At 60.8% G+C, this 57,671-nt stretch carries 49 protein-coding genes and 1 tRNA gene (1 of these 50 running past the window's edge); 29 read left to right on the top strand and 21 right to left on the bottom strand.

Annotation, left to right across the window (positions count from 1 at the left end; genetic code table 11):
• From DWW73_RS04830 to DWW73_RS04820, 3 genes are all read right to left on the bottom strand, one after another.
• Positions 1-843, bottom strand: the 5' portion of a protein-coding gene (locus DWW73_RS04830; RefSeq protein WP_117778895.1) for an RNA helicase. Its footprint begins 1,839 nt before the window's first position; only the first 843 of its 2,682 coding nucleotides appear in the window; it begins with the start codon at positions 841-843; the stop codon falls past the left edge of the window.
• 309 nt (positions 844-1,152) lie between these two features.
• Complete coding sequence (locus DWW73_RS04825) at positions 1,153-1,992, bottom strand: tRNA (guanosine(46)-N(7))-methyltransferase TrmB (RefSeq protein WP_117778894.1); 840 nt, start codon at positions 1,990-1,992, stop codon at positions 1,153-1,155.
• A 118-nt stretch (positions 1,993-2,110) separates the two neighbouring features.
• On the bottom strand, positions 2,111-2,983 hold the full coding sequence (locus DWW73_RS04820) for a hypothetical protein (RefSeq protein WP_117778893.1): 873 nt from the start codon (positions 2,981-2,983) through the stop codon (positions 2,111-2,113).
• Positions 2,984-3,250: 267 nt separating this feature from the next.
• Between DWW73_RS04820 and DWW73_RS04815 the strand changes: the two genes are divergently transcribed.
• From DWW73_RS04815 to DWW73_RS04800, 4 genes are all read left to right on the top strand, one after another.
• Complete coding sequence (locus DWW73_RS04815) at positions 3,251-3,973, top strand: helix-turn-helix domain-containing protein (protein WP_117778892.1); 723 nt, start codon at positions 3,251-3,253, stop codon at positions 3,971-3,973.
• On the top strand, positions 3,973-4,869 hold the full coding sequence (locus tag DWW73_RS04810) for a DUF4097 family beta strand repeat-containing protein (RefSeq protein ID WP_158563784.1): 897 nt from the start codon (positions 3,973-3,975) through the stop codon (positions 4,867-4,869). Before DWW73_RS04815 ends, DWW73_RS04810 begins: the two co-directional genes overlap by 1 nt.
• A 102-nt stretch (positions 4,870-4,971) precedes the next feature.
• Positions 4,972-6,879 carry an elongator complex protein 3 gene (locus tag DWW73_RS04805; protein WP_117778890.1) on the top strand — a complete coding sequence of 636 codons (1,908 nt, stop codon included), beginning with the start codon at positions 4,972-4,974 and terminating at the stop codon, positions 6,877-6,879.
• Complete coding sequence (locus DWW73_RS04800) at positions 6,880-7,758, top strand: spermidine synthase (RefSeq protein ID WP_117778889.1); 879 nt, start codon at positions 6,880-6,882, stop codon at positions 7,756-7,758.
• A gap of 27 nt (positions 7,759-7,785) precedes the next feature.
• On the opposite strand, the gene DWW73_RS04795 is transcribed toward DWW73_RS04800, so the two are convergent.
• The 9 genes from DWW73_RS04795 to DWW73_RS04755 all read right to left on the bottom strand — a co-directional run bounded on the left by DWW73_RS04795 (position 7,786) and on the right by DWW73_RS04755 (position 17,530).
• A complete protein-coding gene (locus tag DWW73_RS04795; RefSeq protein ID WP_117778888.1) occupies positions 7,786-10,230 on the bottom strand; it encodes a DEAD/DEAH box helicase in 2,445 nt (814 codons plus the stop codon).
• A 116-nt stretch (positions 10,231-10,346) separates the two neighbouring features.
• The gene (locus tag DWW73_RS04790) at positions 10,347-11,651 is read right to left on the bottom strand and encodes an ATP-binding protein (protein WP_117778887.1); all 1,305 of its coding nucleotides are present in this window, start codon (positions 11,649-11,651) and stop codon (positions 10,347-10,349) included.
• Positions 11,644-13,404 (bottom strand): TerB N-terminal domain-containing protein, encoded by a 1,761-nt coding sequence (locus DWW73_RS04785; RefSeq protein WP_233509125.1) that lies wholly within the window; start codon positions 13,402-13,404, stop codon positions 11,644-11,646. Before DWW73_RS04785 ends, DWW73_RS04790 begins: the two co-directional genes overlap by 8 nt.
• 87 nt (positions 13,405-13,491) lie before the next feature.
• Positions 13,492-14,208 (bottom strand): DUF554 domain-containing protein, encoded by a 717-nt coding sequence (locus tag DWW73_RS04780; protein ID WP_199413468.1) that lies wholly within the window; start codon positions 14,206-14,208, stop codon positions 13,492-13,494.
• 118 nt (positions 14,209-14,326) lie between these two features.
• The gene (locus DWW73_RS04775) at positions 14,327-15,757 is read right to left on the bottom strand and encodes a hypothetical protein (RefSeq protein WP_117645731.1); all 1,431 of its coding nucleotides are present in this window, start codon (positions 15,755-15,757) and stop codon (positions 14,327-14,329) included.
• Positions 15,758-15,775: 18 nt separating this feature from the next.
• Entirely contained in the window at positions 15,776-15,991 is a 216-nt protein-coding gene (locus DWW73_RS04770) for a hypothetical protein (RefSeq protein WP_147325188.1), read from the bottom strand.
• Positions 15,992-16,037: 46 nt separating this feature from the next.
• Entirely contained in the window at positions 16,038-16,637 is a 600-nt protein-coding gene (locus tag DWW73_RS04765; protein WP_117778886.1) for a hypothetical protein, read from the bottom strand.
• Between the two features lie 90 nt (positions 16,638-16,727).
• A complete protein-coding gene (locus tag DWW73_RS04760) occupies positions 16,728-17,237 on the bottom strand; it encodes a hypothetical protein (RefSeq protein WP_117629648.1) in 510 nt (169 codons plus the stop codon).
• The gene (locus tag DWW73_RS04755) at positions 17,234-17,530 is read right to left on the bottom strand and encodes a hypothetical protein (RefSeq protein WP_117563502.1); all 297 of its coding nucleotides are present in this window, start codon (positions 17,528-17,530) and stop codon (positions 17,234-17,236) included. The genes DWW73_RS04760 and DWW73_RS04755 overlap by 4 nt, the downstream gene beginning before the upstream one ends.
• A gap of 346 nt (positions 17,531-17,876) precedes the next feature.
• Here DWW73_RS04755 and DWW73_RS04750 point away from each other — a divergent pair, with 346 nt between their 5' ends.
• From DWW73_RS04750 to DWW73_RS04740, 3 genes are read left to right on the top strand one after another with little or no spacing between them, the layout of a single operon-like run.
• On the top strand, positions 17,877-19,478 hold the full coding sequence (locus DWW73_RS04750; protein ID WP_117778885.1) for an FAD-binding oxidoreductase: 1,602 nt from the start codon (positions 17,877-17,879) through the stop codon (positions 19,476-19,478).
• A gap of 2 nt (positions 19,479-19,480) precedes the next feature.
• The gene (locus DWW73_RS04745; protein WP_089573320.1) at positions 19,481-20,296 is read left to right on the top strand and encodes an electron transfer flavoprotein subunit beta/FixA family protein; all 816 of its coding nucleotides are present in this window, start codon (positions 19,481-19,483) and stop codon (positions 20,294-20,296) included.
• Complete coding sequence (locus DWW73_RS04740; protein WP_117778884.1) at positions 20,297-21,502, top strand: electron transfer flavoprotein subunit alpha; 1,206 nt, start codon at positions 20,297-20,299, stop codon at positions 21,500-21,502.
• On the opposite strand, the gene DWW73_RS04735 is transcribed toward DWW73_RS04740, so the two are convergent.
• Positions 21,499-22,311: an HD domain-containing protein gene (locus DWW73_RS04735; RefSeq protein WP_117778883.1), complete on the bottom strand. Its 813-nt coding sequence runs from the start codon at positions 22,309-22,311 to the stop codon at positions 21,499-21,501. The genes DWW73_RS04740 and DWW73_RS04735 overlap by 4 nt on opposite strands.
• A gap of 126 nt (positions 22,312-22,437) precedes the next feature.
• Here DWW73_RS04735 and DWW73_RS04730 point away from each other — a divergent pair, with 126 nt between their 5' ends.
• The 4 genes from DWW73_RS04730 (at position 22,438) to DWW73_RS04715 (ending at position 25,940) form a co-directional block, all read left to right on the top strand.
• On the top strand, positions 22,438-23,130 hold the full coding sequence (locus DWW73_RS04730; protein ID WP_117645722.1) for an AzlC family ABC transporter permease: 693 nt from the start codon (positions 22,438-22,440) through the stop codon (positions 23,128-23,130).
• Positions 23,120-23,443 carry an AzlD domain-containing protein gene (locus DWW73_RS04725; RefSeq protein WP_117582902.1) on the top strand — a complete coding sequence of 108 codons (324 nt, stop codon included), beginning with the start codon at positions 23,120-23,122 and terminating at the stop codon, positions 23,441-23,443. Before DWW73_RS04730 ends, DWW73_RS04725 begins: the two co-directional genes overlap by 11 nt.
• 141 nt (positions 23,444-23,584) lie before the next feature.
• Positions 23,585-24,607, top strand: a complete 1,023-nt coding sequence (locus DWW73_RS04720; protein WP_117645720.1) for a 2-keto-3-deoxygluconate permease — start codon at positions 23,585-23,587, stop codon at positions 24,605-24,607.
• A 190-nt stretch (positions 24,608-24,797) separates the two neighbouring features.
• Positions 24,798-25,940 (top strand): diguanylate cyclase, encoded by a 1,143-nt coding sequence (locus DWW73_RS04715; RefSeq protein ID WP_158563783.1) that lies wholly within the window; start codon positions 24,798-24,800, stop codon positions 25,938-25,940.
• Between the two features lie 100 nt (positions 25,941-26,040).
• Here DWW73_RS04715 and DWW73_RS04710 read toward each other — a convergent pair whose 3' ends face one another.
• On the bottom strand, positions 26,041-26,976 hold the full coding sequence (locus DWW73_RS04710; RefSeq protein ID WP_117582905.1) for a DMT family transporter: 936 nt from the start codon (positions 26,974-26,976) through the stop codon (positions 26,041-26,043).
• A gap of 99 nt (positions 26,977-27,075) precedes the next feature.
• On the bottom strand, positions 27,076-30,822 hold the full coding sequence (locus DWW73_RS04705) for a phosphoribosylformylglycinamidine synthase (protein ID WP_117778881.1): 3,747 nt from the start codon (positions 30,820-30,822) through the stop codon (positions 27,076-27,078).
• A 184-nt stretch (positions 30,823-31,006) separates the two neighbouring features.
• Between DWW73_RS04705 and DWW73_RS04700 the strand changes: the two genes are divergently transcribed.
• A complete protein-coding gene (locus DWW73_RS04700) occupies positions 31,007-32,569 on the top strand; it encodes a cation:proton antiporter (protein ID WP_117778880.1) in 1,563 nt (520 codons plus the stop codon).
• A 283-nt stretch (positions 32,570-32,852) separates the two neighbouring features.
• Here the strand turns inward: DWW73_RS04700 and DWW73_RS04695 are convergent, their stop codons facing one another.
• Entirely contained in the window at positions 32,853-33,602 is a 750-nt protein-coding gene (locus DWW73_RS04695) for an SDR family NAD(P)-dependent oxidoreductase (protein ID WP_089573313.1), read from the bottom strand.
• Between the two features lie 214 nt (positions 33,603-33,816).
• The gene (locus DWW73_RS04690; RefSeq protein WP_089573312.1) at positions 33,817-35,160 is read right to left on the bottom strand and encodes a homoserine dehydrogenase; all 1,344 of its coding nucleotides are present in this window, start codon (positions 35,158-35,160) and stop codon (positions 33,817-33,819) included.
• A 251-nt stretch (positions 35,161-35,411) separates the two neighbouring features.
• Between DWW73_RS04690 and DWW73_RS04685 the strand changes: the two genes are divergently transcribed.
• The 6 genes from DWW73_RS04685 (at position 35,412) to DWW73_RS04660 (ending at position 41,711) form a co-directional block, all read left to right on the top strand.
• Entirely contained in the window at positions 35,412-36,578 is a 1,167-nt protein-coding gene (locus tag DWW73_RS04685) for an ABC transporter substrate-binding protein (protein WP_117778879.1), read from the top strand.
• A 271-nt stretch (positions 36,579-36,849) separates the two neighbouring features.
• Complete coding sequence (locus DWW73_RS04680; RefSeq protein ID WP_117778878.1) at positions 36,850-38,037, top strand: ABC transporter substrate-binding protein; 1,188 nt, start codon at positions 36,850-36,852, stop codon at positions 38,035-38,037.
• A 139-nt stretch (positions 38,038-38,176) separates the two neighbouring features.
• Positions 38,177-39,058 carry a branched-chain amino acid ABC transporter permease gene (locus DWW73_RS04675; protein ID WP_117582912.1) on the top strand — a complete coding sequence of 294 codons (882 nt, stop codon included), beginning with the start codon at positions 38,177-38,179 and terminating at the stop codon, positions 39,056-39,058.
• Between the two features lie 9 nt (positions 39,059-39,067).
• Entirely contained in the window at positions 39,068-40,147 is a 1,080-nt protein-coding gene (locus DWW73_RS04670) for a branched-chain amino acid ABC transporter permease (RefSeq protein WP_117655179.1), read from the top strand.
• Positions 40,137-40,997 (top strand): ABC transporter ATP-binding protein, encoded by an 861-nt coding sequence (locus tag DWW73_RS04665; protein WP_089573307.1) that lies wholly within the window; start codon positions 40,137-40,139, stop codon positions 40,995-40,997. Before DWW73_RS04670 ends, DWW73_RS04665 begins: the two co-directional genes overlap by 11 nt.
• Before the next feature lie 12 nt (positions 40,998-41,009).
• Complete coding sequence (locus DWW73_RS04660; RefSeq protein WP_035137222.1) at positions 41,010-41,711, top strand: ABC transporter ATP-binding protein; 702 nt, start codon at positions 41,010-41,012, stop codon at positions 41,709-41,711.
• A gap of 511 nt (positions 41,712-42,222) precedes the next feature.
• On the opposite strand, the gene DWW73_RS04650 is transcribed toward DWW73_RS04660, so the two are convergent.
• From DWW73_RS04650 to DWW73_RS04640, 3 genes are read right to left on the bottom strand one after another with little or no spacing between them, the layout of a single operon-like run.
• Positions 42,223-42,486 carry a hypothetical protein gene (locus tag DWW73_RS04650; RefSeq protein ID WP_089573305.1) on the bottom strand — a complete coding sequence of 88 codons (264 nt, stop codon included), beginning with the start codon at positions 42,484-42,486 and terminating at the stop codon, positions 42,223-42,225.
• Between the two features lie 14 nt (positions 42,487-42,500).
• A complete protein-coding gene (locus tag DWW73_RS04645; RefSeq protein ID WP_117655177.1) occupies positions 42,501-43,133 on the bottom strand; it encodes a DUF1700 domain-containing protein in 633 nt (210 codons plus the stop codon).
• Positions 43,120-43,440, bottom strand: coding sequence for a PadR family transcriptional regulator (locus DWW73_RS04640; protein ID WP_187362357.1), 321 nt, complete (start codon positions 43,438-43,440; stop codon positions 43,120-43,122). The genes DWW73_RS04645 and DWW73_RS04640 overlap by 14 nt, the downstream gene beginning before the upstream one ends.
• Positions 43,441-43,724: 284 nt before the next feature.
• Here DWW73_RS04640 and DWW73_RS04635 point away from each other — a divergent pair, with 284 nt between their 5' ends.
• Entirely contained in the window at positions 43,725-44,402 is a 678-nt protein-coding gene (locus DWW73_RS04635; protein ID WP_089573303.1) for a copper homeostasis protein CutC, read from the top strand.
• Positions 44,403-44,405: 3 nt separating this feature from the next.
• The gene (locus DWW73_RS04630) at positions 44,406-45,203 is read left to right on the top strand and encodes a DUF4931 domain-containing protein (protein ID WP_117757687.1); all 798 of its coding nucleotides are present in this window, start codon (positions 44,406-44,408) and stop codon (positions 45,201-45,203) included.
• A 30-nt stretch (positions 45,204-45,233) separates the two neighbouring features.
• Here DWW73_RS04630 and DWW73_RS04625 read toward each other — a convergent pair whose 3' ends face one another.
• Entirely contained in the window at positions 45,234-46,232 is a 999-nt protein-coding gene (locus DWW73_RS04625) for a bile acid:sodium symporter family protein (RefSeq protein WP_089573301.1), read from the bottom strand.
• 276 nt (positions 46,233-46,508) lie between these two features.
• Here DWW73_RS04625 and recJ point away from each other — a divergent pair, with 276 nt between their 5' ends.
• The 9 genes from recJ (at position 46,509) to rplT (ending at position 57,261) form a co-directional block, all read left to right on the top strand.
• Entirely contained in the window at positions 46,509-49,796 is a 3,288-nt protein-coding gene (gene recJ, locus DWW73_RS04620; protein WP_117778877.1) for a single-stranded-DNA-specific exonuclease RecJ, read from the top strand.
• A gap of 15 nt (positions 49,797-49,811) precedes the next feature.
• A complete protein-coding gene (locus DWW73_RS04615) occupies positions 49,812-52,172 on the top strand; it encodes a bifunctional (p)ppGpp synthetase/guanosine-3',5'-bis(diphosphate) 3'-pyrophosphohydrolase (protein ID WP_089573299.1) in 2,361 nt (786 codons plus the stop codon).
• A gap of 84 nt (positions 52,173-52,256) precedes the next feature.
• The gene (locus DWW73_RS04610; protein ID WP_117776097.1) at positions 52,257-52,940 is read left to right on the top strand and encodes an MBL fold metallo-hydrolase; all 684 of its coding nucleotides are present in this window, start codon (positions 52,257-52,259) and stop codon (positions 52,938-52,940) included.
• A gap of 194 nt (positions 52,941-53,134) precedes the next feature.
• On the top strand, positions 53,135-54,001 hold the full coding sequence (fba, locus tag DWW73_RS04605) for a class II fructose-1,6-bisphosphate aldolase (protein ID WP_035137086.1): 867 nt from the start codon (positions 53,135-53,137) through the stop codon (positions 53,999-54,001).
• A 251-nt stretch (positions 54,002-54,252) separates the two neighbouring features.
• Positions 54,253-55,686 (top strand): transglutaminase-like domain-containing protein, encoded by a 1,434-nt coding sequence (locus DWW73_RS04600; RefSeq protein WP_117778876.1) that lies wholly within the window; start codon positions 54,253-54,255, stop codon positions 55,684-55,686.
• A gap of 39 nt (positions 55,687-55,725) precedes the next feature.
• Positions 55,726-55,812: transfer RNA gene (locus DWW73_RS04595), tRNA-Leu, on the top strand.
• A gap of 249 nt (positions 55,813-56,061) precedes the next feature.
• Positions 56,062-56,631: a translation initiation factor IF-3 gene (gene infC, locus DWW73_RS04590; RefSeq protein WP_006234423.1), complete on the top strand. Its 570-nt coding sequence runs from the start codon at positions 56,062-56,064 to the stop codon at positions 56,629-56,631.
• Positions 56,632-56,663: 32 nt separating this feature from the next.
• On the top strand, positions 56,664-56,855 hold the full coding sequence (gene rpmI / locus DWW73_RS04585; RefSeq protein WP_006234422.1) for a 50S ribosomal protein L35: 192 nt from the start codon (positions 56,664-56,666) through the stop codon (positions 56,853-56,855).
• 46 nt (positions 56,856-56,901) lie between these two features.
• A complete protein-coding gene (gene rplT / locus DWW73_RS04580) occupies positions 56,902-57,261 on the top strand; it encodes a 50S ribosomal protein L20 (RefSeq protein ID WP_006234421.1) in 360 nt (119 codons plus the stop codon).
• Positions 57,262-57,671 lie beyond the last annotated feature (410 nt).

The raw sequence follows: 57,671 nt of genomic DNA, 5'->3' as shown, positions 1-57,671 counted from the left end.
GCTAAAGTGCACGATATAGAGCGGGGCCTCGCCGCGGCGCATCGCGAGCTCGACCGTGCCCTCGAGGGAGGTCGTCACATAGTCGTAGCTCAGCGGCACAGGGCGTGGGGCATCGACGACCAAGTCGCAGGTAGCGCCGGTGTGCTCCTCAAGCGAGGCAGCGATCGCGGTGACATCGCCGAGCGTGGCGCTCATGAGCATAAACTGCGTGTGAGGCAGGGTGAGCAGCGGCACCTGCCAGGCCCAACCGCGATCGGGGTCGGCAAAGTAGTGGAACTCGTCCATGGCGACGCAGCCAACATCGGCATCTTCGCCCTCGCGCAGTGCGTCGTTGGCAAGGATCTCTGCCGTGCAGCAGATGACGGGTGCCTTGGTGTTGATATGCGTGTCGCCGGTGATCATACCGACGTTATCGCGGCCGAGCACCTGTACCAGATCGAAGAACTTTTCGCTGACCAGGGCCTTGATGGGGGCCGTGTAGTAGCAGCGCTTGCCCTGCGCCATGCCCATAAAGAGCATGCCCAGCGCGACAAGCGACTTGCCCGATCCGGTTGGTGTTCCCAAAATGACATGGTCACCGGCGGCTAGATCCATGAGGGCTTCTTCTTGGTGATCCCACAGCTCAATGCCGCGATTGCTCGTCCATTCAAAGAAGCGTTCGAAGGCTTGATCGGGCGTGAGCCATGGTTCGGGCTCGCTGCCGTCCTCGGGCTCCCACCAAGTGGGAGAGAGCGCGCCGAGCGAACCGAACTCTGCCTCGGTTCCCGTGCCGCCCGAGAATGAGCTGGCGGCCCCGGCGCCGGAGACGGTGCTGGCGGCGGTATCTGTCGTGGTCTGTGCCATGTGGTTGCTTTCTCTCGCGATTGTCCGCCATCCATTATGGCGTAGCGGCGGCACGGGGTGCTAGCGCGCGAGAAAATGCAGGAAATGGGCGTTCTGCCCAGCCGTTTAGTGTAGTCGCTAGCCAAGTGAGTAGACTATTTGCGATATTGCGAGCACATGGCTTTTGCGCAATGGTTCTACCTGCGGTTTTAGTTTTCGTTATGCGGGTTGTGCTTGGCTATTGCCAAGAAGTCTACTCACTTAGGTTTGAGAATCGTTCGCCAGCGCCTATTTGCGCTTGGTAGCCGATGCCGCGACTGCCAAAAGCTCCTAGGACTCTTGTGGCAGGCGCTTCTTGCCCTTGCGGGCGCGGTTTCTGAAGTTCTCGACGGCCTCCTCCATGCCCAGAGGTACATAGGTGAGCTCATCGAGGTTTTCGGGCAGGTAGCAGGCAAGGCTTTGCTCCTGCGCGCGGCCCGCCGCGAGCTGTTCATCGCTGGGCTGCGCGCCGGGTGTGGCGCAAATGCCATAGACGGCTGCACCCATCTCGCGTGTGCGGCATTCATATTCGGTCTCGGGGTGCTCGGGATGGTCGCGGCGGACGTCGTCACTTACCCAAAGTGTGTCGTAGCCGGCCGCGGCAAACTGCCCCAGGGCGTAGTCGCGCAATGGCTTGCTGTCGGTGCGCAGCGTGACGGTAGCACCGGCTGCAAAGAGCGGGCGGTAGAGCATCAGATGGTCGACATGGACGAGTCTTTTTTTGGCGTACTTGGCCTTGGGCTGCGGCGTGGGAAAGTTGATGGTTATGGCGTCGAGCTCGCCTGCAGCAAACAGTTGCGGCAGCGATGCGGCGCCTCGGGGCAGGACAAGTGCGTTGGTCAGTTCCTGCTCGCATATTTTCTGCGCGGCATAGGCAATGCAGATGGGCTCCTGGTCCATGCCGATAAAGAGCGTGTTTGGCTCGTGGGCCGCGCGCTCTACAAGGTACGTTCCCTTGCCACAACCAAGATCCAGGTGAAGGTGTTCGAAAGGCTTGCTGCCTGCGGGCGCACAGGCCTTGCGCCAATCTCCGACATAGGCCTCGGGGTTCGTCTCAATCGCATCGGCGTAGCGCTCCAGGCGCTCCTCGAGTACAAAGTTCTTAGGCGTGCGAACGTGGACGGCTCCCATGAGGCTCCTTGGTCATAAATGCGAAACGCATGGCTGCGCGTTTCGGCGATGCGTTGGAAGAAGGTGGGCATAGTTTGCCCGAAAGATGCGGCGCGGCTCGGCGGCGCGTCGTCGGTGCCTACAGACGCTTGAGAATCACATAACGGTTGAGCTCGCCGCTACGGCCGTCGGCGTGGAAACGCTCGAGCTCGCGTACGGGAACCTCGCCGCTCTTGTAGAACGTACGAACGCCGCGCACCAGGTCGGTGATCTGTTGATCGTCAAAGTGGTGGCAGTAGCGGTAGGCATGGCGGTCGTTTTGCCAACCAATGAGGTGGTCGCCGGCTTCAAACTGCGCGGAATCGTAACCCTCAAACGGCGGGGTGAGTTCGGCGCGGGCTTCGGCGCGAACGGCCTTGCGCGCCATGCGCTCGTCGTTCATAAACTCCCAAAAGCTGATGGCGATGATGCCGCCCGGGCGTGTCTGGCGCACCAGGGTGTCGAGCACGCGTACGCGGTACTCGCACGACGGCACGTGGTGCATAAAGCCAAAGCAGACCGAGATATCGGCGAGCGGGGCGTCGAAAAGCACGTCGGGTGTCTCGGCGGGGTTGAGCTTCATAAGGGCGTCGAGCACGTCGAGTTCCTGGAAGTGCAGGTTGGGAATGCGCAGGGCGTGGCCATGTGCATCGATGGCCAGGTCTTGGCACGAGTCGACGCCATAGAACTCGAAGGGGCAGCTGGCATCTGCCGAGGGGTTTGCGCCGTCGACGCCCTTGGCGGCAAGTGCCCCGCCGGCGGCAAAGTTCTCGAATCGCATATTGCCGCAGGCAAGGTCGAAGACGCGGACGGGATGCTCGATCGTGGCCACATCGAGCTGCTCGAGCGCGATGTCCATGGTGCGCACCCAGCCGGGCCACGGGGCCTGGCGCGTATCGGAAAAGGAGGCGGAGTGCTCGCGATAGAACGTATTGTTGAGCTGGATGAGCGATGAGGCGAAATCGCGGTTCACGGCGCGGAACTCCCTCCGTTGGCGGTGCGGAATAAACAGTACGACCATACTACCGTTAACGCCGCAACGGGGACAACCGAGCCGTGGGTCATTGCTTTGTTTGGACACATTTCCGCAGCTCATATGCACCCGCAACCGCCGGTTGTCAAAAATCTCACTAGAATAGGTGGCATGATTTTGGCGGTGGCGGATAGATTTTTAACTGTGCAAGGCGCCTTAAGAACAAAAACGGTCCGGCGGCACGGCTGGCATCGCATAGGAGGAACCATGAATGTAGAAACTGCGCAGCGGCTCGCCGACCTTCGCCGCAGCAAGGGTTTTAGCCAAGAAGGGCTGGCGCGAAAGCTGGGACTGTCGCGCCAGGCGGTCAGTAAATGGGAGCGCGCGGAGAGCTCGCCCGATACCGAGAACCTGATCTCGCTCGCCAAGCTCTATGGTGTGAGTCTGGACGAGCTGCTCAATCCGAGCGACGAGATCGAGGACGATATCGAGTTTGAGAATGAGGACCGCGCCCGCCAGCGCGAGGCCGAGGCGGCGGAGCGAGCCCGTACCCACGAGGCGGCGGCACGCGCTACCGAGGCCGCAACGCAGGCGAGTGATGCCGCGGCTAAGGCGGCGCAGGCTGCAAGCTGGAGCGCGCAGGTGGCTAACGCCGCGACGGCGCAAGCGACGAACGCCGGTGCGGTCAATCCGACTCCGGTGAAAGGTCCGTTCCAGTCGTTTCCGTATTGGGCCGTGTGCTGGCTGCTGTTCTTTTTGCTGATGTTCCTGTTTGGTGCCGGCCCCTTTGCCGCACTGATCTTCTTTACGATTCCTATCTATCACTGGGTGGCGCGTGCGCTCGATGGTGATTGGGCACGCGGGGATATTCAGGTTGGTTCGGCGTCGGTGGCGGTCAAGGCCCAGGGGAAGGATACTTCTGCGGAACCTGATGCTGACGTGGCTACCGCGGTCACCGCTGAGCCATGTGCCAAAGAGGGTGACGAATGATGAAGCTTTCGCATGAATCCAAGCTGCGCCTGGGCGTCGGCATCGGAGCGTTTGTGCTCATCATCGGGCTTGTCTTCGGCATTTCGCGGACATTGATTCCCTTCGATGGACTGTGGGACCTCGACGATATTGCATCTGGCTTGTCTGGTATGGGCGATGTGGATGACGAGGATGATCTTTTGGATGGCGGTAACTATTCTGCTCGGCCTCAGCAGCTTTCGAGCGAAACCTTTGATGCCGACGCGTTCACATCGCTCGACTTGGACGTGACGTCGGGCACGGTCAAGGTCAAACTCGTCTCCGGCGGGCCAGCGCGCGTAATTGAAAGCGGTCGCGTGGCAACGGGGACTGTTGCCTTCGATGCGGCAACCCAGAACCTGGCCGAAATCAAGGGCTCTACGCTCAAGATTCGCCAGTTCGATTGCGATGACGAGCGCGCCATTGACCGAACGGTTACCGTCGAACTGCCGCGCGAAGTTGCCGATAACATGGTGGGCATTACAGCGAATGTAGGATCGGGTGATCTGACGGTCGCGGGCATTGCGTGTCATGACCTCAACCTGACTCTGGACTCGGGAGACGTTGAGTTTACGGGCACCGTGACCGATACCCTGAATGCCGAGGTCGGTTCGGGCGATGTGACGTTCGAGCTCTACCAGGCCCCCGCGAAGTCGATGGACGTAAGCGTGGACTCGGGCGATGTGGAGATAACGGTTCCGAACTCTACGGGCTTTAAGGCGAGCCTCACCGTGGGCAGCGGCGACTTCGAGAGCGATTTCCTTCCGCTTGGCTACGATGGCGAGACCATATTGAATTCTGAATTCGACAATGGCGATAAGTCCGCCACGTATCGTTTCGAGATCGGCTCGGGCGACGTGTCGTTTGATTCGGAGTGATGACTGCGGTCTGGTTCGCAAGCATAGATGCTTAGACGCGCTGTTTGATGAAGGCGCCGAAGCCGAGATTGGCTCCGGCGCCTTTGCCTTTACAATGGGGGCATGGAACAGATTATCTTGAACATACTCGAGGCCCTGCGTCGCGGCGAGACCGTGGACGACAAAGCGCTCGTCAAACTGATACATGCCGAGGCGCGCCGTGAGGGTGCCGACAAACGCGATTTGGCCAAGCGCCGTCTGCTGCCGTTCTACCAGCGGGTAAAACGTGAGGAGCCGGCTCGTTGGGCTGGGTGGAATGTCGATGCCGAGCTGGAACGTCGACTGCTGCAGGCGCTGCGCATGAAGCCGCGCCGAACGGCCTCAGGTGTGGCGACCGTTACCGTCATCACCAAGCCGTGGCCGTGCTCGGGCGATTGCCTGTTTTGTCCCAATGATCTGCGCATGCCCAAGAGCTATCTGCACGCCGAGCCGGCATGCGCCCGTGCGGAGCAAAATTGCTTCGACCCGTATCTGCAGGTGAGCGCTCGTCTGACCGCGCTTTCGCAGATGGGGCATGCGACCGACAAGATAGAGCTCATCGTGCTCGGTGGTACCTGGAGCGACTATCCGCAAGGGTATCAGACGTGGTTTATGTCGGAACTTTTCCGTGCGCTCAATGACGATGCCGTCGCCGGCGTGGCGGCCAACCCCATGTTGGCGCGTCCGGGCATCAGCCGTGCCGAGGCGGGGCGTCTGCTCGATGACGCTCCCGCCGATGCCCTGCCGCCGGTGGTAGCAGAGCGTCGCGAGCGCTATCGGGCCGCCGGCATTGCGACAGACGAGGTCGAGCTTGCTGCCGGCGTTGCCGACGAGCAGGGACGTGTGGATGCTGCCGTGGGCGGCTATAACCGTGCGGTGCGTCGTCTGTACGGCCCCGGTACGCCGTGGGGCGAGGTCACCGAGTGGCAGACGGCAACGATGGAGGAGCTCGAGCGTCAGCAGCGCATTAACGAGACGGCGAAGCATCGCGTGGTGGGGCTCGTTATCGAGACGCGCCCCGATGCCGTAACGCCGCAGGCCCTCACGCTCATCCGCCGCCTGGGTTGCACCAAGATACAGATGGGCATCCAAAGCCTTGACCAGCACCTGCTCGATATCAACGAGCGCCGCATTTCGGTGGCGCAGATCGAGCGGGCGTTTTCGCTCGCGCGCCTGTTTGGCTTTAAGATCCACGCGCACTTTATGCTCAACTTGTTGGGTGCTACGCCTGAGGGGGACAAGCGTGACTACGAGCGCTTTATGACCGAGGGCGCCTTTATGCCCGACGAGGTCAAGGTCTACCCGTGCGCGCTCATCGAGGGCTCGCATCTGGTGGGCTGTTACGAGCGTGGCGAGTGGCGCCCCTATACCGAGGAAGAACTGCTCGACGTGTTGGCCGATGACATCGTGGTGACGCCGGCGTTCTGCCGCATCAGCCGCATGATTCGCGACTTTAGTTCCGATGACATCATGGTGGGCAACAAGAAGCCCAACCTGCGTCAGCTCGTCGAGAACCGCCTGGCTGCTCGGGGTGACGGTGCGACGGTGCGTGAGATCCGCTATCGCGAGATTAGCACGGCGGGCGCCGACCTAGGCGAGTTGACCCTTGACGAGGGCGTGGCGTACGAGACGCCGGTGACGCACGAGCGCTTTTTGCAGTGGGTGACGCCGCAGGGCAAAATCGCGGGTTTTTTGCGCCTGTCGCTGCCCGATCGCGCGTTTGTTGCCGCGCATGCGGACGAGTTGCCGACGGCGCCGGACGAGGCGATGATTCGCGAGGTGCACGTGTACGGCATGGCGGCGCGCATGGGAGATCAAGGCCAGGCGGCTCAGCATCATGGACTGGGGCGGTCGCTGGTGGAGCGTGCGTGCCAGATGGCGCGGGACGCGGGCTATGCGCGCATCAACGTGATCAGCGCGATCGGCACGCGTGAGTACTATCGTCATTTGGGTTTTTACGACCATGGCCTTTATCTGCAAAAGGAGCTCTAGATGAACAAGCCGAATGTTTCTGCCGGCGTCGTTGCCGGCGTTGCTCTGGGAGCCGCGGCGCTTGGTGCGGCCGCTGTCGCTGTTCGTGCTGCCTGTCTGCAGGTCGCGAGGACCCGCAATGGGCTGGCACGTGTGAAGCGCGTGCACGATGAGGGCGGCGACGAAGTTCGCGTATTGGTGCAAGGCGGCGTCTACCAAAGCGCGAGCTATGTTGGCGATTGTTGGGCGGAGCCAGTCTTTGCGTACTATCGTGCATTTGACGATGTGTTTGAGGCCGAGGACGCAATGCGTGATGCTTACGGGCATGGTATCGACCGTATGCTCATGCTGGGCGGCGGCGGGTTTGCCTATCCCAAGTTTGCGCTGATGTCGCACGAGGGCCTGCGCATGGACGTCATCGAGTATGACGGAGAGATAACGCGCTTGGCGCGCCGTTGGTTCTATCTGGATGAACTGGAGCACGCGGTGGGCGATCGCCTGCGGGTGATTACCGCTGAGGCTCGCTCGTATCTGGGTGTGACGAGCGTGGGCCATCGTCGCTACGACGTGGTCGTGAGCGATTGCTTTGGCGGTGCCGAGCCCGTGCGCGAGCTGGCGACCGTTGAGGCGCTGCGCCTGGTGCGGGGCAGCCTGAACCCCGGGGGTATCTACGTGGCCAATATCGTGAGCGCAAACGAGGGGAGCGATGTGACGTTCCTTCGCGACTGCGCTGCCGCGGCACTCGAGGTATTCGTCCACGCCTGGGTGGTCCCATGTGGCGATGCGAAGTTCAGCGGCGAGGAAAACTACCTGCTCATCGCCAGCGACGGCGACTACGCCTTTGCCGAAGCCGTGCCCTTCGACACCGACTTCCTCGGCACCGTCCTTCACGACAAGTAAGTCTCCCCGTCCCAAAAAAGACTGGTCTTAGGCGTGGTCGCGCCAGCCGAGAACGCGCTGCTTCATACCCTCGATGTCGAGCACGCCTTCGGCAAAGCCCTTGCGCACGAGCTCTTCGGGAACAAACTCGTCGTAGCGGTCAAAGTAAGGCACCTCGCCAGGATAGACGAGCTCGATGGGATCGAAGTCCTTCTCGGCCTCGGCGGCGAGCACCTCAAAGAACGTCTCCTCATCGGCCTTCATCTTAAACTGCATAAAGTACGGGCGTGACGGATCGAGCCCGCGAAGGCCCAGCTCCGCGGCACATTTAATCTTGAGCATGCGCTCGAGCGCCAAAAAGGCGTAGCTGCCCAGCCAGGGGAAGAGCACCCAGGTATCGCCGCCCAGGTTAATGAGCGGCTTGGTTCCCGCCCCCGAAATCTCGGCCGTATGACGAGCCTGCGCCAAGCGGGCCCGTGCGTTACCCATAAGGTACGGATATGTCGCGTGCTCGTTGAGCGCCTTGCGCATGCGCTCGAGCACATGCGTGTTAATGTCGCCGGGGCAGTCGCCAAAGTAGGCCGGCACCCGGCCCTTGACCTGCGTGGCAAAGACAGTGTGGCGCTTCCAGTCCACTTCCTCGACAATCCAGCAGTGTCCGGCGATGGCGATGCGCTCACCGGGCGGGGGCGGATTAACGATCGTGCCCAGCTCAGCCGATTCGCTCCGGACGGTAAACTCCTCGTTTTCCTGGAACACGGCGTAGAACTTAAAGTTGTTGATGATGCGCTCGCCCGCGAGACCCACGATGAGCCCGCCGCCTTCGGTGACCTGGATATGGTCGATCTTAATGAGGTGACGCAGCAGCACGCGATAGTCATCGGCCGAGATGCGATGGAAATAGCTCAGTGTGAGCACGCGCTGGGCAAGTTCGGCCGGCGTGAGCTCTCCGGTGCTGGCGAGGGTCGACATGGTCTGGTGATAGAGCAGACTGTAGGGGAGTCGATCGAGCTCGGGCGGTTCGACCCACTTTTCCTCGCGATAGAGTTGTACAAGCGCGATGCCTTGCAGGAGCTTCCACGGAATGGTCTCGGGCATCATCGTGCGCGGCTCGGGTTCTTCCTCGCGCATGACAAACCACATCTCGGGCGGAAGGTCGCGACGGCCTGTGCGCCCCATGCGCTGCAAAAAGGAGCTGACGGTAAACGGCGCGTCAATCTGGAAGGCGCGCTCCAGGCGGCCGATATCGATACCGAGCTCCAGCGTGGAGGTGGTGACGGTTGTCTGCGCCTGCTCCTCGTCGCGCATGAGCTCCTCGGCCGTCTCGCGCAGCGATGCCGAAAGGTTGCCGTGGTGGATGAGAAAGCGGTCGGGCTCGTGTCGACTTTCGCAGTAGCTGCGCAGCATGGAGCACACGGCCTCTGCCTCCTCGCGCGAGTTGGCAAAGACCAGGCACTTGCGCCCGCGCGTATGCTCAAAGATATAGCCCATACCGGGGTCGGCGTTGTCGGGTGCCGTGTCGGTGGGGTTGAGAAGCGCCTGCTCGGCCGCTCGTGGGATGTCGACTTCGCCCTCGGGGGCCGAGGAAGTGCGACGGTCTTTGGGAGCGGCCTTGCCCCGCGCCTGCTCGCGACGTTGACGGCGTTCTTCCTGTGCAAGCTGTCCGCTGTGGCACATGTCTTGTCCGGATGCGGGCAGCGCCGCGGGCGCCGCCGTCTCAATACGCTCGCAAGTAAGCACCTCGGCTTCTTGTGGACCCGTGCCTACGAATCCCCGCTGCTGTGCCTGGGGACCCGAGTTGTAGAAGTGCTCCATGGAGATGCGCCACATGCGGCGCGGTTCCTCAAAGCGGGGGATAACGCAGTCGCGCCCCGTTCCCTGTGAGAGAAAAGCGCCCGTGCGCTCGGGGTCGCCGATGGTGGCCGAAAGGCCAATGCGGCGAGGCTGCACGCCGGCCATGCGCGAGAGTCGCTCGATAAGGCAGAGTGTTTGCCCGCCACGGTCGCCGCGCATGAGCGAGTGGACCTCATCGATGACCACGTAGCGCAGGTCGCAAAACATGCGCGGGATCGCCATGTGCTTATGGATTAAGAGCGCCTCGAGTGACTCGGGCGTAATCTGCAAGATGCCGCTTGGTTTTTTGATGAGCTTGGCCTTGTGCGACTGCGAGACATCGCCATGCCAGTGCCAGACAGGGATATCGGCCTCTTCGCAGAGGTCGTTGAGACGGACGAACTGATCGTTGATGAGCGCTTTGAGGGGGCCGATGTAGAGGGCGCCCACGCTCGCGGGCGGGTTCTCCCAAAACTCGGTCAGGATGGGAAAGAAGGCCGCCTCAGTTTTGCCAGATGCCGTGGATGCCGTCAGGAGCACATTGTCTTGCGTGTTGAAGATGGCGCCTGCCGCCGCAACCTGGATAGAGCGCAGACTCTCCCAATCGTGGGAGTAGATGAAGTCTTGGATAAACGGGGCGTAGCGGTCAAAGGCGTTCACGGGGCCTCCTTTCAACATCGAATCTCTCAACGCGGCTGGCAACGGCTTGCTGCATTACTGCTTCAACGTTTGCTCAGATAAAACCTGCCAAAATAAACCTGTCCCTTTTTGGTAGGTTAGATGGTGAACTCGGCGAAGTTGCGGTCGCCGCCTGCGGTGCCGGTGTCGCCTGTTGCGGCCGCCGGCGCCAGCGCGTCGCCGCCGACGCTTTGCAGCAGCTCGGCCACATTTGCATCGGGGTTCTGACACAGGATATCGAGCAGCTCGATAAAGTCACGGATAACCTCACGCGGCGTCAAGTGCGTATCGGCTCCCACGCGGCCGAACTCAATCTTGAGAAAGTCCACCAAGTCGTTTTCGGCAAGCGTGGGCGTCCAGCCAAAGTAGCCGGCATGGATCTGCATGAGTTTTTCGATGAGCACCAGTAGCTCCTCGTAGGTGAGTGGCTGCAGGCGGATGATGGGCGCGAGCATGTCCTTAAGGTCTTCGCGCGCAAAGCGGCCCTGAGCGAGTCGGCTGCGCAGGGCCTCGTAGGAGAACACGCCGCGGCGGCGGTCTTCGATGGAGGTTGGCGTGCCGCCCATGATCATGCCCAGGTACTGCGCCTTGCCCTGGAGCGTGTCGTTGTACATAGTCAGGATCTTCTCGTAGTTGTATTGGCGCGTGATGGCGTTGGGAATCTTATACAGATTCACGAGCTCGTCGATGAGCACCAGCATGCCTTTGTAGCCACTGCAAACCAAAAAGCGCGCAATGAGCTTAACGTAGTCGTACCAGTCGTCATCGCTGATGATGGTCGAGGAGCCCAGCTCGGCGCGTGCCTCGCTCTTGGTGCGGTATTCGCCGCGAATCCATTTGGTCACGCGGCTTATGGTCTCTTCGTCGCCCCCGGATGCGGCCATGCGATAGCGGCGGAGCATGCGGGTGAAGTCGAAGCCGTGGACCATCTCCTCGAGCGGGGCCAGTTGGGCATTGACGACCGACTCGTCGACGTCGGCACACGAGGCGACCCAGCGATCCAGAATAAGGTTGAGCGCACCGCCCTCGGGGCGCGTTTTGGTCGATATATTGCGGATGAGCTCGCGGTAGGTGGCAAGGCCCTGTCCCTGACCGCCCTGCAGGCGGCGCTCGGGCGACAGGTCGGCATCAGCGACGACGAATCCCTCGCCCATGGCGTGCGTGCGGATAGTCTGGAGCAAAAAGCTCTTGCCGGCGCCGTAACGACCGACCAGAAAGCGGAAGCTCGCGCCACCGTCGGCGATGAGACTCAGATCGGTGAGCAGGGCGCGGATCTCGACCTCGCGCCCTACGGTGATGTAAGGAAGGCCGATGCGCGGGACCACACCGCCCTTGAGCGAGTTGAGAATGACGGCAGCGACGCGCTTGGGCACGCGAGGTGCTGCGGATGCGGTATCACTCATGGTCTAGGTATCCTCTCACGTCTGCTTCGTAGTCCTCGATAATCTGCGGCCCTGCCGCGCTAAATTCAATTACGGTGTCGCCCACCAGGTCAAAGAACGCCTCGTTGATGGTATCGACGAGCATGTCCTCGCTCTGCTCCGATTGCACTACCGCCGATTCCGCCTGTACTGCGTTGTGCTCGAGCAGCGCGCGGAGATAGGCGTCTGCGGCGGGCGCGAGTTCGTTCGTGGCGTCAGCGGGCGCAGCAGCTGCGAACGCGGGCGTCGGTGCGAGAAGCGGTGCTACGACACCAAACTGTTCGGTGGATATGGTCGGCTCGTCGGACTCGTCCTGCCCTGCGGCCGCCGCGACCGCCTCGACCGTCGCGGCGGCCGCAGGCTCGGCTTCCGGTTGCCCTGAGTCCGCTGCCTCGGCTTCTGCGGACGCGCCGTCCTCGCGTTCCTCGTCGATCAAAAGCGCTTCGCGCGTTTGTGCGGCAGCGCTCCGAATGTGCCCCAGCTGGCTCAAATCGATATCGATCTTGACGGGCTGGTGTGCGGCGTCCCACGAAAGCCATGCCACAATCTCGTCATCGATAATCTTGGCCAGATATTTGGGGACCTTTTCTTCCTTAAGGGGATGGGCGGGGTCCAGCGCCAGGCGCAGGCGTTGGTCACAGGCGCGCATCATTTCACCGAGCTTGCTGCTCTTTTGCCTGCTACCGTGAATCCGCATGCATTCCCAAAAACCGTTTTGGCAACGGTAGATACGGATGGGGTCCAGACGGTATTCGCAGTCCTCGTGGCGCTCGGGCGCAAAGAATACGGCCGAGGCAAACATGGTGTAGGGCATGGCCGTCTCCTCCCCAAATAAACTTGCCACGATGCCGGTCTTTCGGTGCGTGTCATAGTAGCGCGCCATGCGGACATACACGGCGCACGCCACGTGGCGCAGATCGCGGTGGTGGCTGCGGTCGAGCCGCGAGTTACTTAGGTTGTACGTGGAGAGGGCGTTGATGGCGGCCATGAGTCGCTCCTCGCGCACCTCATCGGGCGGAAGGGGGAGCGTGGGCTCGGAGGTTTTGCGACGCTTAGGGGTCTGGCCGGACGGTGCCGGTGCCGGTACAAGGTCTCGCGCCGCGCGTCGCAGCTCGATAAGGGCGTTATCGAACATGACGGTTTTAGAGTCACGAAGCAGCTTGGGGTCGAGCCCGTGGAACACGGCGTAATCTTGCAGCCACACGCGCGCAAACCGGTCGATGCCGGGCTCGAAGGCGCGATAGACATCCCAAAAAGCCCTGATCTTGTTAAAACCATCGAGTGGATTATCTACGCCAATGCCGCAAATCAGCTCATAGAGATACAGAAAGGCAAAGGACGTAGACGTTTCCTCGACGGTTCCGCGGCGCACTTGGGCACGCCAGGTAAAGTAGCCGCGCAGCTGCCGGTCGCTCATGGCGTTGTAGGTGGGAAAGTACGACTTAAAGGTGCCGTTGTAGGGACAGTCGTCCTCAAAGTCGGCCATCAGCAGGCCCTGGCGGTAAAAAAGCTCGGCTTCCGAAAGCCAGCGGCCCGCACCGCCCTTGGGGTCATCCTGCCAGCGCGATATCTCGCGCATTTTACGGTACTGGTCGGGGAGGAAATTCTGCATCTGTCGGCCGGTTTTGAGAATCGGCTCGTCTGCGTAGGTTTCGTTTGAGAAGCGGGCGGACTGATGGGTCCGGGCCTCGGCCATGATGCGCTCGATGAGCATCTTGATGTCCTGGTCGGCCACCGCTCCTCCTCTCGAACACAGCTACGGTGACCTCATATCATAGCACAGCATCAAACAGATGTTCGAGATACCGCTGCGTTGATAGATTTAGAACAGGAGGGCGTAGATGACGGCGATGACGACGGAGGGAAGCATATTGGCCGTGCGGAAGGTCTGAGGACGGATGAGGTTGACGCCGACGCAGAAGATGAGCATGGAGCCTACGAGCGAAAGGCTGTTGAGGGCCGCTGCGGTCATGATGGGGGAGAGCGCGCCGGCAAACAACGTAATCGTCCCCTGGAACACGGCGACGGGCAGGGCGGAGAAGATGCAGCCGCGGCCAAGCGAGGCCGTCATGGTGCAGACGATGATGCAGTCCAGTGCGCCCTTGAGGGCAAGCGTTGACCAGTCGCCGAGCAGGCCGTCCTGGATCGATCCCACAATGGCCATGGCGCCGATGCACACGGTGAGTGAAGTCGAGACAAAAGCGTTGGTGAACTCGTTATCGCCCTCACTGCCAGTCTTGCGCTTGAGCCATTCGCCAAGGTTCTCGATGGAGGTCTCCAAGTTGATGGCCTCGCCGATGAGCGAACCGAGCGCAAATGAGACGATGAGCATGGTGGTACCGGTGGTCGCTAGCGCCTTTCCATCGATGATGAGCATCTTTTGCATGGTGCCGCCCAGGCCGATAAACAGGACGCACAGCCCCGATGCTTTCATGAGCGTGTCTTGGATGCGCGGTGTAATGAAGCGGCCGCCCGCTAATCCCAAAAGACCGCCCGCAACTAAAAGCGCAACGTTGATGATTGTTCCCAAGCCCGGCATGAGCCCTCCTGTATTGATGCCAACGTGGCAATCGTAGCAGAACGAAATGCGAGGCACATCGCGACTCATCTAATACGTTATATAAGTGGTATTAGGAATGATGCGCAGCATTTAAGCCTCAGGTGGTTGTCGGGACATAGGGATAGTAGTCAAAGCGCAGTGTCATAAGCCGCTGTGGGGATTCAATAGCCGCGGCGATGATATTGGCATCGCGGGCACGATCAAACCCTTCGAGTTCGATCTGATACGAGACGTCTTGCATAATGTCCAGACGTCGCCAGGCTAGAAGTGTGTCGCCATCGAATTCCAAGGTCTTGCCTCCGTCTGGGGCAACGGCGTATAAACGCAGTTTAGCGGTGGTTGCAGGGTCGACAACCGTGACCTTTTTAATTTCGTTTCGAGTATTCTTGGCGCCCAACAAGGTGAGCAGTGTTGGGGCCACGACCTCGCCTGATGGCAAAAAGACGACTTCGATGGATTCGGGAAATGCGATGATGGCCGACTTGCGGACGGGCTGATTGGCGGCGGCAACTTCGATGTTTGCAGCATCGATGACCTCTGTGTGGTCGAGGGCGGCAAGCACGCAGCAGTTACCTTCATCGATCTCCTGAGGATCAGCAAGTCCCAGACTGTCCGCGAGCTCGGGATCGTTTGGACCGGTAGCGGGCTCATTCGGTGCTTCGAAAGAAGCTGGGACGCTGTTTGTCGGCGACGGCGTGTCGCCCGCACCTGCTTCTTTGTCCGTGCTCTCTTCTTGTATGGTTGCGTTGATGGGTTCGTCGTTTGAGGGGAGCGTCTTGGCGTCAAGCGCGGAGGGGACAATCCCGATGGCTCCGGATCCGTTCCACTCCATTTCGAGAAGCGCCGGGTCGGCAAGAATGCGTTGCCTGCTTTGCGCGTGGGCATCGATTTCAATAGGGCCTGCCTCTATCCCTCGTGTAAGGCTGAGTGATCCGGCTGACTTCTCGAAATGAGCGTCTGTGTCTTTGGTGCTGACGGCGTAGAACAGCAGGGATGCTTCTCCCGCCGCGATGGCATCGGTGCCCGCCTTGGTCAGCCGCAGCGATGCCGTGAATGAGAGGGTGGGCTGCACATCGTCTGCATTCGCGGCGGCGCAGCCCAGACATATACCGCCTCCTTTCTCGAAAAACGCACCGTCGAAGGCGACCTTCGCTCCGTTCGCCGAGTCATCGACCGAAGCGATATCGATGCGCAACCCCAAATCGCACGGATCGCCATCTGCATCGAGCACAATCGAGCGCCATGTGCAGACGGCGCACCCCGCCTGGGAGCCGTTTGCCTTGTTCGAACGATTGATATCCACGACTATCGAGCCGTCCGTATTACGACGAAGGCATCCCGAGGTTGAGATTGCGGCCTGTGCGAACGAAAAACGCTTGCACGCAATGGCGCTCGACGGATTTGGTGCGGAGCTTAGGGCTGCTGGTAAGGAGTCTGCCATGACGGGAGTCGCCCAAGCGGCGACAGGCGTTCCGGTTGCGAGCGCGCCGCAGAGTGCGACGACGGGCAAAAGGTTCTTCGATGCCATGGGGTCTCCTTAGCTAATTTAGTGCGGCCTGTCCGTGTTTCGTTTCTGGCTGCGTTTGATGTGCAGACCGAGGCCGGCGGTTCCCGCACCTGCTGCCGTGGCGCCTGCTGCCAAGAGCCATCGTCTGTCGTCTGTCTGTGCCAACGGTTCCTTGCAGTTGCCGCGGTCGAGCTCCGAGAGGTCGACCGTCACTTGCGTGGCGGCCTGCGCCTGTTCTTGCTGGGCAAAGGCCATGGCTGGCCCAAACGCTAGGATACTGACGGCGGCCAGGGCGACGGCCTTATGCCGTGTGCGCACCGGGCTCGACCGTCCAGGTGATCGTTGCAACCTGATCGCCTTCGCCGGTTACGCGGAAGATGTCGCGCGTGACGCGGGCGACGTTTCCGCTTGTCTTGAGCTTAATTTTGTCCGTGCCGCCGGCAATGCCCTGGTAGCCCATGTCGAAGGCTGCATTCTTGGAAAGATCGAGGCCCGTCTCCTGCATTGCGGCGCTGGCGTTCTGGAGTGCGCCGTCGGGGCCGACCTTAAAGTCGATGGAATTCTGCGCGGTTCCGGCCTTGGCGTCGGCGGCAATGGTCCAGGTGTTCATGGCGTCGATCTTCATGTTGGTGACATGGATGCCGTAGGCCGAATGATTGTCGATGGTGGTCGCGTCTTCTGAGGGGCCCTGAAGCGTGCCGTCGGCCTTGGCGACGAAGGGAATAACCGTCGGAACTTTGAACTCTACGTTGTCGATCTCGGTCCTGACCATTACTTTCGTGGTTCCAACGCGCTCGGCTGCCAGAGCTGGCGTCGGGGCGGCGCCCATTGCGAGCGCGAGCGCGAGCCCTGCGCCCACGACGAGCGCTCTGGCTCCGTTCATGTTCCTGGTGATGTCCATGGTCGTTCCTTTCTATTCGCCGCGGGCCGTCCCCGCGATGATTGGACGAATGCTGGTGAATTGCGTGCGGTGTCGCGTCGGCCGAAAAAGCTAGTTCTCGGCTTGCTCAACCCGTACCTTGACACGTGTCGGATTGCCGTGGCTGTCGAGGGTCTTGGCATCGAGTGCCTGGATCTCGATGTATGCCTCTCCTTCTTTGATGTCGCCGGCGGGGCACGTCTCGATTGTCTTGCCGGTCTCGACCACACCGGATTCGTACATGGTCTCGTCGTTTTGGATGACGCGGAATCGCTGGGGAAATTTATTGTCTTGGACGTTTTGCACGTTGACGCGCAGCTTGCCGTCCTCCTGTAGCTGAGCGACCGGCGCGACCGAAATCGTCATCATGTTGTCGCGGACGATGGCATCGAGCTCATCTTGGATTTCTTGTCGCGATTTACCCTCTGCCGTCGTGACTGAGGCGCCCGCTTCGGGCACGGGCTGCGACTGCCAGGCGTATAGCCCTACGGCGATGAGGGCGCAGGCGATAGCCAGGCAGACAACGACGAGTTTCTTGCGACGCCCCAGTCCTGCGAGGCGGGGCGGCTTCTTCGCACTCATGCGGCGTCCTTGGTGGTGTAGACACGTGCGAACGTGGACGGGTCCGCTCCAAAGAGCATGTGAAGCATCAGGCGGCGCGAGTAGATGAGCTCGTCAAAGTCGTGAGGGAGCTCGATGTCGTGGATACGCGCGATGTGGTGGGCGAGCGCCGAGAACGACTCGGGGTCGCAGATAACATCGGTGGTGACGTGGTAGACCGCCGTTTCGGGGAACGCCTCTTCGTCGAAAGGCAGGAGATAGGGATCGTCGTCGACCTCGATGGCGACGCCGTACTGGGGCCAGTAATATGCCATGGGAACCTCCCTGCTTCTGGGGCCAAAACTTCTATCGGTTTTGGCTGTCGACGCCGACCGTATCAGCCGCTACTTGACCAATTTCTGACCAAATGCTTGACGGATTGACATCTCCGCAGGTAAAAGGTGGAAAAAATTACTTCAACTTTTTTCGAGCGACAATCGAGCGGTCGGCGACGGCGGGGCGATATGTGTCAAAAGCATCGTCTGCCGAGGAAGCCTTGCCGTTCGCCGAATTGCACAAACGTAAAAATCGCCAATTATGGAGACGGTCTCGAACACGTCGACGAAACGATGCGGTAACATCTCCCTGCAAACACTGTAGTTAGCTAAAGGGGGAGTTCGCGTGTCTGCAACCATTAAACCCTTCACCGACGAGTTCGAAGAGTATGGCCGCGATGAATCTCGCGCATCGGGCGAAGCATCGAGCATCTCGTTTCCGACAACGGAAGACGAGGTCCGTGCCATTTTGGAAACGCTCCATGCCGAGCGTGTCCCGGTAACGGTTCAGGGCGCCCGAACCGGCCTTGCCGCCGGTGCCGTGCCCCACGGTGGGCATATCCTCAATACTTCCCGTATGAATCGCTACTTGGGCCTTCGCCGCGATGAACAAGACCAATTTCTGCTGCGCGTGGAGCCGGGCGTTGTGCTCTCGGAGCTGCGTAAGCAGCTGAGCAAGAAGGTACTGCCGACCGCTGGTTGGGACCAGGCATCGCTTGAGGCCTACGAGGAGTTCCAAGAGTCCCCCGAGCAGTTCTTTCCCACCGATCCCACCGAGGCATCTGCCTGTCTGGGTGGCATGGCGGCATGCAACGCCTCCGGCGCCCGCAGCTACGCTTACGGCCCCATGCGCCCGCATATCACGGGACTCCACGTCGCGCTGGCTGATGGCGATTTGCTTGAGCTTCAGCGCGGCGAGGCTTTTGCCCAGGGCCGCCACCTGTCGCTCGTGACGGCAGAGGGTCATACATTCGAGCTTGATCTTCCTGACTACACCATGCCCAAGACCAAAAATGCCTCGGGGTATTTTGTTGCGGACGATATGGACGCCATCGATCTTTTTATCGGTGCGTGCGGCACGCTCGGCGTCATTACCGAGCTCGAGATCGCCCTGCAGGCGGCACCTTCGGTCGTATGGGGTGTGAGTTGCTTTTTCGATAGCGAAGACAAGGCCGTGTCCTTTACCGATTCCGTGCGTCCCGTGCTGTCCCATGCCGCCGCTATTGAGTATTTCGATGCTGGCGCCCTGGATATCCTGCGTCGCCAGCGCGAGCAGTCGACAGCGTTTGCCTCGCTGCCGGCGCTCGACGACGAGGCAAAGGTCTGTGTCTACGTGGAGCTCGACTGCGATGACGAGGCGCAGGCGACCGAGGAGCTGTACCACCTTGGATGGGTGCTGGAGTTTGCGGGCGGCCGCGACGATGCGACATGGGTCGCCCGCACCGAAGTCGATCGCGAGTGCCAGCGGTTCTTCCGCCACGCGGTGCCCGAGAGCGTCAACATGCTCATTGACGAGCGTCGCCGCACCGACCCCACCATTACCAAGCTGGGATCGGATATGTCGGTGCCCAATGCACGCCTTGCCGATGTCATGGCCCTCTATCGCCGCACGCTGGCCGAAAGCGGGCTTGAGTCTGCTGCCTGGGGACACATCGGGAACAACCATCTGCATGTGAACATCCTGCCGCGCGATGCGCAAGACTACCGTCGTGGTGGAGAGCTCTTTGCCCAGTGGGCTTCCGAGGTCACGGCCATGGGCGGTGCCGTTTCTGCCGAACACGGCGTCGGCAAGATCAAGGCGGGCTTCTTGGAGACGATGTACGGCCACGAGGCCATGGTCGAGTCGGCGCGCCTCAAACTCCAGCTCGATCCTGCCGGCCAGTTGGGTCGCGGCAACCTGTTTACGGAGAAGCTCTTGGATGAACTCGTCCAGAAAGGGGGCGCGTGAAGATGAGTGATTTCCATATGGTGGTGTGCGTCAAGGCGGTGCCCGGAAGCACCGAGGTCAAGATGGACCCCAAGACCAATACTATCGTGCGTGATGGCAAGCAGGCGGTCATTAATCCCTTCGATGCAAGTGCCCTCGAATGTGCGCTAGCGCTGAAGGACGACTTTATCGGCTTTGGCATGGACGTGCGTGTGACGGTGGTGTCGATGGGCATCCCCGCGACCGAATCGCTGCTGCGCGACTGCATCGCCCGCGGTGCCGACGACGCGCTGCTGCTGACCGATCGCGCCTTTGCGGGCGCCGATACCCTAGCCACCACCTATGCCCTCAAATGCGGCATCGAGGCACTCGATGAGGACTTTGACCTGCTCATCTGCGGCAAGATGGCGGTGGACGGCGATACGGCCCAGATCGGCCCCGAGCTGGCCGGCGCCTTTGGGGTCCCCTGCGTGACCGACGTGAGCTGTGTGCAGAGCGCGGGATTTACGACGTGTGGCTCGCTGGCGCTCGTTCACGGCTGCGATGCCGGCGAGGAGACGGTGTACCTGGAGATGCCGTGTGCGATGACGACTGCCAAGGAGATTGGCCAGCTGCGCATGCCGAGTATTGCCGGTATTCGCGCGGCCGAGGATGCAGACGTGCGCGTGGCCAGCGCTGCCGACGTAAACGCCGACCCCTCGCGTTGCGGCCTTGCCGGATCACCGACGCAGGTCGTGCGCTCGTTTGTGCCCGACCGTGACCAAACGTGCGAGGCCGTCGAGGGAACGGCGTCCGAGCAGGCGGTAAAACTTGCCAAGATTATCGAGGGGATGGCATAGATGAGCGGGCTGATTATCGATAGCGAAGCCTGTATCGGCTGCGGTCGCTGCGTTCGCGCCTGCGCCTCGGGCGGCATTGTGGTGGAGGGTGGGCGCCCCAATCGCTGTGCCCGCGTAACCGACGGCTGTATCCTGTGCGGTGGGTGCGTCGACGCCTGCCCCGTCAACGCCATCTCGATTGAGCGCGACGAGGCCGCCGGCGCGGCAGACCTTGACGCATATCGAGACATCTGGATCTTCGTGCAGACTGACGAGCACGATGCCGTTGCATCCGTGGCCTTCGAGCTCATGGGCAAGGGGCGCGAGCTTGCCGATGCCCGCGGCTGCCGTCTGGTGGCACTGGTCGGCATGAGCCCCGAGGGCTCACTCGGGGACCTGGAGCATCTGATTTGCGCCGGTGCGGACGAAGTTCTGGTCTGTCGTGACGAGCGCCTGCGTCAGAACGACGCGGAGGTCTACGCTCGCTTGATCTGCGATTTGGTAGCCGAGCGCAAGCCCGAGGCCATTCTGTACGGCGCGACCGCCTTTGGTCGCGAGCTGGCGCCCGGTGTGGCCGTGCGCTTGCAGACGGGTCTTACGGCCGATTGCACGGTGCTTTCTATGGATACGGAGACGGGTCTGCTGCAGCAGACGCGCCCGGCGTTTGGCGGCAACCTGATGGCCACCATTATCTGCCCCAACCACCGTCCTCAGATGGCAACGGTGCGCCCCGGCATCTTTAAGGCGCCCGAGTTTGACTATAGCCGCTCCGGCACGATTACCCAGGTAGTGCTTGCGGATGACGTTAAGGCCCGCGTCGAGATCTCGATTCCCGCCGAGGAGTGGGGACAGCAGGCCTCAATTGCCGATGCCGAGCGTCTGGTCGTGGTGGGCCGCGGCATCGGCTCCAAGAAGAATCTGCCCCTGATGCGAAAGCTCGCCGATGCCCTGGGTGCCGAGCTTGGTTGCACGCGTCCCATTGTGGAGGCAGGCTGGTTGGAGTATCGCCACCAAATTGGCCAGACGGGTGTATCGGTCTCGCCCAAGCTTCTCGTGAGTATCGGTGTTTCGGGCGCCATCCAGCATCTTGCCGGCATCGGTGGGGCGGAGTGCATTATCGCCATCAACGAGGACCCGGATGCCCCCATCTTTGGTGCTGCCCAGTACAAGGTTGTCGGTGATGCCGTCGAGGTCGTCGAGGAGCTGCTGGCCCAGTTTGAGCGCTAGGCACGCGCCAGCCAGTCGCGCATCTCGTCCTTTAGGCGGCTCCAGGTTGCCTGCGTGGCGGGGTCGGTAAAGGGCCGCGTAATGCCAAAGGGCGCGTCGAGCAGGCGGTAGATATCGCCTTGCTCGCGCGCCAGCGCGCGGCTTGCCGGATAGACGAGCTCAAACATAAAGCAGATAAGCCCCACCAAGAAGTCGGCGGGCTCATCGCGCTCATCGCGCGCGACGCAGCGGTGCTCGTCAAAGGCGGTAAGCGCCGGTGTCGAGAAGTGGCTGGCGAGAAACGTGTCCTCATCCACCTTGAGGACGGTGTCGACGGTGCTGTCGGCGATGGTGCGCATAATGTCGATCTTGTCGCCATCGCGCACGATGTCGCAGAAGCTCCGCGTGCGCTCGTCGAGCTGTGCGGGTAGACGGAAATCGCTGTGATAGGCGATGCCCGCTCGGATGAGCTCATCTTCTGCCGGGTCATCGATAAAGTCGCGGATGCTCATTACGGCGGGTGCATCGGCGGGATTCTCGCCAAAGAGGACCTCGATGCCCAGCACTGCATGGCTCATGCTCTCGGCGTCCTTAAAGGTGTCCCAGCGTCGCAGCTGCTCAAAGCGGCCCATATCGTGCAGCAGGCCGCAAAGCCATGCCAGGTCAATATCTTCTGACGACCAGCCCTGCTCGCGCGCTACGGCATCGCATGCCTCGGCCACGTGGTACGTATGCTCGATTTTGAGCGCGATGCGTGGGTTGGTGGCGTCGTAGGCATCGGTGTAGCTTTTGAAGGCCGCGCGCGCCCGGTCTCGATCGATAGCTGTCATAATGACTTCCTAAAAAGTTGTGTCTTTCGATCCGGTGGCAATTGTAGGTGAACTTTATTGCCACCGGTTGATATTTCTGCTGCGTTGCAAGGCGCGCTGCAGACGACTTACCAGAATGGGAGTGGCATGGTCCTTAGGATCTTTAAAATCGTCTGGCCAGTGATGCTTACCTATGTTGCAATAGGCGCGCCGTGCGGAATGATCATGGGGCAGACGGGAATGGAGCCCTGGATGGTCTTTGCTCTGAGCAGCACGTTTGTGACGGGCAGCGGCCAGTTTATGATCTGCAATCTTTGGCTGGCGGGCGTACCGGCACCTTCGATTATCGCGAGCGTCGCCGCCATCTCCTCGCGCTTCGCTCTTTACTCGGCATCGATCGCACCCCATCTGGCGGGCGCCTCGAAGCGTCAGACGCTGGCTGTTGCCGCGACGCTCACCGAGGAGGCATACGGCATCTCGCTTGCCAAGCTGGTTGAGGGGGAGGATTGGGGCCCGCGCGAATCCTTCGTGCTCAACGTGATCCTCATCGCGACATGGGGCGCTTCGTGCACGATGGGTGCCATCGTCGGTGCCGTTGTCGATGTTCCCACCGCTATTGCGAGTTTCGTCTGCACGTCGCTCTTTATCTGTCTACTCTTTTCGCAGCGGCTGTCGCGCGGCAACGTTGTCGCGGCGGTTTCGGGCGCGGTGTCCGTCGCCGTATGCAAGTTCTTGGGCCTCACGAATATTGCCGTGCCGGCAAGCGTCGTGGTCGGCATTGCCATTGCGCTGGCGTGCGATGCTGTATTAGACGGAAGAGGTGCCCGCGATGCCCGTTAACGAGTTCTTGGTTCTGTGGCTGTCGTCGTGGGCTGCTATCGCGTTCTTTCGCATCGCGCCGGCGTTTGCCTTGCGCGGGAGAACGCTGTCGCCCCGCATTACCGAGGCCCTGGGTTATATCCCGCCCGCTGCCTTTGCCGCGCTGGTCGCCAACGACTTGGTGAGCCCCGGGGCGTTCGACGCGGGACTCTGGCCTGCCTTGGTTCCCTGGATTGCGGCTGCCGGCGTCGTGGTGGTGGCAATCAGGACAAAGTCGATGTTGTGGTGCTGTGTTTCGGGCATCGTGCTCTATATCGTTTTGAGCCTCGTATAAGAGCGGGACACGTTTAGCATCCCGGCCAACGAATCCAATTTTTCACCGAGCTGGTCTATTTCTTCTGGTACCATGGTCAAACTTTACTGTAGCAAAGCGTGACGTGGGCTTTTGTACCCCGTCAGCGGAAATGGGGGTTTCATGGCACAGGAAGCGACCGCCAACGAGCAAAAGAAATTCAAGGTCCCGCGCATCCCGGGCGACATCATGATCTATCCGATGATCGTCGGTCTTTTGCTCAACACCTTCTGCCCGCAGGTTTTTGAGATCGGCGGCTTCTTTACGGCTGCCTGCCGCGGTGGCTCCAATACCATCGTCGCCGCGATCCTGCTGTTTGTGGGCGCCGGCATCAGCTTTAAGTCCACGCCGGGTGCCATCAAGACCGGTATCGTCGTGCTGATCCCCAAGCTGGTCGTCGCAGCGGCTCTCGGCCTGGGCGTGGCATATTTCTTTAACGACAACTTCCTGGGTCTGAGCTCCGTGTCTATCATCGGCGGCATCACGTTTTGCAACATGGCGCTCTATACGGGCATCATGGGCGAGTTCGGCGATGAGTCCGAGCAGGGCGCCGTCGGTATCCTGTTCTTTACGGCTGGCCCCGCCGTCACGATGATCATCCTCGGTGTTTCCGGCCTCGCCAACATTCCCATTGGCACCATTATCGGCTCCATCTTGCCACTCGTTATTGGCATGGTTCTGGGCAACCTGTTCCCGTTTATCAAGAACCTGCTGGTTCCCGGTGCCAATCCCGCGATTGCCGTCATCGGATTTCAGCTCGGTGCGTCCATGAGCCTGTCGAGCTTTATCACCGGCGGTATTTCCGGCATCTTGCTGGGCCTTGTCACGCTGTTTGTCGTCGGTCCCATCACCTTTGCGTTCGAGCGTCTGTGCGGCGGCAATGGCAAGGCCGCTGTGGCTTGCTCCACCATTGCCGGCACGGCTATGACCACACCGGTTGCCCTCGCCGAGGTCGCACCGCGTTACGCCGAGCTTGCGCCCACCGCGTACGCTCAGATCGCCACCGCCGTTATCATCACGGCGATCATGGCTCCGATTCTGACTGGCTGGGTCGACAAGAAGTTCTGCCAAGGCAAGGAGGATCTGTCGCCTGTCGGTGTCGAGGCCATCGAGGAGGCCGTCGCGACTGACATCGATGGCGAGTAGCAATCGATACCCATCAATGATGCCGGCGTGTGCAATTCGCGCCGTATGGGCGCCCGAACAGAAACTGTTTTGCAGTGATGTTCGGGCGCTCTGCTATTATCCCCTTTACCCCTGCGGAGTAAAGGGGTGTTTATTGCCCTGATTCGAATTGGGCGATTCTGACCACTTGGGTATTGAAGGGATGGCGCTAGTGGTTAAGGCACTCAAGATTGAGATATTCGTGCTATGCATGATTGTTCTTATCGGGCTTGCCGTGCGAAGTCGTTGCTCCTTGTTCTCGAGCACCCAGCAGCTATTGTTTAGCATGCTTGGCTACACCTCTGCCGCGTACATATTATTCGATATGATCTGGACGCTTTCGGACGGTGTGGACGGCACGTTGGGCATTGCTGCCAACTGGATTTCCAACGCGGTTTCGTTTTCGCTCTTTGCTATCGCGTGTCTCATTTGGTTTATCTATTCCGAGACGGTGCAGGGTTCTCGTCTTTTGACCTCGCGCTATAGGGTGGTGCTTGTAGCGTTGCCTACGGCTCTGGTGGTCGTGCTGGCGTTTACCAGTTACTGGACGCACGCCCTGTTCTATATCGATTCGCAGGGCGTGTATCGTCGCGGCTTTGCCTATATGATCCAGCCCATCGTCAGCTACTGTTACGTTATACATACGTCCCTGCATGCGTTTGTGCAATCTCGCAGGGTCGAGAGCCTGCAGACGAAGGCCATCTATCGAACCTTGGCATTTTTCGCCATTCCGGCCCTGGTGGGCGGTACCTTTCAGGTCGTATACTCGGTGCCCGGCCTTTGTGTCGGCATAATGATTAGCATGTTGCTGCTTTACATCATCTACCAGGAGCAGCTCATCTCGACCGACCCGTTGACTGGACTTAACAATCGCAACCGTTTTGAGACCTATATGCTGTCGCTCTTCTCAAATGTGGATCAGGCCGAAGATGTATATCTGCTTATGATGGACGCCGACGGCTTTAAGCAGATTAACGATCGCTATGGGCATGTGGAGGGCGACCACGCTCTTCAGGTCATATCCGCTGCGCTCAAAGAAGTCTGCTCGGCGTCTGGCGGCTTTATCGCACGTTATGGCGGCGATGAGTTCGTGGTGCTCCAAAAGGCGACGGTGGAGCAGGACATCATAAGCCTGTGTGCGGCAATCAACGATGAGCTCGCACGTGCCGACGTGCCGTATCTGTTGCGGATGTCCATCGGCTACGCACGGGTCGGTGACGGTGTCGATACCTGGCAAGACTTGCTTCGCGCTGCCGATGCGGAGCTCTACCGCGTCAAGGCCGAGAAAAAGAAAGCCGGCGTCCAGATACGCTAGAAAAAGGGGCGCACGCTTGCGTGCGTGGTGGCCTTCAGCTCACCGATGTACTCCATTAAACTAAAGTATGTGAATCTCTCTGCTAAATAAGGGCAGTTCGCTAGGCTTTTTTGGGTTTGTTGACGATGATGATGCCGCTGCAGACCAAGAGCAGGGCAACGATGACGGTAACGGGGCTCGTGCCGGCGCCCTCGCCAAGCAGCAGTGCGCTCAGCAGTACGCCAAAGACCGGGTTCATAAACCCAAAGACCGAGACGCGGCTGACGGGGTTGACGGCAAGCAGGCGCGACCACAGCGAGTAGGCGACCGCGGAGATAAGCGCCATGTAGATGATGAGCACGATGGCGGGGACAATCGCCGTGGGGGAGAGCGCGCCACCCATCAAAAAGCCGATGGCGGTGAGGACCAGGCCGCCGACCAAGAACTGCCACCCGGCAAGCAAGACGCCGTCGTGCTTGCGCGAGAAGATGCCGATCAGGCAGGTCGAAAGAGCACCCGCGACAGTGGAGGCTAGGATAAAGCCCTCGCCATCGAGCCTGAAGCCAAAGGTGCCATCTGCGCCCGAGAGGTTGACGAGCGCGACGCCGGCAAAGCCCAGCGCACAGCCAAGCACCTTGGCCGTATTGAGCTTCTCGGTGTGAAATGCCAGGGCGGCAAAGAGGATTGCGAGGAAGTTGGCGCTGGCCTCGATGATGGAGCTCGACATGGCGCTGGCGCGCGAGAGGCCCAGATAGAAAAAGAAGTACTGCCCGATAGTCTGGAAGAGCGACAAGACAAAGATGGGCTTGATGTCGCGAGCCTGCGGAATGAGGGGGCGGCGTTGGGCCGCACTCATCCCAACGATAACCAGGGCGCCGGCAAGCGTGAAGCGCAAGCCCGCAAAGAGCAGCTGCGAGGCGCTATCGTGCGCCGGGATACCAAAGAGTGCGTAGCCGATCTTGATGCAGGGAAAGGCCGACCCCCAGAGCGCGCAACAAACAAGGCAGCCCAGGATGAGTCCGGGCAGGGTGGCGAGATACGGCTTGCGGCTTTCCATGGTGTCCTTCCTGTATGCGCGAAGCAAAAAAGAACCCGCCACCGGGTGTGCCGGTGGCGGGTGTTGTTACCCGAGGGGATTGTACCCGATGGGAAAGCTTTAAGCGAAGTAGGCTACGCCGCTCTCAAAGATCGGCATGAACTTGTCGCCGGGGACATGCTCGGGCACGTTGCGGTACAGGTTGTCGCCGCGACGCTCGGCATGGCCCATCTTGCCCAGGACGCGGCCGTCGGGGCTCGTGATGCCCTCGATGGCAAGTGCGGAGCCGTTGGGGTTGATGGAAAGGTCCATGCTCGGCTTGCCGTCCTCGCCCACGTACTGCGTGGCGACCTGGCCGTTGGCGATCAGCTGGGCGAGCACCTCGTCGTTGGCGACAAAGCGGCCCTCGCCGTGGCTGATGGCGACGGTGTAGGGGTCGTCGAGGCTGCACTGCGACAGCCACGGGGACAGGTTGGACGAGATGCGGGTGCGCACCAGGCGGCTCTGATGGCGACCGATGGTGTTGAACGTCAGCGTGGGCGCATCGGGCGTGGCGTCGACGATGTCGCCGTAGGGCACCAGGCCGAGCTTGACCAGAGCCTGGAAGCCGTTGCAGATGCCCAGCATCAGGCCGTCGCGGGCCTTGAGCAGGTCGCGGACTGCCTCGGTGACCTCGGGAGCGCGGAAGAACGCCGTGATGAACTTGGCGGAGCCATCGGGCTCGTCACCGCCCGAGAAGCCACCGGGGATCATGACGATCTGGCTTGCACGGATGCGGCGGGTGAGCTCGTGGGTGCTCTCGGCGACGGCCTCGGGCGTGAGGTTGTTGATCACGAAGGTGTCGGCCTCGGCACCGGCGGCACGGAAGGCGCGGGCGCTGTCGTACTCGCAGTTGTTGCCGGGGAACACGGGGATGATTACGCGCGGGCGGGCGATCTTGGCGCCGCCGTACACGTGGATATCCTTGGCGCGGAAGTCGATGGTCTCGACCTCGGCGGTCTCGCCGGTGCTGCGGTAGGCGAAGACGCCCTCGATGCCGCTCTCCCAGGCCTCCTGGAGCTCAGCGAGCTCGATGACTTCGGAGCCGGTGTCGATGACATAGCCCTCGACGGTGGTACCCAGGGGCTCGACGACAACGCCGTCGGCGACCTCGGGCAGCTCGGCGTCCTCGGCGAGCTCGACGATAAAGCTGCCGTAGAGCGGGGTGAAGAGGCTCTCCACGTCCACGTCCTCGGCAAGCTCGATGCCGATCTGGTTGCCGACGCACATCTTAAAGAGGCTCTCGACGCCGCAGCCGTAGCCGGGCGTGGAGACGGCCAGGGCGTCGCCGTTGGCGGTGAGCGCCTCGACGGCGTCAAACGCGGCGAGCAGCTGCTGAGCGTCGGGGCGGTAGTCCTCACCATAGGTGGCGGGGGCGATGCGCACGACGCGATGCGTCAGACCCTTGAACTCGGGCGAGACGGCACGGGCGGCCTTGCCCACGGCCACAGCGAAGCTGATCAGGGTCGGCGGAACGTTGAGCTCACCGGCCTCGTCCTCAAACGAGCCGCTCATAGAGTCCTTGCCGCCGATGGCACCGGCACCCAGATCGACTTGGGCCATAAGGGCGCCCAGGACGGCTGCCATGGGCTTGCCCCAGCGCTCGGCCTCGGTGCGCAGACGCTCGAAGTACTCCTGGAAGGAGAGATAGGCACGCTTGTGCTCAAAGCCGGCAGCCACGAGCTTGGCGATGGACTCAACCACGGACAGGTAGGCGCCCGCAAACTGGTCGGCCTCCATCAGGTAGGGGTTGAAGCCCCATGCCATAGCGCTCGCCGTGGTGGTCTCGCCGTCCACGGGGAACTTGGCAACCATGGCCGAGCTCGGGGTGAGCTGCGTCTTGCCGCCAAAGGGCATGAGCACGGTTGCGGCACCGATGGTGGAGTCGAAGCGCTCGGACAGGCCCTTGTTGGAGGCGACGTTGAGGTCAGTGACAAGCGAGGTCATGCGCTCGGCAAGCGTGGTGCCGGCCCAGCTGGGCTGCCACACGCTGCGGGCACAGACGTGGGCGACCTGGTGCTTGGGCGCGCCGTTGGAGTTGAGGAACTCGCGGGACAGATCGACGATGGCGACACCGTTCCAGGCCATGCGCATGCGCGGCTCGGCGGTAACCTCGGCGATAACGGTCGCCTCGAGGTTCTCCTCGGCGGCGTAGCCCATGAACTCCTCGACGTCACCGTCGGCGACGGCGCAGGCCATGCGCTCCTGGGACTCGGAAATGGCGAGCTCGGTGCCGTCCAGGCCGTCGTACTTCTTGGTCACGGTGTCCAGGTCGACATACAGGCCGTCGGCAAGCTCGCCCACGGCGACCGAGACGCCGCCGGCGCCAAAGTCGTTGCAGCGCTTGATCAGGCGGCAGGCGTCGCCGCGGCGGAACAGACGCTGCAGCTTGCGCTCGACCGGGGCGTTGCCCTTCTGGACCTCGGCGCCCGAGGTCTCGATGGACTCGGTGTTCTGGGTCTTGGAGGAGCCGGTGGCGCCGCCGATGCCGTCACGGCCGGTGCGGCCGCCCAGCAGGATGATCTTGTCAGTGGGGGCGGGGCACTCGCGACGCACGTGGTTTGCCGGGGTAGCGCCCACGACGGCGCCGACCTCCATGCGCTTGGCAACGTAGCCGGGGTGATAGAGCTCGTTGACCTGGCCGGTGGCAAGGCCGATCTGGTTGCCGTAGCTGGAGTAGCCGGCGGCAGCGGTGGTTACGAGCTTGCGCTGCGGCAGCTTGCCCTCGAGCGTCTCGGACACGGGGACGGTGGGGTCGCCGGCGCCGGTGACACGCATGGCCTGGTACACGTAGCTGCGGCCCGACAGCGGGTCGCGGATGGCACCGCCCACGCAGGTGGCGGCACCGCCGAAGGGCTCGATCTCGGTCGGGTGGTTGTGGGTCTCGTTCTTAAAGAGGAACAGCCAGTCCTGGTCCTCGCCGTCGACATCGACCTTCACCTTGACGGTGCAGGCGTTGATCTCCTCGGACTCGTCGACATCGGTCATGACGCCGGTCTTCTTGAGGTACTTGGCGCCGATGGTGCCCATGTCCATGAGGCAGACGGGCTTGGTGTCGCGACCGAGTTCGTGGCGCATCTCCATGTAGCGGTCGAAGGCCTGCTGCACCACGGCGTCGTCGATCGTCACGTCGTCCAGGACGGTGCCGAAGGTGGTGTGGCGGCAGTGATCGGACCAGTAGGTGTCGATCACGCGGATCTCGGTGATGGTGGGGTCGCGATCCTCATCGCGGAAGTACTGCTGGCAGAAGGCGATGTCCGCCTCGTCCATGGCAAGGCCGCGCTCGGAAATAAAGGCGGCAAGGCCGGCTTCGTCGAGCTCGCGGAAACCGTCGAGCACCTCGACGGGCTGGGGCTCGGGGGTCTCCATGTACAGCGTCTCGGGCAGGTCGAGCGAGGCGATGCGCGCCTCGACGGGGTTCACCACGTAGTGCTTGATGGCATCGATGGCGGCCTCGTCCAGAGCGCCCGAGATCATATAGACCTTGGCGGAGCGCACGGCGGGGCGCTCGCCCTGGCTGATGAGCTGCACGCACTCGCTGGCGGAGTCGGCGCGCTGGTCAAACTGGCCAGGCAGGAATTCGACGGCAAAGACGGCGCCATCGCTTGCGGGGAGCTCGTCGTAGGTCACATCGACCTGGGGCTCGCTAAAGACGGTCGGCACGCAGGACCGGAAAAGCTCCTTGTCGATGCCCTCGACGTCGTAGCGGTTGATAATCCTCAGGGCCTCGATGCCCTTGATGCCGAGAATTTCGGTCAGCTCGCCCTTGAGCTGCTGAGCCTCGACGTCGAACCCGGGTTTCTTCTCCACGTAGATACGAGAGACCATTGGTTCCTGCCTTCCTGATCGGTTGGGCGTACGGTACGGTATGCGGCAGCGGTCGGTTTGCGGGGTCTGCCCTGCGGTCGCCTTGAGCCACATGTTTGTAAACCTCACTATGATACGACAGCTCGCGGCGCGTTGAGGACGGCGAGGGTGCTACAGTGAAGCGCAAACAAGAGAAAGGCATCACATGGCATTCGTTTCGCTCGCCATCATCGCACTCGTGGCCTTTGCGAGTCCTTTTATCGCCTCGGCGATTCCCGGAAAACCCGTTCCCGAGACGGTCTTTTTGCTCGTGCTCGGCGCGGTACTGGGACCCCATATGCTCGGCGTCATCCATGTAGATGCTGAGGTCTCGCTGGTGTCCGAGCTGGGCCTGGCCTTTTTGTTCCTGCTTGCCGGCTTTGAGATCGACCCCAAGAGCATCACGGGCGTCGAGGGGCGCTACGGCTTGGCGACGTGGGTCGTCACGTTTGGTATCGCCTGGCTTGCCGTGCGCTTTACCCCGTGGTTCTCAGTCAGTCATTTCGACGGTATCGCCGTGACGCTTGCCCTCACTTCGACGGCGCTCGGTACGCTTGTGCCCATCATGCGTGAGCGCTCGCTCACCGGCACGCGCGTGGGCGACTCGATTCTCGCGTATGGCACTTGGGGCGAGCTCGGTCCCGTGCTCGCCATGTCGGTGCTGTTGTCTGCCCGCACTGGCATCCAAACGCTCGTTATCCTTGGCTTGTTTGCGGTGGTTTGCGTGTTGCTGGCCGTGGTCCCGAGCCGCTCCAAGCGCGTCGGCAGCCGCTTCTTTGCATTTGTTGAGGAGCGCGCCGATACCACGTCGCAGACCTTCGTGCGCCTGACGGTGCTCATCCTGGTCACGCTCGTGGCATTCTCGGCTGTCTTTGATCTCGACATCGTGTTGGGTTCTTTTGCCGCTGGCTTTGTCCTGCGCTATATCATCCCCGAGGGCAACCATACGCTCGAGACCAAGCTCGACGGTCTGGCCTACGGTTTTTTGATTCCGGTGTTCTTTACCGTGTCGGGCGCAAAGATCGACCTGACGGCCGTGGCGTCGCGCCCGGGCTTGCTCGCGGGCTTTATCGTGGCGTTGTTGATTATTCGTGCCGTGCCCATTCTTATTTCCATGAGCATTTGTCCTGCGACGCGCGATGTGTCGGCGTATGGTCGCATTACCGTGGCCCTGTACTGCACCACGGCGCTGCCGATCATCGTTGCCGTTACGAGCGTTGCCGTCAACGCGGGCGCGCTGTCGCAAGATATTGCGTCGGTCATGGTTGCCGCCGGTGCCATCACGGTGTTCTTGATGCCATTGCTCGCGCAGCTCTTCTACCGCGTGGTGGATGCCGCACCGGTCGCCGCCGTGGCAGAGGTTGCCGAGCATCCATCCGATGCGCTCGACATCTTGCGCGCCCACCACGACCTAGCGAGCTTGCTCGCGCGCGAGCACGAGCTGCTGACCTCGCATGGCCATGGTCGCGTATTCGAGGGCCTGCCTACGCTCGATACGATTGCCGAGCGTCTTTCCGCCGAGGCAGCGAGCGGCCACATCGATGCCCGCATCGTGGACGCGGCGCACCTGCTTGCCGATAAGACCTATGGAGACGAGGTCGACCCGTCCGAGCTGACTCCGCGTGAGCGCCGCCGCCTGGAGCGCGCCAAGCTCGCTGTGCGCGAATACCGCCGCCGCATGCTGGAGCTCTATGCGCGCGAAGAAGCCGAAGACGACGACGGTAAGTAGTCGATACTTTCTCGGGGAAGCCGCGTCCCGCTTTGAAGGCTCGGAACGGGATGTGGTTTCCGAAACGGGGAGCGTTGGGAAACTGTGTCCCGGAATGGGCGCTCAGAGTGGGATGCAGTTTCCGCGAGAGGCTCGTTAGGGAAAGCGCATCCCATTCTGAGCCGGAATTATGGGACGCAGTTTCCTTTTCGAATAGAAGAAGGTGCGCTGCCTGCGGTTGATGCAGGCAGCGCACCTTCTTGCGTTGAGCTCGGTTGAGGTTTAAAGCTGTGGCTTGCGACCTTTAGGAGCGGGCGGCTCCGTCGACGGGGAGCACGGCGCCCGTGACATAGGAGGACATGTCGCTCGCCAGGAAAACAAAGGCGTTGGCGACATCCTCGGGCTCGCCCATACGACCCAGCGGAATGGTGGCGATGATGGGCTTGATGACCTCTTCGGGCAGGTTGGCGACCATGTCGGTCTTAGTCACGCCGGGGGCGACGGCGTTGACGCGGATGCCCATGGGAGCGAGCTCGCGCGAGAGCGACTGGACCATACCGTTGACGGCAAACTTGGACGTGGGGTAACCGACGCCGGAGGGCTGGCCGTACTTGGCGACCATCGAGCTTGTGGTAGTGATGGTGCCGCCGTGGCCGGCCTCGGTCATGATCTTGGCGGCAGCCTGGTGGCCATTAAAGACGGCGACGACGTTAAGGTCCATGACCTTTGCGAACTCCTCGGCCGTATAGTTAAGGAGCGGCGAGCGCTGGGAGATGCCGGCATTGTTGACGACCGTGTCCAAGCCGCCCATGTCAGCGGCAGCCTGGGTAAAGGCCTCGGTCACGGCTTCGAGCGAGGTGAGATCGCAGGAGCGACCCCAGACCTTGGCGTCGGGATAGGCGGCTGTCAGCTTCTCAACGGCCGTGTCGGCAGTCTCCTGGCGCGAGCCAAAGACGGTGACGGCAGCGCCTTCCTCGATAAAACGGCAGGCGATGGCATAGCCGATACCGCGTGTGCCTCCGGTGATGATTGCTTTCTTGCCCTCGAGCAACATGGTGCTTCCTCTCATCGCGGGCGGACATTCGCAGCACAGCGTAGCGGTAGTCGGAATCGGCCGCGTTTGCATATCGGTGAACGGTAGCCCGCGTTACCGATGAGCGGCTCGCGCAAATGTGCTTTGCCGTTGTGCTTAGGGCAGGTGACAAAAGGGCTCCCGTCCCACATCGGACGGGAGCCCTCAAGGCGCGTATTGCTAGGCGAGCGTTGGGCTAGTTCGCCATGACGCCTTCGGTCCAAGCCTCAACGTCCTCGATGCGCAGGACGTTGGCGACCTCGGCCACGCAGCCGACGCTGGCAAGCTCGGCGGCGGCAGCCTGGACGTCCTTCTCGAGCGCGCGGTGCGTCAGGAAGATGACCGAGCAGGCATCGCTGACGCCCGACTTGCCGTCCTCGACCTGGTTGATGAGCGAGATCGAGATGTTATGCTTGGCAAAGATGTCGACCGTCTCGGACAGGGCGCCCACGCGGTCGGCGACCTTCAGGCGCACATAGTACTTGGTCTGGAGCTCGTCCATGGGCTTAAAGGCGAGGTTGTGGCCATAGGGCTCAATCTCGGGCAGCGGAGCCACGCCGCGGCTGATCTGCTCGGAGAGCGACAGGATATCGCCCACGACGGCGCTCGCGGTGGGGAAGGAGCCTGCGCCCGCGCCGTAGAACATGGTCTCGCCCACGGCGTCGCCTACCACGTAGACGGCGTTCATGGCGCCGTTGACCTTGGCGAGCATATGGTCTGCGGGGATCAGCGTGGGATGCACGCGAACGTCGACGCCAGCGTCGGTGTTGCGGGCGATGCCGAGCAGTTTGATGGTGTAGCCGAGCTCGCGGGCCTGGGCGATGTCCTCGGCGCCGATGGTGCGGATACCCTGCTGGTACACATCATCGGTGGTAACGCGGGTGCCAAAGCCGATGGAGGCGAGGATGGCCGTCTTGCTGGCGGCATCGAAGCCGTCGACGTCGGCGGACGGGTCGGCCTCGGCATAGCCCTTAGCCTGTGCGTCGGCGAGCACGTCAGCGTAATCGGCGCCCTCGGCGTCCATGCGCGACAGGATGTAGTTGGTGGTGCCGTTGAGGATGCCGGCGATGGTCAGGATCTTGTTACCCACCAGGTCGTGCTCGAGTGTGCTGACAATGGGGATGCCGCCACCGCAGCTGGCCTCGCACTTAATCTGCACGCCGCACGCACGCGCCTTCTCGGCAAGCGTCTCGACGTGACGGCCCAGCAGGGCCTTGTTGGCAGAGACGACGTGCTTGCCGTGCTCAAAGGCGGTGGTGAAGATCTCGGTCGCGGGGTGCTCGCCGCCGATGAGTTCGACGACGATATCGACGGCTGGGTCGGTGACGACGTCATGCCAGTCACTCGTAAAGGCCTCGCGCTCAATACCGGCTGCTTCGGCCTGCTCCCAGGCAAGCGCGCAGGCGCGGGTCAGCTTAAGGTCGATGCCGTAGGCTGCCAGGTACTCATCGTGGTGGCTCTTGATCAGACGGGCCACGCCGCCGCCGACGGTTCCCAGACCGATCAGACCGACGTTCACGGTGCGCAGGGATTCGCTCATAGATAGCTCCTTCGTGCATCTTATGGATGGATTAACCGCTTAAAGGTTGAGTGCATTCTAGCGTGAACCGGGGGCGCGTGCTCGCCAGGCAACAGGAGCCGCACAAAACGGCACCCCCGAAACGCTGCGGAAACATTGGAAACACGCTCGCTACAAACGGACTTCCGTAACAAACTGTCAACGTTTGCGCCATAAGGTTTGCCCTGTACCGCAAGACGGCCGCACCGCGGCCAGCGAAAAAGGGGGACACCATGTTCAACATCAACAGCACGCTCAGCCGTAGGAACTTTCTCGCCGGCGCTGCGGCGCTCGGCAGCACCGCCGCACTCGCTGGTTGCTCGTCGGGTGGCTCGGACGGCGGCACCGCCGATGACGGCAAGACCTTCAAGATCGGTGTCATCGGCCCTCGGACCGGCGCCGCGGCAACCTATGGCGTTTCGGCCGAGAAGGGTGCCAAGCTTGCCGCCAAGGATTTCTCGACCAAGGACCTCAAACTCTCGCTTAAGTCCGAGGATGACGTCGCCGACGGCGAGAAGGCTATCAACGCTTTCAATACCCTGTGCGACTGGGGCATGCAGGCGCTCGTCGGCCCCGTCACGACTGGTGCCGCCGTCGCTGTCTCGGGCGAGATCGCCGACGATATGCTCATGGTCACGCCCTCTGCTTCGTCCCTCGACGTCACCAAGGACAAGACCACGGTTTTCCAGGTTTGCTTTACCGACCCCACCATGGGCGCGAGTGCTGCCAAGTTTTTGGCCGAGAAGTATGCAGACGCCAAGATCGCCCTGTTCTACAACTCCGGCGATACGTACAGCTCGGGTGTTGCCGATGCCTTTGCCGAGCAGGCCAAGGAGTCCAAACTTGATATCGTCGATACCGAGACCTTTAAGGACGACTCCTCCACGAGCTTTACCAACCAGCTCACCAAGGCCAAGGAGGCCGGCGCCACGCTCATCTTTGCGCCGATCTACTACACGCCGGCGTCCGTTTTGCTCAAGAACGCCAAGGACATGGGATACGACATGACCCTCATGGGTACCGACGGCATGGACGGCCTGCTCTCCGTTGAGGGCTTCGACACCTCCCTTGCCGAGGGCGTGCTGCTCATGACCCCGTTCTCTGCCGACGATGAGAAGAACGCCGACTTTGTCAAGGCATATAAGGACGCCTACGACGAGACGCCCAACCAGTTTGCCGCCGATGCCTATGACTGCGTCCATGCGATTGTCGAGGCTATCGATAAGGCAGACATCGATATTACGGCCGACGGCGCCGACATTGCCGGCGACCTCGCCAAGGCCATGCGTAAAATCAAGATCGAGGGCCTGACGGGCGAGCTCACGTGGAACGACGAGGGCCAAGTCGAAAAGCCTGCTACGGCCTATGTGATTCAGGACGGCAAGTACATCGCTGCCTAAGTGCGCATAAAACGCGACCGGTGAGGCTGTATTATTCAGGGCAGGGACGCTTGTAACAGAATGGAAACATTACTTTTACATAATAAAGTGGCATTACTGCATAAAATAATAGAAATACGCAGAAACATGGATAAATGAACAAATCCAAAGAAAAGTTGAAATAATCGCCACTTTTCCTAACTAAAGCGTCTACTATTTTGCGAACGCCGAACACGGCGAAGGATGGCCTGTCGGGTAACCAAAACCCGACGAGATTTGAGAGGAGAGCCGCATGTCGAGCCTCACCGGTAAGTCATTGAACCCTGTTATGAATCGCAGGAGTGTTATCGCGAGCGCAGCAGGTCTGGGGGCGATGTCCATTCTAGCTGGCTGCTCCTCCAACGGCGGCGACAGCGGTTCCGCTTCGGGCGACGCTTCGTTTAAGATCGGCACCATCGGCCCGCTGACCGGCGCCAACGCGTCCTACGGCAAGTCCGTTACCCAGGGTGTCGAGCTTGGCTGCAAGGATTTCTCGACCAAGGAGCTGCCGCTTGCCAGCAAGGCCGAGGATGACCAGGCCGATGGCGAGAAGGCCGTCAACGCCTTCAACACCCTGCTCGACTGGGGCATGCAGGCCCTCGTCGGCCCGACCACCACGGGTGCGTCGGTTGCCGTTGCCGCAGAGTGTGGTAACGACCCCAAGACGTTCATGATCACCCCGTCCGCGTCCTCCGAGGACGTCACCGACGGCAAGGATTGCGTCTTCCAGGTTTGCTTCACCGACCCCAACCAGGGTGTCAACGCTGCCAAGTTCCTGGCGCAGAAGTATGCGGACGAGAAGTTCGTGCTGTTCTATAACTCCGGCGACGCCTATTCTTCGGGTATCGCAGATTCCTTTAAGGCCCAGGCCGCTGAGTCCAAGCTCGAGGTTGTTGACGAGGAGACCTTTAAGGACGACTCCGCCACGAGCTTTACCAACCAGCTGACCAAGGCCAAGCAGGCCGGCGCCACCATGATCTTTGCGCCGATCTACTACACGCCGGCGTCCGTCCTGCTCAAGAATGCCAAGGACATGGGCTACAACGTCAAGATGATGGGCTGCGACGGCATGGACGGCATCCTGGGCGTTGAGGGCTTCGACACCTCTCTTGCCGAGGGTCTGCTGCTCATGACCCCGTTCTCCGCCGACGACGAGAAGAACGCCGACTTCGTCAACGCTTACAAGGATAAGTACGGCGATACTCCCGACCAGTTTGCCGCCGACGCCTACGACGGCGTGCACGCGGTGGCCGAGGCCCTCAAGGAGGCCGGTCTTGGTGTCGACGCCGACCCGACCGAGGTCGCCGAGAAGCTGCCCAAGGCTATGCTCAAGATTACCGTTGACGGTCTGACCGGCAAGCTCACCTGGAACGATAAGGGCCAGGTCCAGAAGGACCCCACGGCGTACGTCATCACCGATGGCAAGTACGTACAGGCCTAATAGACCGCCTTACATAGAGCGGTTTTGATCCCAAGCAGGGGAGGTTTTGGCCTTCCCTGCTTGCTTGGTATCTAGGGACAGTGTAACGTCCCTGTTTCATACATTAACTGGAAACCTATTCGAAAGGGGGATGTGGAACATGACGGTCTTTATCCAATACCTGGTCAACGGCCTGTCCATGGGCAGCGTCTACGCCATCATCGCGTTGGGCTACACCATGGTCTATGGCATCGCCAAGATGCTGAACTTCGCTCACGGCGACGTCATCATGGTCGGTGCCTATGTCTCGTTCTGTGCCACGTCGTATCTCGGCCTCCCGGGCTGGGCATCTGTAATTCTCTCTTGTGTGGTCTGTACCGTTCTCGGTGTTCTCATCGAGGGCCTGGCATACAAGCCGCTGCGTCAGGCGGGCCCGCTGGCCGTTCTGATCACGGCCATCGGCGTGTCTTACTTCCTGCAGAACGCCGCACAGCTTCTGTGGGGCGCCACGCCCAAGAACTTCACTTCGCTCGTCACCTTCCAGGTGCCGGAGTTCTTGGCCAAGTTCAATGTAAGCGCCGTCTCGCTCGTCACCATCGTCGCCTGCCTGGTTATCATGGCCGGCCTGATGTTCTTTACAGGTAAGACCAAGATGGGTAAAGCCATGCGCGCCGTGTCCGAGGACAAGGCTGCCGCTCAGCTCATGGGCATCAACGTCAACCGTACCATCTCGATGACGTTTGCCATCGGCTCTGCCCTTGCTGCCATCGCCGGCGTGCTGCTGTGCTCCTACTCGCCGGTGCTGCAGCCCACGACGGGTGCCATGCCTGGCATCAAGGCCTTCGACGCCGCCGTCTTCGGCGGTATCGGCTCCATCCCCGGCGCCTTTGTCGGTGGCATTCTCATCGGCATCATCGAAGCGATGGCGCAGGCCTATATTTCCACGAGCCTTGCCAACTCCATCGTCTTTGGTGTTCTGATCATTGTCCTGCTCGTCAAGCCTGCCGGCCTCTTGGGCAAGTACGTCCCCGAGAAGGTGTAGGTGAGCGTTATGAAGTTTCTTAAAGACAAGCAGACGCGTCACGACTTTGTCACGTACGCCATGTGCCTTGTGGCGTTCGCCATCGTGTTCTTTATGCAGTCCAACCATATGATTCCGCGCATGATCGCCGGTCAGCTGGTTCCCATCACGGCCTATATCGTCATGGCCATCTCCCTTAACCTCGTCGTCGGCATCGCGGGCGACTTGTCGCTGGGCCACGCGGGCTTTATGAGCGTCGGCGCCTATACGGGCATCGTTACCGCGGTCGCGCTGGAGAGCGCCGTTCCCTCCGATCCGGTGCGCCTTATCATCAGCATCGTGGTCGGTGCCATCGCTGCCGCCATCCTGGGCTTCTTGATCGGCATCCCGGTCCTTCGCCTGAGCGGCGATTACCTGGCTATCGTGACGCTGGCCTTTGGCGAGATCATCAAAGAGATCGTCACCTGCCTTATCGTGGGCGTCGACTCCCGCGGCCTGCATGTGATCTTTAACATCACAGGTAACTCCACGATCGACGACCTGCACCTGCTCGAGGACGGCACCGCCATCATCAAGGGCGCGCAGGGCGCATCGGGCGTGTCGACGTACTCGACCTTCCTCGCCGGTGCCATCCTGGTCATGGTCGCACTCGTGATCGTGCTCAACCTGGTTCGCAGCCGTACCGGCCGTGCCATTATGGCCGTGCGCGACAACAAGATCGCTGCCGAGTCCGTGGGCATCTCCGTCACCGAGTACCGCATGATCGCCTTCGTGGTTTCCGCCGCTCTCGCCGGCGCTGCCGGAGCCCTCTTCGGCGGTAACTTCTCGCAGCTTTCCGCCACCAAGTTCGACTTCAACACGTCCATCCTCATCCTGGTGTTCGTGGTCCTGGGCGGTCTGGGCAATATGCGCGGCTCCGTCATCGCGGCGGCGTTGCTCACGGTGCTTCCCGAGCTGCTCCGTCAGTTCTCGGACTACCGCATGCTCATCTACGCCATCGTGCTGATTCTGGTCATGATCTTTACCAACAACCCGCAGCTCAAGTCGTTCTTCGCACGCATTAAGGACCGCTTTGCTTCCAAGAAGGAGGTGGCAGCCGATGCCCAGTAAGTTTGAGTTCAACAAGGGCAAGATGGTCCCGTATCCTTCTGGCGCCATCGTTCCCGACCGCGACCTGGGCCAGCGCCCGGCGCTCGAGTGCATCCACTTGGGCATTGAATTTGGCGGCCTTAAGGCAGTCGACGACTTTAGCCTGACCATCGGTAAGACCGAGATCGCCGGTCTGATCGGTCCCAACGGTGCCGGTAAGACCACGGTCTTCAACCTGCTCACCAAGGTGTACCAGCCCACGCACGGTACTATCCTGCTCGACGGCGAGGACACCTCGGGCAAGTCGGTCTATCAGGTCAACCGTATGGGTATCGCCCGTACGTTCCAGAACATTCGCCTGTTCAACACCATGACGGTGGAGGACAACGTTAAGGTCGGCCTGCACAACCAGGAGCGCTACTCTGGTTTTGAGGGCGTGCTGCGTCTGCCGACGTACTGGAAGCACGAGAAGGCCGCCCACGAGCGCGCCATGGAGCTGCTGTCCATCTTTGATATGGAGCACCTGGCAAACGAGCAGGCCGGCTCGCTGCCTTACGGCGCCCAGCGTCGTCTGGAGATCGTCCGCGCGCTTGCCACCAACCCCAAACTGCTGCTGCTCGACGAGCCTGCCGCCGGCATGAACCCGTCCGAGACCGCGGAGCTCATGGAGAACATCGTCAAGATCCGCGACACCTTTGGCATCGCCATTATGCTTATCGAGCATGATATGTCGCTCGTCATGAACATCTGCGAGGGCATCTGCGTGCTCAACTTTGGTAAGGTCATCGCCAAGGGCACGGCCGAGGAGATCCAGAACAACGATGCCGTAATTGAGGCATATCTGGGCAAGCAGGATAAGGGGGAGAACTAAATGGCAGAGCCGATGCTTTCCGTCTACAACATCAACGTCTGGTACGGCGCTATCCACGCCATCAAGGACATCTCCTTTAACGTCAACGAGGGCGAGATCGTGGCCCTGATCGGCGCGAACGGCGCCGGTAAGTCCACGACGCTTAAAACCGTCTCGGGCCTGCTGCGTTCCAAGACCGGCTCCATCAAGTTTATGGGCGAGGACATTACCCATACGCCTGCCGATAAACTGGTGGGCAAGGGCCTGGCCCAGGTTCCCGAGGGCCGTCGCGCCTTTTTGCAGATGACGGTCGAGGAGAACCTGGAGATGGGCGCCTACACGCAGCCCAAGTCCACGGTGGCTCCGGGCCTTGAGCGCGTCTACGAGCAGTTCCCGCGCCTTAAGGAGCGCCGTCGCCAGGTCGCCGGCACCCTTTCGGGCGGCGAACAGCAGATGCTCGTTATGGGGCGCGCCCTTATGAGCAACCCCAAGCTGCTCATGCTCGATGAGCCTTCCATGGGTCTGGCGCCGATTCTGATTGAGCAGATCTTCCAGATTGTCGAGGACCTGCACAAGGCCGGTACCACGGTGCTTCTGGTCGAGCAAAACGCACAGATGGCTCTTTCCATCGCCACACGCGGCTACGTGCTCGAGACCGGCAAGATTACCATGACCGGCACCGGCCAAGAGCTCCTGCACGACGACAACGTCCGCAAGGCTTACCTGGGCGGCTAGGGACTTCCGCCGTTCTGCCGAACGGCGGACCGGCCGACGCTGCGCGGGCGCCCTGATCGACGTGCCGAAGCTCCTCACCCTTGGGGCTATGCCGCGGTACGAGGCCAGGTGGTCATGGTCCGGGAACCTCGCGATGTCGAATGACACCGCGAGGTTCGCCGCCGTCCTCGGCGGCCTCGACCCCCGAGTGGGCGATCCCCACGCGCTAACGCCTGCAAACAAGGGGATTGCCAAGACGCCGCCGGGCACCTCCGTCATAGACGTGGAAGTGCGGCCGCGCTGAAGCACTGCGCGGTGTCTGCTCGCTTATGTGCGCATCACGAAGGAAGACCAGATCGGTGAGCGGGATTGGCCCGAAGTCGAGAGATTCCCATCAGCCTCTCGTCGGTCGATGACCGGTTCACCACGCAGGAAGAGCGTGACGGAAGGTCTCGCAAAAAGGCTCCGAGCGCGGCGTGCTCATGCCCGTCGTGGTGCGCCCGAAGGGGGGGGACGGCTGCTACGAGCTCGATCATTTGCGAGGAGAAGACGAACCAGTCGTTGCAGATCCAATATGGATCTCGCCGACCTCGGCAAGCTGCTCGATGAGTGGAAGCCCTGTCGGGTCGTCTATTTCAACACCACCCAGAATGATGGTGTCATCGCGCAGGTCGATCTGCGTGTTGAGCACAGCGAGGTTAAAGCCGGAGGCCACAAATCCGATAGCAGCCAGGACGAGCCCCGTGGCAACAAGCCCACCCGCTACGGCAAGGTAAATCCTTTTTACGCTGGACATGTTTGCACTCCTTCCTATGCCGTGAGCGGCGCCGCTTCGGCGCCCATGCGGCTCTTATTGCCTCGATCTTTCCAGAAGGGCGAAACGGCTTTCTTCGCCCAAAGGGCAGAGAGGCGCGCGATCTGCTTGGACGCCGTCCAGGCGCCGGCTCCCGTGAGGAGCGCCACACCGATGGAAGCGAATCCCATTCCCATCGAGGCCAAAACGTACGGAACATGCCCGATAATGATGCCGTCCACGGCGAACAGGAGCCCTACCAGGCCCGCGCCCCCGAATGCCGCGGCCACGATCCACACGCAGAGCGCAAGAACCCAAATACAGATGTAGACTGCAGCGGCAACGGCGACGAACGCGAGCAGCAGCGGAATCCATACCGGAGAGCCCACGATGGCGAGCGCCCATAGAAGTGCCGTGCTCTTGCGCTTGGTCCTCGCGATCGCGCGCGGCACGGCGGGCAGTTCGTCGAGCGTTGCCTCGGCGACCTCACCGGGCGTGCCCATGGCGGCCACAGCCTCGGCCTCCGTCATGCCGTCCTCCATACGGTCGGCGATGGCCTCCGCGTAGAACTCCTGCGTTTCCTTTACCTGATCTGCCGGCAGGCAGGCCAGAAGCTCGCCCAGCCGGTTCAAGAACTCATCGCGCGTCATGGTGCGCCCCCTCCACGTAACGGTAGATCTCCTGCACGGATGGCCATTCGGCGAGGAACTCGGCGATACGCTCGCGCCCGGCGTCCGTGATGCGGTAGTACCTCCGCAGCCGCCCGTTGTGCTCGGCGGAGCGCGCGGTGATGCAGCCCGCCTTCTCCAGGCGCTTGAGCAACGGATAGAGCGTGGATTCCGTGAGCCCCATACTCGCGGGCACGTCCTTCACGATCTGATAGCCGTAGGATTCCTCGCCCGAGACGGCCGCGAGCACGCAGGCCTCGAGGAAGCCGCGCTTCATCTGTGCCTCCATCCGCACACCTCCTTTCGTAGTATACTGTGTAACACCTACTATATGACACATAGTATATGATGTCAACAGTTGTCGTATAGGGAGTCCGGTCTGTCTGTCCCCTGCGGGTACTCATTGGGGACGTACTTAAATGAGTACCCATCGCTCAAGGTGGCACCTGGGGACGTTCCTTATGTGCCGGCACTTTGGGACACTCCTTGTCAAGGTTTTGTTCCATCGTGCGGGTTGCTATTTAACGTGCGACAATGCCGTGTGGAAATCGAAATGTCTCCTGGGGGCTATCTATGCTGTACGAGTTTTGTGCCGAGAACTTTGAGCGTGTGCCGGCGGCTATCGATGCCGGTGCTAAGCGCATCGAGTTGTGCGACAACCTTGCCGTCGGTGGTACCACGCCCTCGGCCGGCGTTATCAGCACTACGGTCAGCTATGCTCACGAGCATGACGCGCGAGTGATGTGCATGATTCGCCCGCGTGGCGGTGACTTTCACTACAACCAGGACGAGCTGCGCATGATGGAGATGGACTTGGGTCTTGCCGTGAGCGCCGGCGTTGACGGCCTGGTCTTTGGCTGCTGCAAGCCCTGTGCCGGCGGCTGGGCGCTCGACGAGCTCACCCTCGGCGCCCTCGTGATGGCTACGGGCTGCGCGACCGAGGAGTGCAAGCGCGGGGCCATCGATATCACCTTCCACATGGCCTTTGACCAGCTCTCGCCCGAGGCTCAGCTGGACGCCATTGACACACTCGCCGACTGCGGCATCACGCGCATCCTGACGCATGGTGGTGCTGCCGGAACGCCGATCGAGGACAACCTGGAGCACCTGTCGCGTCTTGTCGAGTATGCGGGCGACCGCCTGACCATCCTTCCCGGCGGCGGCATTTCTACGGCCAACCGCGATACCGTGGCGGCGGCATTGAGCGTCTCCGAGCTCCATGGCACCAAGATCGTGCCGCTGGAGGCGTAACCCGTGGCGCTGGTATTTGACGTTCAGCAGGCGAACGGTAAGCCCGACGACAACCGGCGCCCTGGCACCGCGTGTCCCTTTTGCGATACCGAGGAACTTGCCGATATCATCCGGCGCGATGGTGACTGCATCTGGCTCGAGAATAAGTTCAAGACCCTGCGCGCCACCCGTCAAACCGTGCTGATCGAGTCGGCCGATCACGATGCCGACCTGGTGATCTATGAGCCGGATGAACTCCACCATGTGATACGGTTTGCCCTGGGTTGCTGGCAGCAGATGATCGATTCACAGCAGTATCGCAGCGTTCTCATGTACAAGAACAAGGGTCCGCTCTCGGGCGGTAGTCTCGTTCATCCGCACATGCAGATTGTGGGTTTGGAGCAGGAAGACGGCTACACTTCGCTGACTTCTGCCAATTTCGAAGGCATCAATGTCTGGCAACAGGGGAGAATCTCGGTCAATATCTCAACCGAACCGATCATGGGGTTCTTTGAGATCAACGTTTCAGCCCCGCAGGGAATCGCCGCCAGCGATGACGCACGAGACCAAGCCGAGGCGGATCTCTTTGCCGATGCGATCCAGGTAGCTCTGCGCTATATCCTAAACGAGCACCACGGTGGTCGCGCAGAGTCGTACAACTTGTTCTTCTATCACCTGGGCGGTCGGACCATTGCCAAGGCGCTGCCGCGTTGGGTGGTTTCGCCCTACTTTGTCGGCTATCGTTTGGCCCAAGTCAATGCCGAGACGACGCTCGATATCGATGCTGAGCGTCTGCGTGCGCATCTGGAAACGCTCGTATAGCAAGACTAACACCCGCGTAATGCGGACAGCCTAGCGCGCCATGGCGTCGCGGCCGGCTTCGACCCGCTTGCGCTGTTTGGTGCGCTCCTCGCAGGTTAGGCACTCAAAGAGATGCCCGATAATCGAGGCCAGCACCTGCTGAAACAGCGTGCCGCACATGACGGGGAACACGACCTCGCCCGGAAAGTACTGCGTGGCGATGACGGCACCCGAAGAGATGTTGCGCATGCCGCAGGTAAAGCACATGGTAGTCGTCTCGCTATATGGCAGATGCAGCGCACGTGCGACCAGAAAACCGACGACAAAGCCGCTGATGGCGAAGACCAAAATAAAGAGGGCGACTTCCAGGCGCACCGCGTTTATGTGCAGCACGTACTCGCTCATAGCGGTGGAGTTGGACGCGATGACGCCCATCATCATGAACTTGCAGGCGGGCGAGAGCACGGGAGAGAGTTTCTCGTGGCCCCAGCCGCGCGTGAGTTCATTGATGGCAATACCGAGCACAGCGGGGATGGCGATCATAAAGGCCATGTTCTGCATCATGCTCGGCACGTCGATCGAGACGGTGGCGCCCAGCAGGAGCTTGAGCGTAAGCGGAATCGTCACAGGTGAGATAACCGAGGACGTCAGGATGATGGTGAGCGCGAGCGGGCCGTTGCCGCCGAACATGCTGATCCACATAAAAGCGGTGACGGCCACGGGCACGCTGTATTCGAGCACAATGCCGCAGACAAGGTTGGGGTTGGAGCCAAAGAAGAGTGACCCCATGGCATACGCCGCGATGGGAATAAGCACCGCCGAGACGAGCAGCGCCAAGACTAGGTGCAACGGACGGCGGAACACCTCGGTTACCTGGTGAAAGGTGTTGCTGAGCGCACCCTGAAACGTCATAAAGGCAAACAAGGTGGGAACGATGGGCTTGAGTACGCCAATCTGTTGGGGAAAGAGCACGCCGAGTGCCACGCAAATCGGAACGATGACCTGCATGTGCCCCGCGAGAAACTTGCCCAGTCCAACCCATTGCTTCATATGCGCTTGTGACTCCCTTTGCCCGTGAACCCGTTTTGAATGGATATGCTAGACGCTCGCATGCGTCCGTGCGTCAGAAACGCTCGAATATTTCGAGGCTATTACCGGCATCGTTTACCGAAACCGCGGCGTGCTGCGGCGATTTGCGTCTGCTCTGCACGGTATAATAAATCCGTTCAACAGATCTGCCTGCCGAAGCGGGCATACACAGAGGACTCATCGCTATGAACCGTGAGAGGTATCGCGGCGACCTGCCCCTATCGGGGGTGGGCGCCTATGTCATCGCTTAAGACGACGCATCGCTGGGCGGTCGCTCAGCAAAACCCCGAGCTCGAAAAGGAGCTTTCGGCTGGCCTGGGCATTCCCGGGCTGGTGGCGCGTATTATGGTCGCGCACGGCATTACATCCATCGAAGAAGGTCAGCTGTTTTTGACGCCTTCGCTCGATCGCGACTGGGCCGACCCACTCATTATCCCGGGCATGTCGGTCGTTGCCGACCGCGTCGAGCGTGCTATTTGCAACCACGAGCACATTGCGGTCTTTGGCGATTTTGACGTTGACGGTATTACGTCGACCTGCCTGTTGACCGAGGCACTGCGCACGTTTGGCGCCGATGTCACGCCGTTTATTCCGCATCGCTTTGACGAGGGCTACGGTCTTTCGCGCGCGGCGCTCGACCGCGTTAACGAGCTCGCTCGCCCTCAGCTGATCGTGACCGTCGATAACGGTATTGCCGCCAAGGAAGAAGTCTCCTATCTGGAGAGCCTGGGGATCGATTTGGTGGTCACGGACCATCACGAGCCCTCCGACCAGGTGCCGCAGGGCGTGCCCCTGACCGACCCCAAGCTCGAGGACGAGGGCCCCTCGCGCGAGCTTGCCGGTGCCGGCGTGGCACTCAAGCTGGTGCAGGTCCTGGGCGAGCGTTTGGGCAAGCCGTCGTATTGGCGTTCGCTGATCGAGGTCGCGGCGCTGGGCACCGTGTCCGACATGATGCCGCTCACGCCCGAGAATCGCGCACTGGTCGCCGAGGGCATCCAGCAGATGCGCGTGACGGCCCGTCCCGGCTATATCGCGCTTGCCGCACTTGCCAAGGCCGACCTTTCTACCATTACGGCCGACGGCCTGTCGTTTTCGCTCATCCCTCGTCTGAATGCTGCCGGCCGCATGGCTGATCCCAAGCTGGCGCTCGACCTGCTGCTTGCCCGTGATCCTATCGAAGCAAGTGCACTGGCAGCCGAGCTCGAGGAAATCAATCGCCAACGCCGTGAGATCGAGGCGGAGCTCACGTGCGATGCCATGGCGAAGGTCGAGGAGACTTATGACGGCGGGCGCGCAATCGTCGTGGGCGGCGAGGGCTGGCACGAGGGCGTCAAAGGCATCGTGGCGAGCCGCTTGACCAATCGCTATCACGTGCCGGCGCTGCTGTTCTCGATCGAGGACGGTATCGCGCGCGGCTCTGGTCGCTCGGTGGGCAAAGTTAACCTGTTTGACGCCGTCGAGCGCTGTTCCGACCTGCTGATTCGTCGCGGCGGACATGCCGGTGCGGTGGGTGTGACCATCGAGGCATCCAAGCTCGATGAGTTCCGCCGCCGCCTTTCCGCCGTGCTATCGGAGCTTCCCGCCGAGGACTTTGAAGACACCGACGAGGTCGCCGCCACCGTCGACCTTTCCGAGCTGAATATCGAGACCATCGAGCAGATCTCCCGTCTTGAGCCGTTTGGCCAGGGCAACAAGGTGCCGCTGCTGGCTGCCGAGGGCGTGACGATGTGCGACCGCGCCGTGGTGGGCAAAACCGGCGAGCACATGCGCTTTGTGGCGACCGATGGCGCCGCGAGTGTTCCGGCCATTATGTTCCGCGTGCCGCAAATCGATAAGCTCATCAACTGCGATAGCGCTGTCGACTTGGTGTTCGAGGCCGTTGCCGAGCATTGGCAGGGGCGTGTGAAGCCCAAGCTCATGATCAAGGATGTTCTGGTCCGCGATACCACGCTGCCCAGCGTCGACGATCCGGCATGCGAGCTTCGTCGTGGCGTGCAGCCGGCGGATTCCGGCCTGCGCCTGGAGTCGCGTAAGCGCGAGACGCTCGCCCAGCTTTCCTATACCGAGCTCACGCGCTCGCTTATCCATAGCTTGATCGGATCGAACCAGCCGCACCGCGCGCAGGTTGAGGCGCTCGATGCCTTGGCCGACCACCAGAGCGTCTTGGCCGTTATGGGAACGGGCCGCGGCAAGTCTCTCATCTTCCATGTGCATGCTGCGCGCGAGGCTGTCCTTCGCGGACGTGCGAGTATCTTTGTCTATCCGCTGCGTGCGCTTGTTGCCGACCAGGCCTATCACCTCTCGTCGACGATGGCAGCGCTTGGCATTGGCGTTGGCGTGCTGACCGGCGAGACCGTGGAGGCCGCACGCGATGATGTGTTCGCCGGCCTAGCTTCGGGCCGCACCGGTATCGTGCTCACGACGCCCGAGTTCCTATCTATCCACCGTGACCGCTTCGCGCGTTCGGGCCGCATCGGCTTTGTCGTTATCGATGAGGCGCACCACGCCGGCCTTGCCAAGGGCGGCGACCGCAGCGCCTATCTCGACATGCCCGATATCCTCAAAGCCCTGGGCGACCCGGTTGTTATGGCTGCGACGGCCACCGCGACGGCTCCGGTCGTGGCCGAGCTTGCCCGCATGCTGCCGATTACTCGCACGGTGGTCGACGAGACGGTGCGCGAGAACCTGCAGCTCGAGGACGACCGCGACCTTGCGAGCCGCGAGAACCGTTTGGTGTCGATCGTGGCGACGGGGGAGAAGACCGTCATTTACGTCAATTCGCGCGACCAGTCCGTGGCGCTCGCCAAGACGCTACGCAAACGCGTTCCCGACTACGCGTCGCATATCGCCTTTTACAACGCGGGCCTTACGCGCACCGACCGCCATCGCGTAGAGGAGGCGTTTCGTGACGGATGCCTCAGCTGCATCGTCTCGACCTCTGCCTTTGGCGAGGGCGTCAACCTTCCCGATATTCGCCATGTCGTGCTCTACCACATGCCGTTTGGCGCGATTGAGTTTAACCAGATGAGCGGCCGCGCCGGTCGCGATGGCCAGCCCGCCGTGATCCACCTGCTCTATTCGTCGCGCGACGCCCGCATCAACGAGCGCCTGCTCGACTGCTACGCACCCGAGCGCGACGAACTCGTCACACTCTATCGTGCGCTGCAGACCATGTGGCGCTCCAACCGCGGTAAGACCGGGGATGATTCATTCTGCGCAAGCGATATCGACATCGCGCAGATGTGCCTTGCCATCGATGCTCGCACGCCGGTCGACGAGCGCTCGGTGGAAAGTGGCCTGGGAATCTTCGAAGAGCTTGGTTTCTGTCGCGTTTCGGGGTTTGACGACACCCGTCGCATCGCGATGGCCGAAAACCCCGGCCGTGTGCAATTGAGCAGGTCAATTCGCTATTTGGAGGGCTTGCGCTCGCGCATGGAGTTCTCGGCTTTCCGGAGTTGGGCGCTCGATTCGTGCGCTTCTGATATGCTAGCCAAAGTTAACCGCCCGATCGTACCGCGGGCCTAGGGGAAGGGGACCTCGATGGATGCCGCAGCCCGTACCGCCCATGATTCCACCCTCCAGCCGTTCTCGGAGATGGAGCACTATAAGCATGCCGATGAGCTGCCGCCCGAGATTATGGCGGACAGCTACGACAAACTGGAGCGTCTGTGCCTCAAATATATGAATGAGGACGACTTCTCCAAGGTGGAGCAAGCCTACTGCTTTGCCGCCGAGAAGCACTGCAACCAAAAGCGCCGCTCGGGTGAGATGTACATCAACCATCCCGTCGAGGTGGCCATCATTTTGGCCGATCTCAAGATGGACTGCGATGTAGTGTGCGCCGCGCTGCTGCACGATACCGTCGAGGATACCGAGACCTCGCTTGCCGATGTTTCCGGCCTGTTTGGCGATACGGTGGCCGAGCTCGTCGATGGCGTGACCAAGCTCACCAACATCGAAGTCGACAGTATGGACGAGAAACAGGCGCTCACGCTGCGAAAGATGTTCCTCGCCATGTCCAAGGACATCCGCGTCATCATCGTTAAGCTTGCCGACCGTCTGCACAACATGCGCACCCTTGCAGCCCTGCGTGAGGACCGTCGCCTGTTTAAGGCTCGCGAGACCATGGACGTGTATGCGCCCCTGGCCGACCGTCTGGGCATGAGCTCCATTAAATGGGAGCTCGAGGACCTGTCCTTCTTCTACCTGGAGCCCGATGCCTACCAGCGCATCGCACGCATGGTGGCGGAGTCGCGCGAGGTCCGTGAGCGCTATCTGGCCGAGACCATCAAGACGCTCACCGACGAGCTCAACCGCATTGGCCTGGAAGACTTCCAGATCAACGGCCGTTCCAAGCACTATTGGTCCATCTACCAAAAGATGAAGCGCAAGGGCAAGGAATTCTCCGAGATCTACGACCTGGTGGCACTGCGCGTCATCACGCATTCGGTGCGCGATTGCTACTCCACGCTCGGCGCGGTGCACACGCTGTGGCACCCCATGCCCGGCCGCTTTAAAGACTATATCGCCATGCCCAAGGTCAATAACTACCAGTCGCTCCACACGACGGTCATCGGCCCCACGGCTCGCCCGCTCGAGATTCAGATTCGAACCTATGAGATGCATGAGCAGGCCGAGTACGGCATTGCCGCCCACTGGCTATATAAGAAGTCGGGCGGATCGTCTGCTTCCAAGACCAATGACGCTCAACGTTTGGACGACCAGATCAACTGGCTCAAGCATTCGCTCGATTGGGCGGCTTCCGACGAGATCACCGATGCCAAGGAATACCTGCATTCGCTGAAGGTCGACCTCTTCGATCAGGAGATCTTTGTCTTTACGCCCAAGGGCGAGGTCATGGCGCTTCGTGCCGGCTCCACGCCGCTCGACTTTGCCTACGCCGTTCACACCGAGGTGGGAAACCATTGCGTCGGCGCCAAAATCAACGGTGCGGTGGCTCCGCTCACGCACGAGATTAAGACGGGTGACCGTGTCGAGATTCTGACTAACAAGAGTTCCAAGCCGTCGCGTGATTGGCTCAAGATCGTTAAGACACCTTCCGCCAAGTCAAAGATCCGCCGCTATTTTGCCGCTGCGACCAAGGACGACGACGCTGCTGCTGGTCGCGATATGCTGGCTAAGGACCTGCGTAAGCGTGGCTATGGCATTTCTACGCCGCGTTCGACGCGTGCGCTCAACGCCGTGGCGGAGCAGTTTAACTTCAAGCAGCTCGAGGACCTGTTTGCCGCCGTCGGCGCCGGCAAGGTTGCCCCGCGCGCTGTGGGCAATAAGGTCGAGCAAATCTTGGACCCCAAGCCCGAGGAACAGCTCACCAAGGCCGAGGCTATCGCCGAGGTCGTGAAGCAGCCTGCTCGCGGCTCCAACCGCAAGCCGCAAAAGCGCGGCAAGAGCGCCAGTAACGGCATTATCGTCAAGGGCGAGAGCAACAGCGGCCTACTGGTCCGTCTGGCTCATTGCTGCAACCCCGTGACGGGCGACGACATCGTCGGCTTCATCACGCGCGGTCGTGGCGTTTCGGTGCATCGCGCCAACTGTCCCAACGTCAAGGGTCTTATGGAGCATCCCGAGCGCATGATCGAAGTGGAGTGGGACGGCGCTGCCGACACCCTCTTCCAGGTCGAGATCGTGGTCGAGTGCCTGGACCGCATGGGCCTGCTCAAGGATGTCACCATTGCCATTGGCGATGCGGGCGGCAATATCCTTTCTGCCGCCACGTCGACCAACCGCGAGGGTATTGCAACCCTGCGCTTTATGGTCGAGATCTCGGACGCGAGTGGTCTGGATCCGCTGCTGGCCTCCATCAGCAGCGTTGACTCGGTCTACGACGCGCGCCGCCTGATGCCCGGTGAGGGTGGAGCCCAGCTTAAGCGCCGCGTTTAGTCGCGACGAACGTGTCACATTATCGATATTCGCTACACTCGAGGCATCGTTTGATGCCTCGAGTTCTATAGAGAGGAGAGGGACATGAGTGCTGTGTCCTTGGATTTAACTCCCAAGGGATCGGTCGAGATCGAGACGCTCGTAAACGGTCCCATTCAGACCAATAGCTATGCTGTTATTTCGGACAATGAGTGCGTGATTATCGATCCCGCATGGGAAGGCGAACGCCTGGTGGAGCATATTCGAGCCGAGCATCCCGGCGTACGCGTGTTTGGCGCCGTATGCACTCATGGCCATGCCGATCATGTTGGTGGTGTTGCAGGCGTGCGAACCACCGTTGGCGAGGGCTGCCAGTATGAGCTGTGTGCTAAGGATGTGGCGGTGCCGCATGCGAACATCGAGGAACAGCGAGCTATGTGGGGCATTGAGACGCCTGACCCCGGGGAGCCGACGCACCTGCTCGCCGAGGGAGATGCTATCAAGGTGGGCGATATCTACCTGCAGGTGATCGAGACGCCAGGGCATACGCCGGGCGGGATCGTCTTGTTTGCCGCCACCGAGCAGGGGAACATTGCCTTTGTGGGCGACACCATGTTTCCGGGTGGGCACGGCCGCACCGATCTTTCTGGAGGAGACGAGGCGGCGATTCTGCGCTCGCTCTCCAAGCTCGCCCGGCTTCTCCCGCCCGATACCGTTTGCCTAACCGGTCATGGCGATTCGACCACCATGGCACGCGAGCTCATGCAGAACCCTTTCATGCAGATTTAGCTTAATAGTCGGCTTTTGAAGCACGAGAAGCGTCCAAACGTCAAGCTATTTTTCCCCAACGGGTCGATTTCGTAGGGCAAACGGTCAAAAAAGTCTGTTTGGACGATATTCGTGAACAAACGAACGTTTATGCTCGGGTGCGCCGTGGTAAAATCTCAGGCGTTATCGGAGCAACCTTACAGGAGGTTTCTTTTATGCTCGTCAACGCAGCAGACATGCTCAAGAAGGCCGAGGCCGGCAAGTACGGTCTTGGTGCCTTCAACACCAACAACCTCGAGTGGACCCTGGCTATTCTCCAGGCCGCCGAGGAGGCCAAGTCTCCGCTGATCCTTCAGTGCACCGCTGGTGCCGCTAAGTGGATGGGCGGTTTCAAGGTCTGCGCCGACATGGTCAAGGCTGCCGTCGAGGCCACGGGCGTTACCGTTCCCGTCGCCCTTCACCTCGATCACGGTTCTTACGAGGACTGCTTCAAGTGCATCGAGGCCGGCTTCACGTCCATCATGTATGACGGCTCTCACGAGGAGACCTTCCAGCTTAACCTCGACCGCACCAAGGAGCTCGTTGAGCTTGCCCACTCCAAGGGCATGTCCATCGAGGCCGAGGTCGGCGGCATCGGCGGCACCGAGGACGGCGTGACCTCCAGCGGCGAGCTCGCTGATCCTGCTGAGTGCAAGCAGATCGCTGACCTGGGTGTCGACTTCCTCGCCTGCGGCATCGGCAACATCCACGGCGTGTACCCCGCCGACTGGGCTGGTCTTTCCTTCGAGCGTCTGGGCGAGATTAAGGCCCAGACCGGTGACCTGCCCCTCGTTCTGCACGGTGGCACCGGCATCCCCGAGGATCAGATCAAGAAGGCCATCTCCCTGGGCATCTCCAAGATCAACGTCAACACCGACCTGCAGCTCGTCTTCGCCAAGGGCGTCCGCGAGTACATCGAGGCTGGCAAGGATCAGCAGGGCAAGGGCTTTGACCCCCGCAAGCTCCTCAAGCCTGGTCGCGACAACATCGTTGCCCGCACCAAGGAGCTCATGGAGGAGTTTGGCTCCGTCAACAAGGCGTAAGCGTCGCTAAACTTCCCGCCGGAAGCCCCGTCCCCCTACACTGTTTCCTTTGCGCTCACCTGGCTTTGCCAGAAGTCGCGCCAAGAAAACAGCTCCGGGGGACGGGGCTTCCTTCGTTTAACGCCGCAGGGTTACGAGGCTGAATTATTTATTTGACTACCGTTCAGCGGTGTTGATGGCTCCCTTGTTGGGGCTTTCTTTTTATCTCGCTACAATGGGCTTCAAGCGTTCTAGTGACTTGGAGTTTTGGTATGGCTGTTATTAATGTGCTGCCTTCGGATGGGAAGGTTATTGACGAGGGTCCAGTTGGTTGCTCTGCTGATGTTTGCTGTGATGACTTTCGTCATCTCGATGTTGGACTGCCGCCCGAGATTCTTCGTCTTATGGATGCCGGGTATTTGACGCAGGCTGTTGCTGCCTGCGATCGCCTTTTGGAGCAGAACCCCGAGCCTTCGCTGGCTGCTTGTGTTCGTGCCGAGCGGTATCGCATGCTCGAGACGCCGCTTCATTTTTCGGTGTCGCGCGACCAGGCTATTGCGATGATTCGCGAGGAGTGGCCAGAGTTTACCGAAGAGCAGTTTGATGACCTGATTAATCGTAAGCGTATTGACTGGCGCTTTATCGATGGCGAACTGTTCGTTCTCGACAACTTCCTCGATTCGCTTCGCGTATATCCCAAAGAGGTTCCCGGCATGCGGCCCGATTCTACGGACGGAATAGCACTGCGCAACGAGATGCTCAAGGAGATGGAGTCACAAAACGGATTGGCTCGCGTCATTACGCTTAAAGCGTCCGTGTCTGTCCCCGGCGCTCTGGAAGGGGAGACCGTTCGCGCGTGGCTACCCGTTGCCGCCGCCTGTCGTCAACAGTCTCATATCGAGGTTCTCGATATGACGCCGGAGGGTGCTGTTGCCCCCGCGAATGCTTCGGCGCGTACCGCCTCGTGGTCTTCTTCGAGTGAGCGCTCATTCTCGGTGACCTATCGCTATCAAATTGATGCCGCTTATCGTGATGTCTATGGGGGTGCGCTTCCGGTGCATCCTTGCATGGACGCGCCACTGCCCGTGGACACCTCCGAGGACCGTCCGCACATTGCATTCACGCCGTATCTACAGCAGCTGACAGCCCGTGTCATTGACGGGCTCGAGGATCCGCTCGATCGCGCCCGTGCTATCTATGATTACCTGACGCAGTACATCGACTATCGCTATCAGCCGCCGTACTTGCTTTTGGGATCTATTGCCGATGACTGCGCGCATTCGCTCCGCGGCGATTGCGGCGTTATGGCGCTCACGTTTATCACCATGTGCCGTATCGCGGGCGTGCCTGCCCGTTGGCAGAGCGGCCTGTATGTTGCGCCCGATTCGGTGGGGTCGCACGACTGGGCAGAGTTCTATACGCCGCAGACCGGATGGCTCAACGCCGACGTGTCATTTGGATCTTCTGCTCGCAGGATGGGGGAGGAGTGGCGCCGCCGTCACTACTTTGGCAATCTCGACCCGTGGCGTATGGTGGCCAACAATCGATTCCAGGCAGAGTTTGAGCCCTCTTTCGACGGCATGCGCGAGGACCCTTACGATAACCAGATGGGTGAGGCTTCGGTCGACGGTCGCGGATGCCGTCGGCGCGAGATGCTCCGCACGGTCGAACTCATCGAAATGCTCGAAGTTCCATTTTCGGACTAATCGGTAGAAAGCTGTGATAAACTAACTCACGCATTGCGTGCCCGAGTGGCGGAATTGGCAGACGCAGTGGACTCAAAATCCACCGTTGGCAACAACGTGCGAGTTCGAGTCTCGCCTCGGGCACCATACATGCAAGTGAGCGTTCAAGGGGGTCAAGGCCCCCTTTTTCGTGTACGTAATGTGATAACGCGCGGTACGTGTTATTATTCGCAAGGCGTTGTTCCCGCAATGCCCTAAAGAGGAACCCGAGGGCTCCCACCTTTTGGCGCCAATGAGCAGCTGACTGGTCATACAACTTAGATTCCCTTCCTCAAATCGAGGATGTCTATGTGTACGACCTGGTTGCAAAGAAGCGCCGGGTTATTTTTTTTATGAATGGAGGTAGGGAAAATAGCTAAGTCTGATGACACCCGCATCAACGACGAGATCACTGCATCTTCGTGCCGTTTGATTGGCGTCGATGGCTCTCAGCTCGGCCTGTTCGCCATCCGCGATGCCCAGCGCGTCGCCGACGATCAGGGTCTCGACCTGGTCGAGATCGCTCCCAACGCGGAGCCGCCGGTCTGCAAGGTCATGGACTACGGTAAGTTCAAGTACCAGCAGGCCATGAAGGCCAAGGCTGCTCGTAAGAACCAGTCCAAGGTCGAGGTCAAGGAAATGAAGTTCCGACCCAAGATCGACGTTGGCGACTACGAGACCAAGAAGGGCCACGTTCTGCGTTTCCTCAAGAAGGGCGCACGCGTTAAGATCACCATCATGTTCCGCGGCCGTGAGATGGCTCACCCGGAGCAGGGTCTTAACGTTCTCGAGCGTCTCGCCGAGGATCTCAAGCCTTACGCTACGGTCGAGTCCAAGCCTAAGATGGAAGGCCGTAACATGCTTATGCTGCTCGCCCCGATTAAGGGCGCCTTCGATGAGGATAAAGCGGCAAGCGATACCAAGTAACTAGTGTTCTGTAACCGATTAAGGAGTATTTCATGCCTAAGATGAAGTCCCACAGCGGCACCAAGAAGCGTTTCCGCAAGACTGGCACCGGCAAGCTTATGCGCGCCAAGGCTTTCAAGAGCCACATCCTGAGCAAGAAGTCCACCAAGCGTAAGCGTGGCTTCCGTCAGGAGACCGAGATCGCCGCTGCCGACCGCAAGGTCATCAAGTCGCGTCTCGCCTAAGTTCGCGTTCCCGTTTTTCGTTTTACCGTCTAGGAGTTGATAGAACATGGCACGTATTAAGCGCGCTGTTGCCGCCAAGAAGAAGCGCCGTACCGTTATGCACCGTGCGAAGGGTTACTACGGTGCCGCTTCGCGTACTTACAAGCATGCTAAAGAGCAGGTCCAGCACTCCCTGCAGTATCAGTATCGTGATCGCCGCAACAAGAAGCGCGAGATCCGCTCTCTCTGGATCACCCGCATCAACGCTGCCGCTCGCCTGAACGACATCTCTTACTCTCAGTTCATGCACGGCCTGAAGGTTGCCGGCATCGAGCTCGACCGCAAGGTCCTGGCTCAGATGGCTTACGAGGACATCGAGTCCTTCAACGAGCTGGCCACCATCGCCAAGAAGGCTCTAGAGGCCTAATAGATTCTCTTGAATCGCTAGGGGAGTGTCGCGTTGTGCGCGGCGCTCCCTCTTTTTATCTGAAGCGCGGTTTACATTGCTAAAAGCGCGGGTAGATAAACACTTATAGGTGACCGATCTCTATATATTCCTGAACCAAAGGGTCATCATCTGATACGTGCGGAAGATCCGCACCAGTCTTTCTATTACCTATAGAAAGCAATATGTTGTGTAGGACTTGTGAAGAGTGGAATTGACGTCCCACAGGGCTTCGCGGTCTGGCAATATATCTCCTTGCCGCGCGGCCCGGTCGGACCGGATCAGCCGCGCAGGCGTGCACCTTGAGAACCGGATACTGCGAGGATGGACACACCAGTTGTGTCGCATCCGGGCAGACATCGAACCATTTGAAATGGTCTAACTTGGATTTG

The organism is Collinsella sp. AF16-8 (assembly GCF_003462695.1).
Classification (GTDB): Bacteria; Actinomycetota; Coriobacteriia; order Coriobacteriales; family Coriobacteriaceae; genus Collinsella.
Note: the sequence above shows the minus strand (reverse complement) of the source record. Positions and strands in the feature narration are given on the sequence as shown.

Coding starts and splice junctions, on each gene's coding strand:
- DWW73_RS04825 (WP_117778894.1), bottom strand. CDS start 1,992: ATGGGAGCCGTCCACGTTCGCACGCCTAAGAACTTTGTACTCGAGGAG.
- DWW73_RS04815 (WP_117778892.1), top strand. CDS start 3,251: ATGAATGTAGAAACTGCGCAGCGGCTCGCCGACCTTCGCCGCAGCAAG.
- DWW73_RS04810 (WP_158563784.1), top strand. CDS start 3,973: ATGAAGCTTTCGCATGAATCCAAGCTGCGCCTGGGCGTCGGCATCGGA.
- DWW73_RS04805 (WP_117778890.1), top strand. CDS start 4,972: ATGGAACAGATTATCTTGAACATACTCGAGGCCCTGCGTCGCGGCGAG.
- DWW73_RS04800 (WP_117778889.1), top strand. CDS start 6,880: ATGAACAAGCCGAATGTTTCTGCCGGCGTCGTTGCCGGCGTTGCTCTG.
- DWW73_RS04790 (WP_117778887.1), bottom strand. CDS start 11,651: ATGAGTGATACCGCATCCGCAGCACCTCGCGTGCCCAAGCGCGTCGCT.
- DWW73_RS04780 (WP_199413468.1), bottom strand. CDS start 14,208: ATGCCGGGCTTGGGAACAATCATCAACGTTGCGCTTTTAGTTGCGGGC.
- DWW73_RS04775 (WP_117645731.1), bottom strand. CDS start 15,757: ATGGCATCGAAGAACCTTTTGCCCGTCGTCGCACTCTGCGGCGCGCTC.
- DWW73_RS04770 (WP_147325188.1), bottom strand. CDS start 15,991: ATGGCCTTTGCCCAGCAAGAACAGGCGCAGGCCGCCACGCAAGTGACG.
- DWW73_RS04765 (WP_117778886.1), bottom strand. CDS start 16,637: ATGGACATCACCAGGAACATGAACGGAGCCAGAGCGCTCGTCGTGGGC.
- DWW73_RS04760 (WP_117629648.1), bottom strand. CDS start 17,237: ATGAGTGCGAAGAAGCCGCCCCGCCTCGCAGGACTGGGGCGTCGCAAG.
- DWW73_RS04755 (WP_117563502.1), bottom strand. CDS start 17,530: ATGGCATATTACTGGCCCCAGTACGGCGTCGCCATCGAGGTCGACGAC.
- DWW73_RS04745 (WP_089573320.1), top strand. CDS start 19,481: ATGAGTGATTTCCATATGGTGGTGTGCGTCAAGGCGGTGCCCGGAAGC.
- DWW73_RS04740 (WP_117778884.1), top strand. CDS start 20,297: ATGAGCGGGCTGATTATCGATAGCGAAGCCTGTATCGGCTGCGGTCGC.
- DWW73_RS04735 (WP_117778883.1), bottom strand. CDS start 22,311: ATGACAGCTATCGATCGAGACCGGGCGCGCGCGGCCTTCAAAAGCTAC.
- DWW73_RS04730 (WP_117645722.1), top strand. CDS start 22,438: ATGGTCCTTAGGATCTTTAAAATCGTCTGGCCAGTGATGCTTACCTAT.
- DWW73_RS04725 (WP_117582902.1), top strand. CDS start 23,120: ATGCCCGTTAACGAGTTCTTGGTTCTGTGGCTGTCGTCGTGGGCTGCT.
- DWW73_RS04720 (WP_117645720.1), top strand. CDS start 23,585: ATGGCACAGGAAGCGACCGCCAACGAGCAAAAGAAATTCAAGGTCCCG.
- DWW73_RS04710 (WP_117582905.1), bottom strand. CDS start 26,976: ATGGAAAGCCGCAAGCCGTATCTCGCCACCCTGCCCGGACTCATCCTG.
- DWW73_RS04705 (WP_117778881.1), bottom strand. CDS start 30,822: ATGGTCTCTCGTATCTACGTGGAGAAGAAACCCGGGTTCGACGTCGAG.
- DWW73_RS04700 (WP_117778880.1), top strand. CDS start 31,007: ATGGCATTCGTTTCGCTCGCCATCATCGCACTCGTGGCCTTTGCGAGT.
- DWW73_RS04695 (WP_089573313.1), bottom strand. CDS start 33,602: ATGTTGCTCGAGGGCAAGAAAGCAATCATCACCGGAGGCACACGCGGT.
- DWW73_RS04690 (WP_089573312.1), bottom strand. CDS start 35,160: ATGAGCGAATCCCTGCGCACCGTGAACGTCGGTCTGATCGGTCTGGGA.
- DWW73_RS04685 (WP_117778879.1), top strand. CDS start 35,412: ATGTTCAACATCAACAGCACGCTCAGCCGTAGGAACTTTCTCGCCGGC.
- DWW73_RS04680 (WP_117778878.1), top strand. CDS start 36,850: ATGTCGAGCCTCACCGGTAAGTCATTGAACCCTGTTATGAATCGCAGG.
- DWW73_RS04675 (WP_117582912.1), top strand. CDS start 38,177: ATGACGGTCTTTATCCAATACCTGGTCAACGGCCTGTCCATGGGCAGC.
- DWW73_RS04670 (WP_117655179.1), top strand. CDS start 39,068: ATGAAGTTTCTTAAAGACAAGCAGACGCGTCACGACTTTGTCACGTAC.
- DWW73_RS04665 (WP_089573307.1), top strand. CDS start 40,137: ATGCCCAGTAAGTTTGAGTTCAACAAGGGCAAGATGGTCCCGTATCCT.
- DWW73_RS04660 (WP_035137222.1), top strand. CDS start 41,010: ATGCTTTCCGTCTACAACATCAACGTCTGGTACGGCGCTATCCACGCC.
- DWW73_RS04650 (WP_089573305.1), bottom strand. CDS start 42,486: ATGTCCAGCGTAAAAAGGATTTACCTTGCCGTAGCGGGTGGGCTTGTT.
- DWW73_RS04645 (WP_117655177.1), bottom strand. CDS start 43,133: ATGACGCGCGATGAGTTCTTGAACCGGCTGGGCGAGCTTCTGGCCTGC.
- DWW73_RS04640 (WP_187362357.1), bottom strand. CDS start 43,440: ATGGAGGCACAGATGAAGCGCGGCTTCCTCGAGGCCTGCGTGCTCGCG.
- DWW73_RS04635 (WP_089573303.1), top strand. CDS start 43,725: ATGCTGTACGAGTTTTGTGCCGAGAACTTTGAGCGTGTGCCGGCGGCT.
- DWW73_RS04625 (WP_089573301.1), bottom strand. CDS start 46,232: ATGAAGCAATGGGTTGGACTGGGCAAGTTTCTCGCGGGGCACATGCAG.
- recJ (WP_117778877.1), top strand. CDS start 46,509: ATGTCATCGCTTAAGACGACGCATCGCTGGGCGGTCGCTCAGCAAAAC.
- DWW73_RS04615 (WP_089573299.1), top strand. CDS start 49,812: ATGGATGCCGCAGCCCGTACCGCCCATGATTCCACCCTCCAGCCGTTC.
- DWW73_RS04610 (WP_117776097.1), top strand. CDS start 52,257: ATGAGTGCTGTGTCCTTGGATTTAACTCCCAAGGGATCGGTCGAGATC.
- fba (WP_035137086.1), top strand. CDS start 53,135: ATGCTCGTCAACGCAGCAGACATGCTCAAGAAGGCCGAGGCCGGCAAG.
- DWW73_RS04600 (WP_117778876.1), top strand. CDS start 54,253: ATGGCTGTTATTAATGTGCTGCCTTCGGATGGGAAGGTTATTGACGAG.
- infC (WP_006234423.1), top strand. CDS start 56,062: ATGGAGGTAGGGAAAATAGCTAAGTCTGATGACACCCGCATCAACGAC.
- rpmI (WP_006234422.1), top strand. CDS start 56,664: ATGCCTAAGATGAAGTCCCACAGCGGCACCAAGAAGCGTTTCCGCAAG.
- rplT (WP_006234421.1), top strand. CDS start 56,902: ATGGCACGTATTAAGCGCGCTGTTGCCGCCAAGAAGAAGCGCCGTACC.